The organism is Solidesulfovibrio fructosivorans JJ] (assembly GCF_000179555.1).
GTDB lineage: Bacteria > Desulfobacterota > Desulfovibrionia > Desulfovibrionales > Desulfovibrionaceae > Solidesulfovibrio > Solidesulfovibrio fructosivorans.
This window is the reverse complement of the sequence record NZ_AECZ01000013.1, coordinates 1-57,152: the sequence shown is the minus strand read 5'-3', so window position 1 is coordinate 57,152 and position 57,152 is coordinate 1. Positions and strand designations below refer to the sequence as shown.

Sequence of the window (57,152 nt, the reverse complement as noted above, 5' to 3'; positions counted from 1 at the left end):
GGTGACTCCCGAGGGCAAGCCCACCCCGGCCAAGGGGCTTACGGCCACGCTGTACCGCGACCGCTGGCAGACGGTGCTGCGCAAGGGTCCGGACGGCTCGTTCAAGTACGAATCCGTGCGCGATCCCCGGACCGTGGACGTCAAGACCGTGGACGCCCCGAACGGCAAGGGGGCGGTGGAATTCACGCCGCCGTCCTTCGGCAGCTACCGGCTGACCCTGGCCGATTCCGAGTCCGGGGCCGCGTCCCAGCTGGAATTCTACGCAGGCGGCTTCGGCTATTCGCCCTGGGCCGTGGAAAATCCGGCCCGGCTGGAGCTTGTCCCGGACAAAACCGAATATGCCTCGGGCGAGACCGCCCGGTTCCAGGTGCGCGCCCCCTTTGCCGGGAAGCTTCTGGTCACCGTGGAAGGTTCGGACGTGCACGACGTGCAGATTCTCGACCTCGCCGGCAACACCGGCCAAATCGAGGTGCCGGTCAAGGCCGCGTACATGCCGGGCGTGTACGTGACCGCGACGCTGGTGCGCAAGGCGGCAAGCGTCACCGCCGACACGCCGTCGCGTGCCTACGGCGCGGCCCCGATGTTCGTGGACCGGGCCTCGGGCCGGCTGCCGCTGACCATCGCCGCCCCGGAGGCCATGCGCCCGAACGGCAAACTCACGGCCGAGGTGTCGGCCCCACCCGGCAGCCTCGTCACCGTGGCCGCCGTGGACGAGGGCATCTTGCAGCTCATCGCCCAGAAAACGCCCGATCCCTTTGCCGCTTTTTACGCCAAGCGCCAGTTGCAGGTGGAAACCTACGACACCTTCTCGCTGCTTTTGCCCGAGGTGCCGCCGCTTATGGGCAAGGCGCTGGCCGGCGGCGGCGACGGCATGGACGACCTGTCCAATTTCGTGCGCACCCAAAGCCCGGCCCGGCGCACCGTGGCCTACTGGTCCGGCCCGGTGGCGGTCGGCCCCACGGGCAAGGCCCAGGTCAGCTTCGACATCCCCGAATTCCAGGGACAGGTGCGGCTCATGGCCGTCGGCGTCTCGGGACGGCGTTTCGCCGGGACGGAGGCCAAAACGCTGGTCAAAAGCCCGCTGGTGCTGCTGCCCTCCTTCCCGCGCTTTCTCTCCTTTGGCGACGCGGCCAAAATTCCGGTCACGGTGCGAAACGACACCGGCAAGGCCGGCTCCTTTGTCGTGCGCCTCAGCGCCAACGGCCCGGTCACCGTGGCCGATTCCAGCCGCAACGTGACGATCGCCTCCGGCGGCACGGCGACCGTGGAATTCCCCGTGACCGTGGGCAACGCCGAGGGCGTGGCCGCCTTTGACGTGGCCGTCTCCGGCGGGGGCGAATCCTCGGCGGACACGGCGCAAGTCGCGGTGCGCTCCCCCTTGCCGCCGCGCACCACCGTGCGCTCCGGGGCCCTGGAAACAGCCGAGCTGACCGTGCCGAACCTGGCCTCCGGGGAATTTCTCCCCGGCACGGCCCGCATCGACGTCACCGTGGGCCGCTTTCCGCTCATCCGCTTCACCGGCAACCTGAAATCCCTGCTCGGCTATCCGTACGGCTGCCTGGAGCAGACCGTGTCCCGGGCCTTTCCGCTCCTCTACTTCGCCGATCTGGCCCAGGCCATGGCGCCCGGCGCGTTCACATCGGCCACGCCCCAGGGGATGGTCCAATCGGCCATCCGCCGCGTCACCGGCATGCAGCTTTATAACGGCGGTTTTTCCATGTGGCCCGGCGGCGGCGAGCCGCAAGCCTGGATGAGCCTTTACGCCGCCGATTTCCTGGCCGAGGCGGGACGGGCCGGCTATCCGGTGGACCAGGGCGTGCTGTCCCAGGCCCTGGCCTTCGCCGGGGAGACCGGACGCGAGACGGACCTGTCCAAGCCGGCCGGGCTTACCCTGGCCGCCTATGCCCTGTACGTGCAGGCCAAGGCCGGCCGGGCCGACATCGGGGCCATGGACAACCTTCGCGACAGCCAGGCCAAGAAGCTGCCGGCCGAGGCCAGGGGACTGCTCGGCGCGGCCTACGCGGCCGTCGGCAACACCCGCACGGCGGACATGCTCCTCTCGGGCCCCGTCCCGACCGGCGAGCCGCACAAGGAAACCGGCGGCAACCTGGGCTCGACGCTGCGCGACAAGGCGCTTTTCCTTTCCGCCCTGCTCGACGCCGTGCCGGCGGACCCGAGGATCGTGAGCCTGGCCGAGGACGTGGGCCGGCTGCTCGAAGGCGAACCCTACCCCTCCACCCAGGAAAACGCTTTCGCCCTGCTGGCCCTCGGCAAGTTCTACGCCAGACAGAAGGCGAAGCCGCCCTTCTCCGGCGTGCTCTACGCCGGCTCGGGCGTGCTGTCGGATTTCTCCAGCGACAAGGTGTTAAGCCTGCATGGCCTGCCCCAGTCCGGCGACCTGCGCTTCGTGGTCAAGCAGGGATTCACCCCCGGGGCCTGCGCCTATTCCGTGCGCACCCGGGCCATCCCGACCAAGGCGGCCTACGCGCCCCAGGCCACGGGGCTTGCCATCGACCGGACCTACCTCACCCGGGACGGCCAGCCCGTAAACCTCGACGCCGTGCCCCAGGGCGCGCTCATCGTGGTCAAGTTCTCGGTGCGGGCCACAGCCGGGCCGATATCCAACGTAGTGCTCGAAAACCTGCTGCCGGCGGGATTGGAAGTGGAAAACCCGCGCCTGTCCACCACCGAACGCCTGCCCTGGATGGAAGCCGACGAGAAGACGGACGCCGGCTACCTGGACATGCGCGACGACCGCACGCTTCTTTTCACCGACCTGCCCGACGACAAGTGGCATACCTATTACGCCCTGTTGCGCGCCGTCACCCCCGGCAGCTTCATCGTGCCCCCGGCCCAGGCCGAGGCCATGTACGCCCCGGAACTGCGGGCCAGCGGCGACCTGTCCCGTCTCACCATCACCACGCCTACCAACTGATCAGGCACGACATGGAAAAATTCACCCGACTCGTCAGCACCTGCGTCAAAAACGGCATCACCGACCTGCACATCAGGGCCGACCGGCCCGTTGCGGTCAGGCGCAACGGCCATCTCCACTTCCAGCGGGACATCGTTTTCGACGCGGCCGAACTGGAAGCCCTGCTGCGCGCGCTGGCGACGGACCGCCAGCGAAGGACGCTGACCGAACGCTGGTCCCTCGACTTCTCCTCCTACCTCCATGACGCCCAGATGCGGCTCAACGCCTTCTACTCCGCCGACGGGTTGGGCCTGGCCGTGCGTTTTCTGCCCGCGGTCATCCCGGACTTCGAGGCCCTAAACCTCCATTCGTCCCTGCGCGACCTGTGCTCGCTCCCCCATGGCCTCATCCTCATCTGCGGCCCCACGGGCAACGGCAAATCCACCACCATCGCGGCCATGATCCGGGAAATCAACGAAACCCGCTCCTGCCACATCATCACCCTGGAAGACCCCATCGAATACCGCTTCGCCTCGGGCAAGGCCCTGGTGGACCAGCGGGAGCTCGGCGCCCATTTCCTTTCCTTCGAACAGGGATTGCAGGACGTGCTGCGCGAGGACGGCGACGTCATCATGGTGGGCGAGCTGCGCGACCCCGAAACCATGCGCCTGACCGTCAACGCCGCCGAGGCCGGGCACGTGGTCATCGCCACCCTGCACGCCGGCACGCCCGAGGAAGCGCTCCTGCGGCTGTGCAACGCGTATGGCGAAGGCTCCCAGGAATACGCCCGGGCCCAGATCGCCTCATGTCTGGCGGCGGTGGTGGTGCAGCGCATGGAGGTGCTGGCCAGGGTGGGGTTTCGCGCGCCGGTGCTGTCCGTCGTGCGCACAAGCAGTTCGGTCAAAAACGTGATCCGGGAAAACCGCTTCAACCAGCTCGAAGGCATCCAGCAGGCCGGCCGCAACGAAGGCATGTTCACCTTCGAGCGCTACCGGGAGGAATTCCTGGACCAAAAGGCCCGGCTCACCCCCCCGACCCTGGCCTTCCGGCCAAGCCCGGACACGCCGATCCCCTCACGGCCCATGGAAGCGCCCCAGCCCGCCCCGACGGCGCCCTGCCCCGAACCTGCCCAGGCCGCCGCCCATGCCGGTCCCGAGACTCCGGTCGCCCAGACGCGCCGCCCGCCCCGTCAAGCCGAATCCGGGCAAGGCGGCCCCTACCGCATCGACGACGACCTGCCCCTGGAGGAACTGGTGGCCCAGATGCGCAAGTCCATGTCCTAACAAACCGCCTCAGCCCCCGATGGTATCCTCGCGCAGGACATAGCGGTTCTTGCCCAGGGCCTTGGCTTCATACATGGCCTGGTCGGCCAGGCTGAGAGAGCGTTCCAGATCGGGGGGATGGTTCCGGCAAAGCGACACGCCGATGCTGCAACCGATCCCGTAGCCGAGGTTGCGGACCCGGGACACGATGCGTTCGGCGATGGCGCCGGCCGCCTGTCGCAATTGCCCCCCGTCGGCGATCAGGCCGACCACGAATTCGTCTCCCCCCAGCCGTCCGGCCACGTCCGTGTCGCGAATGCTCTCGCACAGGGCCGCTGCCGTGCGTTGCAGGATCCAGTCCCCCCGGGCATGGCCGTGGTGGTCGTTGACGTGCTTGAAGCCGTCGAGATCGATGAACATGACGGCCAGCCCCAGCTTCGGGTCTTCCTTGGCGCGCGCCTCCAGTTCGCGGGCCAGATCCCAGAAGCGGGCCCTGCCGGCGAGCCCGGTCAGGGGATCGTGCAGGGCCTGTTCCTCCCGCTCGTGGGCGGCCCAAAGGCAGGCCCGCACCTCGCCCATCTCCCGGATCAGCACGCCTCCGTCGAGGCCGGGCGAGCCGGCGGCCAGGGCGGCCGAGGCCGTTGCCAACCGGGTCACGTCGCGGCTGAGGCGCCGGGCCAGCCAGAACGAGGCCAGAATCGCGGACAAGAGGCAAAGCGCGGCGGCCAGGCTGATCTTCATCAACAAGCGGCGAAGCGGCGCGACAAAAGACTGTTGCGGCACGCTGACGGAAACCGTCCAGCCCCACAGCCCCACGCCGGCCAGTGAGGTCTCCACGAGCTCCCCGGCCCGGGTTTCGCAGACATGCTCGTCCGGGTCCCGCAGGAACGCTCCATTTCCCCGGCTGTTCGCCGCCGCCTCCCCGGCATCAGGGCGCGGGCCGTGACAGGCGATGATGCCGCCCGCCGGCCCGAGAACGGCGCTCGTCCAGGCATCGCCCAGATGCTGCTGGGCGAGGATCGCCTCGAGCTCGACCACGGGCAGCACGTTTTCCAGGCAATACCGCTTGCCGGCGTCCGTCACGAGCGGGACGCCGAGCACCGTGACCTTGCGGTGGGTTATCGTCCCCTCGAAGACGCCCGAGACATGCGCCTGTCCCGTGCGCAGGACCCGCCGCAGCAACTCCATGTCCTGGCTTTTGGGCAAGGGAACACCGAGCGGCTGTAGGGTGCTGAATGCGATTTCGCCGGTTTCAGCGGCCAGCGTAATGGAGGCGAACCGGGGGTATTGCCGCACGATCCTGGCGGCATGTTCGTAGACCAGGCGCAGGTCGCCGTTTTTCGCGGCCGCCGAGTTGGCGATGGTGGTCAGCATGCTGGCCCTGGCGGCCAAGTGGCGCTCCAGGCCTCCGGCCAGGGACGCCGCCGCCCGGCTCAACCGGTCACGTTCGACCTCTCCCTGGCTGCGCAGAAGCAGCCCCAGGGAGATGATGGAAAAAAGCAGCATGGGGACGCTGGCGAAAATCGTAAGGACCAGAAGCCAGACACGAAAGCCGATGCGGGCGGATTCATTCTTTTCCATTCGGGCATCCTCGTCGATCCGGGATCGTAAGGGTGCGGCAGATAAACAACATAGCCCAACATTCGTGCGAAGGACAACCCCAAGCCGTCGTGGATCAATATATTATTACCGGCACACGCCGGCCGCGCCGGCGAGAAAGGACGCCGCCCGGCGCGCCACGGCGGGCGCATAGAGCATGGCCACGTGGGATACCGGCGGGCAGGCCTCCTCGACCCAGCCCGCGCGCCCAACCACCAGTCCGGAAAGCGGCATCACCATGTTGTCCACCGGCGAGGCCAGGGACAACAGCGCCGCATCCGGAGGATCGGCCCAGGCCGCGATCGTCTGGAAAAGCGGACTTTCGGGAACGAGCCCGCGCCCCAGCCGGCCGAGGGCCAGCACGGCCAGGGCGCTTCCCCGGTGCGGCGCGCCCAACGTGACAGCGGCCCTGGTCCGCCGGGCGATGTCGGGCTCGGCCATGAGCCGCCGGGCCATAAGACCGCCCAGGCTGTGCCCCAAAAAGAGAAGCGGCCCCTCCCCGGGCGCTTCCCGGCGTACCCGGGCAAGCAGTTCCTTTGCCGTTGTCTCGAAATCGGTTCCCAAACTCCGGTAGGACAGGCACAGCGCGCGCCGAAGGCCATACCGGGCCAACACGGGTCGCAGGAGGAGAAAGGCGGCGGCGTTGTGGTAGAGCCCGTGCAGACAGACGACGGTCGGCGCGTCCGGGTCGCTGGCCGGTCTCGGCGCGCGGCCCACAAGCGGCCCCAGGGGATAGGTCAGGATCATGACGCACTGGCTGACCATGCCGGTGGCGAGGCCGTAAAGACGACAGGCGACGCGGCGATGCCGGCACGGGCGCGACAGGAATTCGGGCGCGCCGGGGCGGGCGGCCGCGCACAGGGAAAATACCGTGGTCAGCCCGGTTACGGCGGCGGATACGAGGAAGACAACGACGAAAAGCCAAACGACAAGCGTCACGGCAGCGCCTCCGGCAGCGGTTACATGATGTTTCCAGCCTACCGGAATCGCAACTAAAATGCACCTGGGTCGTTTTTTTTCGAAAAAACTTGTTGACGGCGGGGCGGGGTCTGCGTAGATACCGTGTCTCGCCGGGCGGGCGGGTAGCTCAGCTGGGAGAGCATCGGCCTTACAAGCCGAGGGTCACAGGTTCGAGTCCTGTTCCGCCTACCAGAGACCATGCGGGGTCGTAGTTAAGTTGGTTATAACGCCGGCCTGTCACGCCGGAGGGCGCGAGTTCGAGTCTCGTCGGCCCCGCCAGACACAAGAGTGGTCGCGACCACTTCAGAAGGCCTCAGGGAACGCATCCCTGAGGTCTTTTACTTTGGCGCGCTCACAAGTCCTCTGCGACGTTCAGCCGTCGCGACTGGAGCGACGCGCCTTTTGCCCGCATGCGCCCCTTAAGCCGCGCGTCTTTGGCCGCTCCGCGCATCCGCCGCGTTGACAGCGCCACGCAACAGGCATAGCGATCATTTCTTTCCCTATTCCGGGCCGAAGGCGCATTCCCGCGAGAAAGGCCCTCATGCGAGGTTTTTCCCGTGGAGTGGCTTCTTGTCGCGGTCGCCTTGTATATCGCAAGCGGTCTTCTTGCCCTGGCCTTGCGCCAAAGGGCTCATGCCGTCGGCGCGGCGGGCGCGGTTCTGGGTTGTCTGGCCGCCCTGGCCGCCGTGCTGTCCGGTCCCTTCAACAGTTTCCTCGCCATGCGCCTGTCCTGGGGCCTGCCCATGGGCGCGTTTTCACTGGGGCTCGATCCGGTCAGCCGGCTTTTCCTGCTGCCGGTATGCGCGCTCGGCGCGATCTGCGCCGTCTCCGGCGCGGCCGCCCTGTCCGGGGAGCATGGCGGCGCGTCCCGTTCCGGCGCCCACTGGTTTTTCTACAACCTGCTTCTGGCCGGCCTCGTCCTGGTCATGACCGCCCGGGACGCCGTCTGCTTTCTTCTGGCCTGGGAGATCATGTCCCTGGCCCCGTTTTTCCTTATCGCCCACCACGACGAAGAACCTGCGGTGCGCGAGGCTTCCTGGATCTACCTCGTGGCCGCCCACCTGGGCGCGGTCTGCGTCATCGCCTTTTTCACGCTGCTGTGGGCCGCCACGGGCGCGACGGGATTCGCGGCCATCCGCCTGTCCCTGTCCCACGGCGGACTTGCCGCGCCGGCCGTCCTTTTCGTGCTGGCCCTGGTCGGATTCGGGGCCAAGGCCGGTTTCGTTCCTTTCCATGTCTGGCTGCCCGAAGCCCATCCGGCCGCGCCGAGCCATGTTTCGGCCGTGCTGTCCGGGGCCATGATCAACGCCGGGCTTTACGGCCTGTGGCGCGCCCTGGAACTTATCGGCCCGGGCGCGTCCTGGCAGGGCTGGGTCCTCGTCGCCCTGGGGCTCGCCACCGCCCTTGCCGGCATCCTCCAGGCCCTGGCCCAGGGCAACCTCAAGCGGCTGCTCGCCTATTCCAGCGTGGAAAACATGGGCATCATCCTGCTCGGGCTCGGCATCGGCCGCGTGGGCGAGCAAGCCGGCGCGCCCGCCGTGGCCGTGCTGGGGCTGGCCGGGGCGCTGCTCCACATGCTCAACCACGCGGCATTCAAGGGAACGCTCTTTCTATGCGCCGGCGAGGTGCTCCACGGCGTCGGCAGCGTGCGCCTGAGCCACCTCGGCGGCCTCGGCAAACGCATGCCGTTCGTTGGCGCGGCTTTCGCCCTGGCCGCCGCCGGCATCGCGGGACTCCCGCCCCTGGCCGGTTTCGCCGGCGAGCTGACCCTGGCCATGGCCATGTTTCACGGCCTCGATCTGCCGGGATTGCTGCCCCGGGCCGGATTTTCCGCCGCCATGGCCGCTTTGGCCGCCGTGGGCGGATTCGCCCTGGCCGCCCTGGCCAAGGCCGACGGCCTGACCTTTCTCGGCGAGCCCCGCACCCCGGCGGCGGCGACGGCCCATGCCCCGGGAGCGCGCGCCCTGGTCCCGGTCATCGCCCTGGCCGCCTGCTGCGTGGGCGCGGCCGTGACCGCGCCCTGGCTTTTTCACCTTGCCGCCCAGGCCGCCCTCACCTTTCCCGGCCTCGAACCCGGTCCGGCCCGGAAGGCCGCGGCCGACGCCCTGGGCATGCAGTGGGGCGTCCTGGCCGTCCTGGGCGGATTCGCCGTCCTGGTCCTGGCCATCCTTCTCGTGCGAAACCGGCTGCTCGCCGCCGCCGGCACGCGTCGCGAACCGACCTGGGGCTGCGGCTACCTGGCTCCCACCGCCCGCATCCAGTACGGCGCGGCCTCGTTCGTCGAACCGGCGGCCAGAATCCTGTCCGGCCCCATGGGCCAAAAAAGCCGCCTGGACATGGCCCCCGGCTGGTTTCCGGCCCGGGCCCGGCTGACGGTCGCGGCCCCGGACCGGCTCAAGACCACAGTCTTCTCCCCGGCCTTCGAGTGGACCGCCCGGATATGCGACAGCCTCAAAGTGGTGCAGCACGGCCGGGTCCACCTTTACATCCTCTACATCCTGGCCACGGTGGTTCTGCTTCTGGCCTGGAAACTCTAGCCATGCAGTCCTTCATCCATCCCATCCTGGCCCTGTTCCTGGCCCCCCTGCTCCTTGGCGTCATCAACCGCGTCAAGGCCCGCTTCGCCGGACGGCAGGGACGGCCGCTGCTCCAGACCTATTTCGATCTAGGGCGGCTTTTGCGCAAAGGCGCGGTCATAAGCCGCACCGCTTCGTGGCTGTTCGTCGCCGGCCCCACCGTGTCCCTTGCCGCCGTGGCCTGCGCCCTGGCCCTGGTCCCGGCCGGGGGGGAGCCCGCGCCCGTGCGGTTTGCCGGGGACTTCATGCTCATGGCCTACCTGCTCGGGCTTTCCCGGCTGGCCCTGGTGCTGGCCGCCTTGGACACGGGCTCGAGCTTCGAGGGCATGGGCGCCAGCCGCGAAGCCGTCTTTTCCGCCCTGGCCGAGCCGGTGCTCTTCTTGTGTTTCCTGTGCCTGGCCAGCCAGACCGACGGCCTGTCGCTTTCGGCCATGCTCGTCGGGCCGGGCCGGGCCTTCGCGCCCGAGGAATTTTTCGTGCCGGCCGTGCTCTTCGTGCTGCTGCTGGCGGAAAACTCCCGCCTGCCGGTGGACGACCCCAACACCCACCTGGAGCTGACCATGATCCACGAGGTCATGGTCCTCGACCACAGCGGCCCGGACATGGCCGCCATCGTCTACGGGGCGGCGCTTAAGCTCTGGCTCTTTTGCGCCCTGGTCGTCGGCTGTCTGGTGCCATTGGCCGGCCTGCCGCCGCTGGCCGCCTGGGGAGGATGGCTCGTCGCCATGCTGGTCACGGCGGCCGTCGTCGGCGTGGTGGAGTCGATCATGGCCCGGCTGCGGCTTGTGCGCGTGCCGCGCCTTCTCGGCGGGGCCGGGGCCTTGGCCGCCCTGTCCCTGGTCCTGACGCTCTGGAGGTAGGCGCGTGGAGCTTTTCGAATCCGTCCTGGTGGCCCTGCTGTGCTGCAACCTGGCCTATCTGGCCATTTCGCGGCTGCGGGTGCTGATCCGCCTGACCGCCATCCAGGGGGCGCTTTTGGCGGCCGTGCCGCTCCTTTTCACCGGCCCGGCCGCCCATGGCCACGCCCTGGCCCTGTCCTTCGCCGTCTTCGCCATCAAGGGCGTGGGCTTTCCGGCGCTTTTGGCCCGCACGCTTTCCCGTCTGGAGGTCAACCCGGTGGTGGAGCCGACCATCGGCTTCCACCTGTCGCTGGTGGCCGGGGTGGCCGGGCTGCTCTTTTCCCTCTGGCTGGAAACGCGCCTGCCCTTCCCGCCGGGGCTTTTCCCGCCGCTTCTTTTCCCCACGGCCCTGACCACCATCTTCGCCGGCCTGACCCTGGTCGTGGCCCGCAAAAAGGCCCTGACCCAGGTCATCGGCTACCTGGGCATGGAAAACGGCATCTTCCTTTTGGGCACGCCCCTTTCCGGCCAGGGATCGGTCTGGCTGGAGCTGTCCGTGCTCCTCGACATCTTCGTGGCCGTCTTTGTCATGGGCATCGCCATCCACCACATCAACAAGACCTTCGAGTCCATCGACGTCGGACGGTTTTGCAGCCTGCGGGACTGATCCTCTATGCTCGACGCCCTGCTTCTCGTCCCGATCCTGGCCGCCGCCTTGTCCCTGGCCCTGCCCGCCGACCGGCCCCGCCGGGCCGTGCTGGTCATCGCGGCCATGCTCCACACCGCCCTCGTCGCGGCCACCTTCGCCCATCCGCCGGCTCCGGCCTTTGGCGGGCTGTTGGAACTCGACGCGCCCGGACAGCTGTTCCTGACCCTGGCCAGCCTGCTGTTTCTCGCCGCCGCCATCTACGCCACCGGCTACCTGCGCGCCGAAGGCGGCGGGACCAAGCGCGATTTCCAGGACGGGGCCGTGTTTCAAAACGCCCCGGAGCGCATCTTCACCGCCTGCCTGTGCCTGTTTCTGGCCTCCATGACGCTGGTCGCGACCACGCGCAACCTGTCCGTGCTCTGGGTCGGCATCGAAGCCACCACCCTTTCGAGCGCGCCGCTGATCTATTTCCACCGCCATCGCCGCTCCCTGGAAGCGACCTGGAAATACCTGCTCATCTGTTCGGTGGGCATCGCCCTGGCCCTACTCGGCAACATCCTTTTTTCCGTGGCCTTCTACAACCCGGCCAGTCCGCTCCCCTCCATGGACGTCGCCGCCATGCTGCCCCGGGCGGCCATGGCCGGCAAACCCTGGCTCAAGGCGGCCTTTATTTTCCTGCTCGTCGGCTACGGCACCAAGATGGGGCTGGCCCCCATGCACAACTGGCTGCCCGACGCCCACAGCCAGTCGCCGTCGCTCGTTTCGGCGCTTCTCTCCGGAGCCCTTTTAAACTGCGCCTTTCTCGGCATCCTGCGCGCCCACCAGGTTCTCGGCGCGGCCGGCATCGCCGATTTCAGCGGCGGGCTGCTGGTCCTTTTCGGTCTGCTTTCCATGGGCGTGGCCGCCGTCTTCATCGTCGGCCAGGGCGACTACAAACGCCTGCTCGCCTATTCCAGCGTCGAGCACATGGGTATCCTGGCCCTCGGCGTCGGCATCGGCGGCGGGGCGGTCTTCGGGGCCATGCTCCACGCCGCCTGCCATTCCCTGACCAAGGGCGCGCTCTTTCTCGTTTCGGGAAATATCCTGGCCCTGTACCACACGCGGTCCTGCCACGACGCCCGGGGCCTCGCCCGGGCCCTGCCCGTGACGGGCGCGATGTGGCTGGCCGGCTTCCTGGCCATCTGCGGCTCGCCGCCCTTCGGCCTCTTCGTCAGCGAACTGCTGATCCTGCGGGCCATGTTCGCCGCCGGGGCCATTGCCGCCGCCGTAGGCTACCTGGTTTTTCTGGCGGTCATTTTCGTCGGCATGTCCGTGACGGTCCTGCGCATGGTCCAGGGACCGGTGCCGCCGGCCGTCCGTCCGCCGGTTTCGGAACCGGTGGTATCCTGGGGGCCGCCTTTCGCCCTGCTGGCCCTGGTCCTTGTGCTGGGCCTTTTCCTGCCCGCGCCCTTGCAGGCCTTTCTTTCCCGGGTGGCCGGGGCCATCGGAGGCTGACGCCATGGAATTTTCCCATACCCAAAGCCTGCCCCTGGCCGACATTCCCCTGCTGTCGCTCGGCGATTTCCGCCAGCGGATTCTCGACCGCGTGGCCGACGGCTGGCGGGTGATGGCCCTTTTCGGCCTGCCCGGCAAAGGCGGCGTGGGACTTATCGCCCTGACCGGACGCGACCACGACGGCAAGCTCGCCGTCTTTCGCGCCGGCCCCGTTACCGCCTACCCGTCGCTCACCCCCGAGTGCCCGCAGTGCCACCTTTTCGAGCGCGAGCTTTTCGAGCAGTGGGAAATCCGGCCCGAGGGCCATCCCTGGCTCAAACCCGTGCGCTTCGCCCCGTCCTTTCCCCATCCCGACGGACCGCGTCCAAGGCCGGGCATCACCGACTTTTTCAAGGTCCAGGGCGAGGAGGCCCACGAGGTGGCCGTGGGCCCGGTCCACGCCGGCATCATCGAGCCCGGCCATTTCCGGTTCCAGTGCGCGGGCGAAAACGTCCTGCACTTGGAAATAAGCCTCGGCTACCAGCATAGGGGCGTCGAGCGCCTGCTGGTCGGCGGCCCTGACATCCGCACGCCCCATCTCGTGGAGACGGTAGCCGGCGACACCACTATCGGGCACGCCCTGGCCCATGCCGCCGTGGTGGAGAGCCTGACCGGCCGGGACGCCACGCCGCGCGGCCGCTGGATCGCCCGCCTGGCCCTGGAGCTCGAACGTCTGGCCAACCATACCGGCGACCTGGGCGCCCTTTCCGGCGACGTGGGCTTTTTGCCCACCATGTCCTACTGCGGCCGCATCCGGGGCGATTTTCTCAACATGACCGCGCTTTTTTGCGGCAACCGCTTCGGCCGGGGCATCGTGCGCCCGGGCGGGGCGGCCGTCGACCTCGACGAGGAGGCGCGCGTGGAACTGGCCAAGCGCCTGGAGGCCGGCCGCCGGGCCGCCTTCGGGGCCTGCGAACTGCTCTTCGCCTCGTCCACGGTCCTGGCCCGGTTCGAGGGCACGGGACGGCTGACGGCGACGACGGCCCAGGAGCTGGGGCTGGTCGGTCCCCCCGCCCGGGCCTGTGGCCTGTCCCGGGACGCAAGGCGCACCTTCCCCCTGCCCGGGACCGATCCCAAGGACATCCCGCTGTCGCTGCACGATTTCGGCGACGTCTACGCCCGGGCCCTGGTGCGCCGGCTGGAGCTGGAAACGTCCCTGGATTTTCTGGACAAGGCCCTGGCCGATCCGCCCACAGGCCCCGTGGGCCGGCCCATGCCGGACGGGCTGCCGCCGGACCGTCTGGCTGTCGGCATCGTCGAGGGCTGGCGCGGCGAGGTGCACCATGTGGCCGTGACCGGCCCGGACGGCCGTTTCGCCGCCTACAAGATCATCGACCCGTCCTATCACAACTGGTTCGGGCTGGCTGTGGCCCTGCGGGGACAGCAGATTTCGGATTTTCCCCTGTGCAACAAGAGCTTCAATCTGTCGTACTGCGGACACGACCTCTAGGAACGCGCCCATGTTTCGCATTCTGCTCGAACGCCTGCAACAGGGCCGGCGCACCGTCGCCTTCCCCAAAAGCCTGCCCCCGCTGCCGCCCCGCTACCGGGGACGGCCCGAGCTGGTCGACGGCCCCTGCGTTTCGGACTGCAAGGCCGTCTGCGCCGGGCTGTGCCCCACCGGAGCGCTCGGCTTCGACCACGACGGCCTGTACCTCGACCTCGGCCGCTGCATCCTGTGCGGGGCCTGCGCGGCCTGTCCGGGCGGCCGGGTGCGCTTCACCGGCGACCACCGCCTGGCTTCCACCAGCCGGGAAGGGCTGATTCTGCGCCCGGGGACCAAGCCCGAGGTCAGGCCCCTGGAGCCCGCCAGACGCAAGCTCTTCGCCCGGTCGCTCAAGCTGCGGCAGGTAAGCGCCGGCGGCTGCAACGCCTGCGAGGCGGACATCAACGTGCTCGGCACGGTGGTCTACGACCTCGGTCGCTTCGGCATCGATTTCGTGGCTTCGCCCCGCCACGCCGACGGCGTGGCCGTGACCGGCCCGGTGACGGAAAACATGTATCAAGCGACCCGCGACACCTTCGACGCCGTGCCGGACCCGAGGCTCGCCATAGCGGTCGGGGCCTGCGCCATCTCGGGCGGAATCTTCGCGGCCAGCGCCGAGACCCGCGGCGGCGCGCCGGGTGTTATGCCCGTGGACCTCTACGTCCCGGGCTGTCCGCCCCATCCGCTGACCATCCTGGACGGGCTGCTGCGCCTGCTCGGGGTCCCGACGCCGTAACGGCGCTACCGCCCCGCCGCCTCGCGCATCCAGGCCCCGATGCGCGAAACGGGCACGTCGCGCAGCATGGCCGCAAGGCAGGCGGCGTGGCTGTAATGGTGCACCAGCCCGGCCGAGGGCAGGGCCGCCTTTTTCCCCGTGCGGCGAAGGGCCATGTTGACCGCCACTTCGTCGGTCACCAGCGTGCCCTTTATGGCCTGGGTGGGGAACGGCCCGATGGCCTCCAGGGCCTTGCGGTCGTAGAGCACGCAGTGGATGATGAGGCTCGCGGAATAGAAGTAGGCGTCGTTGGCGAAGCGGGCGTACTTCCCCATCAGGTCCCGCGTCAGCACCGCCTCCCACACCATCCGGTGGTAGACCGGGTCGTCGTAGACCCGGCTCGCGGCACAGCGCTCCACGATATCGGGAAAATGCGCCCGGAAAAAAGCCCCGAGGCACCGTTTGCCCGTGGTGCTCACCGGCGTCGGGCAGGCGACGAGCAGCACCCCCGGATTTTCGGCGTGCATCCGCTGCGCCGCCAGCAGATGCTCCAGCCAGTGCTCCGTCACAAAGACGTCCTCGTCGATTTTCACCACGCCGTCATCCGCATGTCTGGCCAGGATGGCGTTTTGCGCATCCATGACCGCCGGCACCAGCCCCGCGGGCAGGCAGGGAATCACCCGGACATGGGCATGGCGCGCGGCAAAGGCGGCGATGCTCGCCTCGTGCTCGGGCGAAACGGCATTGGCCAAGACATAGACGGCCGTAAAACGCTCCAGCCGGGTGAAGCGCTCCAGGCACCAGACACACAGGTCGAAACAGTCCCTGCGGTGCGAGGTGAGGATCATGAGCGCCGGCTTGCGCGTGCGCTCCCTGGGGGTGGTCGGATCCAAGAAAGCTCCCGTTGCGAACGATTTGGCGGGCGGGTCGCGCCCGGGTCCGGCCGGCCGGCGAAACCTTCCGGGCGCGCGCCGCGCCCAACCGAGTATGGCTCCTCCCGCTCCCCGGAGCAACATCGTCGCGTCCATCGGCCGATCGCGAGCCGCGAGCCTCCGGTTTGAGGCGGTCTCGACCGTCGGAAACGGTAGACTGGTAACCGAAACCACGTCCGGAACGACTTCCTGGCAACAAGACGGATATTGCAAATCATTTGCGCAGCAAGGCACTGTCCTGGCAAAACGATGCTTCCATCCTCTCAAAAAAGAAACCCGCAACAGCGCGATATATGGGTGCGGCATGCCCCACGCGCCCGCCCTCGCCTGATGGAAAACAAGTCCGGACGCACCGTCACCCCCTCGTTTTACGGACACGCTTGGGGCGTGTCCTCCAGGAGATCCATGCCGCCCGCCGGCGTTTGCATCATCAGCCCGGACATCATTGACCTCGCCGTCATGGCCGGGGTCCTGTCGGGCAAGTACCCCGTGGTCGCGGCCCGCGACTACGAGGAGGCCCTGCGTCTCATGGGGAGCAGGCGAATCTGCCGCCTGGCCTACTACGAGGTGGGCGAGGACGCGGATGCCGCCGTGGCCGACATGTACGCCCTGAGCCGGCGCGGCATGGAAGTCGTCGCGCTTTTCCATCCGCCCTGCCCGACCGTGGTGCGACAGGCCACGGCCAAGGGCCGTATCCAGGGACTTTGCCCGCTGCCGATCCTGCCGGAGTCGCTCCTGGCCCAGACCCGCGAGACGCTTTGCCGCATTCCTCCCGCCCCCACGCCCCACAATCAGGAACCCTGCATCCTGACCCAGGAAGAAATCGATTTCCTGCGCGACCCGATCGTGCTGTCGCCAAGATTTGAGGAGTAGGGCAAGAATGCGAGAGGGGAACCCTTTTTGAAAAAAGGGTTCCCCTCTCGCGCTCTCCCCTCCCCAAAACTTCTACCGGTTACAGACGCGGTAACGATAACACTCTGTAACCGCTAAAAGTCTTTGGAAAGGGGGTCCGGGGGGAAACTTTTCTACAGAAAAGTTTCCCCCCGGCTCCTTTACGCAGGTGTATATCGCGTGGGGTCGGGGATGCCGGCCTCGGCGAAGCCTTTCTTGCGCAGCAGGCAGCTGTCGCAGCGTCCGCAGGCAAGCCCCGAAGGATCGGGGTCGTAGCAGGAGTGGGTGAGCCCGTAATCCACGCCGAGCCGCGTGCCCAGGCGCACGATGTCGGCCTTGGTCAGGTGCAGCAGCGGCGTGTGGATGCTGATGCGCAGGTGTCCCTCCACCGCCTCCTTGACCGCCAGGTTGGCCATGGCCTCGAAGGCGGCCACGAACTGCGGCCGGCAATCGGGATAGCCGGAATAATCCAGGGCGTTGACGCCGATGTAGATGTCCTGCGCGCCGAGCACCTCGGCCCAGCCAAGGGCCATGGAGAGAAAGATGGTATTGCGCGCCGGCACGTAGGTGACCGGGATTTCCGCCTCCATGGCGGCCACGTCGCGGTCCTTGGGCACGGCGATGTCGGCCGTGAGCGCCGAGCCGCCGATGGCTCCGAGCGGCAGGGGCAAGACGAGATGGGCGGCGACGTTCATGGCCGCGGCCACGCGTTTTGCCGCCTGAAGCTCCACCTCGTGGCGCTGGCCGTAGGCAAAGCTCAGGGCGCAGGGCGCAAAGCCCTCCTCGCGGGCCACGGCCAGGCAGGTCGTGGAATCGAGCCCGCCCGAAAAAAGCACCACCGCCTTTTTTTCCGGCGTCGTCATATCACGTTCCTCATACGCCCCGGGCGTCGGGGCTCCAGATGTATTTGTGCAATTGCAAGGCCAGCCTCGCCCGGGACGCGTCGGCCACCATCCAGGCGGCCAGTTCGGCGGGATCGAGCCGGCCGGCAACGGGTGAAAAATGAACGGCATTGCCGGCCGGCACGCGGCGGACCACATCCCTGGCGAAAAGGTAATCCTCCCGCCCGGCCAACACGAACTTGACCTCGTCGCGGGGCCGCAGCCGGTCCAGGTTGGCGTAGTCGTTTTTCCCTTCCATGCCGCTGCCCGGGCATTTGACGTCCATGACCGCGATCACCCGGGGATCGAGAACACCGATGTCCAGGCTGCCGTTGGTCTCGACCAGCACGGTCGCCCCGGCATCGGCCAAAGAGGCGGCAAGCGCGGGTGCGAGTGGCTCCAAAAGCGGCTCCCCACCGGTCAGCTCCACGAGCGGCAGCCCGAGGGCCAGAAGCTTTTGTCGCGCCTCGTCCAGGGACATGGCCGTAAACGATGCGGACGCGTAGCGCGTGTCGCACCAGGAACAGTCCAGATTGCAGCCGGACAGGCGCAAGAAGGCGCAGGGGTAGCCGGCATAACTCGACTCGCCCTGGATGCTGGCGAAAATCTCGTGAACCCTCAGCATCAGGCGTCTTCCGTATAGCTGGCGACAAGCCCTTTGCTTTCCTCCACCGTCACCCGCGAAAGACGCACCCGGCCGTCTTCCAGCCGGGGGCGCACCTCGCCGAATATCCAGGCCGCGATGACCTCGGCCGTGGGCGGCGAAAGCTCGGGAATGTCGTTTAAGCAGGCGTGATCGAGCCGGGCGAAGGCCGCGTCCAACGCGGCGCGCACGGTCAGGAAATCGGCCACCATGCCGTCCTTGAGGCTTGTCGCGACAAGGTGGAGCGTGACCGCGAAGTTGTGGCCGTGCATGGCGGCGCAGGGCCCGGGATGGCCGGGGAGCCTGTGGGCCGCGCTGAAGGAACCGGAAACGGTGATGGCGTAGATACCGGGCATGGACGTTCTCCCCCAAGGCGTTGAACATGAAGGGCAGGCACGGTAGGAAGGCCTTCTTTCCCTGTCAATCCCACGATGACAACCACGGCCCGACCCGGGCCGTCAAGGAGCCCTTCATGCCCACACCGAAAGACGACGTCAGCCAGCTTAAAACCTTGGGCCAGGGGGCCACGCGCTATCCCCGCACCGTCACCCCGTCCCTGCTGGAGACATTTCCCAACGCCTACCCCGACCGGCGCTACGAGGTGACCTTTTCCAGCGAGGAATTCACGAGTCTGTGCCCCAAGACCGGCCAGCCCGATTTCGGCCGCATCAGTATCCGCTACGTGCCGGGGGCGCGCTGCATCGAGTCGAAATCCCTCAAGCTCTACCTGTTCAGCTACCGCGACGAGGGCACCTTCATGGAGACGCTGACCAACCGCATTCTGGACGACCTGGTGGCGGCCTGCGATCCGGTCGAGATGGAGGTCACGGGCGAATTCGCCGCCAGGGGCGGCATCACGATCACGGTCGCGGCCCACCACGTCCGGAAATGACCTCCCGCCGGCCGGCTCTCAGGACTTGCCCCGGCCGGCCAGCCACGCCCGCCACAAAAGCGGCCGCGCCCCGGGATTGGCCCTGGCGTAGTCGTAGAAACGGCGCCAAAAGGCCACCGTCACCGGCCCCGGCAGGTTGGCGGCCAGGACGCCTAACTCGCCTGGGGAAAATTCGGCGCTACCGGAAATACGCAGCCCGTCCAATCCGACCTGGGACGGCGCGGCTCCCTCCTCCGGGCGCAATGGAAAGGCGCAGGTGCGGAAATGACGCGGCAGGATTTTCCCGGCCGGCGCGTCCAGGCTGAGCACCGCCCTGGGCGCGTCCTCGGCCGCCCGGACCGGGGCGGCGCAGGCGAGAACAAGGGCCAACAGGAAGGAAAAACGGCTTCTCATGGTGCCTCGATACCCCGTATCGGCACGGCTGCAAAGTGTGCGTCTCCCTCTGGCACAAAACCTGCTAGGCAAAAAGAACCATCAGGGAGGATGAGCATGTTCGCACCAAGCATCCAGTTGGAATACGTCAGCTTTTACATTCCTGACGAAGACGTGTGGCGCGAGGAGACCGTCAAGGTTCCGTCCAGCACCGAAAACGGCCAGGACTCCAAATGCATGGACGAAGATTTCGAGGACTTCTGCCGGCGTTCGATCCTATAAAGCCTTACGGCTGGCCCTCCGCCCTGCCTTGGCAGTGCCGGCGGCTGCGGTTACAAGACGAAAAAACGCATCCGGCCTAACCCGGACGCGTCCGCAACGTCGCCAAACGGAGGACCCATGAAACGCCTGCTTTGCCTGCTGGCCCTTTTGGCCTTTGTCGTGACGGCCATGGGCTGTCCGCCCCCGCGCCGCCACCACCACCCGCTGCCGCCACCACCGCCGGGCGCGGCCCTGCCCCATCCCGGCCCGGGGCACCCCGGCCCGCCGCATCCTTAAAGACTTTTTGAAGAGTGAACCGGGGGAAACTTTTCTGAAGAAAAGTTTCCCCCGGACCCCCTTTCAAAAGACTTTTAACGATAACAGCTTGTCACCGTAAGAAGTTTTTTGGAGGGGAGAGCGCGAGAGGGGGACCCTTTTTTCAAAAAGGGTCCCCCTCTCGCACCTCTTCTCCCTCAATAATTCCCATTCCCATAACGCGGCAGCGTCAGCTCGCGCTCGGTAAGGAGCCGCGCGGCCAGTTCGCCGCAGTAGCCGCATTCCCGGCACTGGTGGCGGCAGCCGTTGGTGCGGTCGAAGAAGTCCCCGGGCAAGGCGTCGTTTTGCAAAAGAAACCGGCCCGACAGAACCTCCTGGGTATCGAGCAGCCACAACAGGTTTCCGTCGAAGCGGCCTTCCAGATAGGCGCGCACGATAGCGGCCAGATCGACCGCCGGCCGGGTGCGGCCGCAAATCTTCAGGCAATCGACCGCGCCCTCCAGCCGCCGCGCGTCTTCCGGCCGTAAAAACGGCGAGGCGAGCAGGCGCTCCGGGTGATCGAAAAAAGCGCGCAGGCAGCCGATATCACGGTTAAGGTCCGGGCCTGCCGGGCAGGAAGCCAGGCGTGACAAGGCGATGTGGGCGTCGTGGGCGTTCTTGTACGGACAGGCGAACAGGCAGCCTTCGTTGGCCATAAGCCCGATGCGAAGACCAGGATAGCGCTGCTTCGCCTCTCCGGCCACATCGGCCAGGCGCGCCGCGTCGCGGTTGATATCCCGGTCGAGGATCACCGATTCGGCTGGGCGAAAATGGGTGTCCGCGGCGGCGTCGAGCACCGAGGCCAGCCGTTCGATCCGGTCCAGGCGGAAGTTGATGCTCGGAACGGCGGTGAGCATCCCGGCCACCTCCGGGGACATGTCGGACAAGGCCGCAAGCAGGTACTGGTCGGCGTAGACGATGCCCGTGATGGCTTCGGCCGCGAGATACCCTTCCAGCAGCATGACCAGATCGCGCAGCCCGTCGCCGACGAGCAGTTCCGGCGCGTGGAAGCTGGCGTTTAAAAGCCCTAGGCGCGGCACGTCCGGCAGCGCCCGCAGTCCTTCGGCCAGCTCCTGCGGCGTGACCTCGCCCGTTCCGGGCAAGCGGGCGTCCGGCGTGTCCGGACCGAGACGAAAATAAACGGCGGAAATGGCCGGCGCGTTGGCCGCGAGCAAGGCCGCGTACGCCGGATCGGGCACAAAGGGGACCTCGAAACGCATGGGCACTCCTTCCGTGCCGCATACCCCGCCCCGGGCGCGACACTCTCGCTATAATGCGAACATCCGTTAACAGCGATGGAAAGAGCATAAGCAGGAAAATGCTGGAGGGGAACCCCCTTTGAAAAAGACGGCAGATCCTCTGGGGGCACCCCTTTCCTGAACCTTTTTAATTCTCATATGTTAGATCAATGACAATCCGTTCTCCCTTGAGGATCTTTGGAAGGAGGGGCCGGGGGATAAGCTTTCCGCAAGAAAGGTTTCCCCCGGCCGCCTCATAAGCCTTGCCTTTGTTCCATTCGGGCTTATTTTGCCTGTTTGCCGCGACGGCTTTTGGAGGCATGATGACCGAGGCTCCCCGTATCCACATTGAAGGCGCCCGCCAGCACAATCTCAAAAATCTTACGCTCGATATCCCCCGCGACAAGCTGGTGGTGGTGTGCGGCCCATCGGGGTCCGGCAAATCCACCCTGGCCTTCGACATCGTCTACGCCGAAGGCCAGCGGCGCTACGTGGAATCGCTTTCCGCCTACGCCCGGCAGTTTCTGCCCCAGATGGACAAGCCGCAGGTGGACAAGATCGAGGGGCTGTCCCCGGCCATCTCGCTGGAGCAGCAGACCGCCACGCGAAATCCCCGTTCCACCGTGGGCACGGTGACGGAGATTTACGACTTCCTGCGCGTGTTTTACGCGCGCCTGGGCAAGTCCCACTGCCCCAAGTGCGGCAAGCCCATCACCGCCCGCACGGCGGACGAGATCATAAACGACGTGCTGGCCTTTCCCGAGGGCTCGAAGATCCTGCTCCTGGCCCCCCTGGTCGAGCACCAGAAAGGCACCCATGCCGACCGCCTGAAAAAACTCAAGAGCCAGGGATTCGCCCGGGTGCGCATCGGCGGCGCGGTGGTGCCCCTCGAACCCCTGCCCGAGCTGGAAAAAAACAAGCGGCACAACATCGACCTGGTGGTGGACCGGCTGGTGGTGAAAGACGGCATCCGCTCGCGCCTGTCGGATTCGGTGGAGCTGGCCCTGGCCCAGGGCGACGGCCGTCTCGTCGTGGTCGACCACGAGGGCAAGACGGCCGACCGGGTCTTTTCCACAGCCTCGTCCTGCCCGGACTGCAAGATCAGCGTGCCCAAGCCCTCGCCCCAGCTTTTCTCCTTCAACAGCCCCCAGGGCGCTTGCCCGGCCTGCTCGGGCATCGGCGCGGTGGACTATTTCGAGCCGGCCCTGCTCGCCCCCAACAAGGGCCTGTCCCTGGCCACGGGCGGCATTTTGCCCTGGAAAAGCGAGCGCGCCCTGGCCCGTTACGCCCGCCGCCTGGAAAACCTGGGCGCGCGCCACGGATTCACCCTGGAAACGAAACTGGCCGACTTCTCCCCCGAAGCCCGGCAGGCGCTTTTCTACGGCGACAAGGAGTTCGGCTGGGACGGCGTGATCCATCTGCTGGAGCACGGCCAGTCCTTTGGTTCGGTCTGGCGCGACGAGCTGGCCCGCTTTCGCCAGTCCATGCCCTGCCCCACCTGCCAGGGCGCGCGGCTGCGGCCCGAATCGCTGGCCGTGCGGGTGGAGGAAAAAAATATCCACGAATTTTGTTCCATGCCCATCGACCGGGCGCTTTCGTGGCTGACGGACCTGCATTTCGCCGGCGCGGAGGCCCTGATCGCCGAACCGCTGCTCAAGGAGCTCACCCACCGCTTGAAGTTTCTCTCCGGCGTCGGGCTCGAGTACCTGTCGCTCTCGCGCAACATGGCCACGCTCTCCGGCGGCGAGGCCCAGCGCATCCGGCTCGCCGGCCAGCTCGGCTCGGGCCTCGTCGGCGTCACGTATGTCCTCGACGAACCGAGCATCGGGCTCCATCCCCGCGACAACGACCGGCTCCTCGGCACGCTGCGCCAGCTCCAAGGCCGCGGCAACACCGTGCTCGTGGTGGAGCACGACGAGGCCACCATCCGGAGTGCCGACCACGTCATCGAGCTTGGCCCGGGATCGGGACGCCTTGGCGGCGAGATCGTCTACCAGGGTTCCGTGGCCGGCATGCTGGCCGACAAAAAATCGCTTACCGGCAAGTACCTGCGTGGCGAGGCTGTGGCCCCCCGGCCCGAAACCCGTCGCCAGGGCGCGGACAAGCTCGTGCTTCGCGGAGTGACCACCAACAACTTGAAGGGGATCGACGCGGAAATCCCCCTGGGTTGCCTGGTGTGCGTCACCGGCGTTTCCGGCTCGGGCAAAAGCTCGCTGGTCATGGACACGCTCTACAAGCACCTGGCCCTGGCCAAGGGCATCAAGGTGGACGCGCCCGGGACCATCGCCGGCATCGAAGGGGCCGGGCTCGTCGAGAAAATCGTCAGCATCGACCAGACGCCCATCGGCCGCACGCCGCGATCCAACCCGGCCACCTACACCAAGGTTTTCGACGAAATCCGCGGGATCTTTTCCACCACCCCGGACGCCAAGCGGCGCGGCTTCAAGCCCGGCCGGTTCAGCTTCAACGTCAAGGGCGGACGCTGCGAGGCCTGCGGCGGCGACGGGCAGATCCGGGTGGAAATGCATTTTCTGCCGGATATCTACGTCACTTGCGAGGTCTGCGGCGGCCTGCGCTACAACCGCGAAACCCTCGACGTGCGCTACAAGGGGCTCAACATCGCCGAGGTGCTGGACCTGACCGTGCGCCAGGCGCGGGAGTTCTTCGAAAACTATCCGGTGCTCGACCGGCGGCTGGCCGTGCTCGAAGAGGTGGGGCTGGAATACCTGCGCCTGGGCCAGCCGGCCACCACCCTTTCCGGCGGCGAGGCCCAGCGCATCAAGATTTCGCGCGAACTCGGCAAGCGCAGCCTGCCCGGGGCGCTCTACATCCTCGACGAGCCGACCACGGGCCTGCACATGCAGGAGGTGGGCAAGCTGATCCTGGTGCTGCACAAGCTGGTGGACAAGGGCGCGAGCGTAGTGGTCATCGAGCACAACACCGACGTCGTGGCGGCGGCGGACCACGTCATCGACCTGGGTCCCGGCGGCGGCGAGGCCGGCGGACGCATCGTGGCCCAGGGCACGCCAGAGGAACTCATGGCCAACCCGGACTCGGTGACCGGCAGATTCCTGCCGGGAGGAAAATAAAAGACCTGGGGGGAAACCTTTCTGAAGAAAGGTTATCCCCCCCAGGCCCCCTTTCCAAAGACTTTTACCGGTGACGGCGTATTATCGCGAAGAGCCTGTCACCATTAAAAGTTTTTGGGAGGGGAGAGCGCGAGAGGGGAACCCTTTTTTCAAAAAGGGTTCCCCTCTCGCATCCTCTTTCCCCTTCCTAAACAAAATACTCCGGCGCTTTCCTGTCCTTGCAGTTGGTGGCCAGCCGCGTGGCGATGGCCTGTATGGACGCATCGGTCATCACCCGGGCTCCGGTCGGGCAGCCCTTCACGCAGGCGCAGCAGCGGATGCAGGCCGCCTTGTCCGTGACCACGCCGCTGTCTTCCAGGTGCACGCAGCCCACGGGGCAGGCCGTGACGCACTGGCCGCAGCGCTCGCATTCGTCGGCCACGGTCTCCGGGGCAAGGCCGCCCGTTGTCGCGCCATCCCGGTACGGCATGTTTCCCGGCACGATCAGCGGGTCCATGGCCGCAGTCCCCGGCGCGGCGGCCAGCTTGGCGGCCACGGCCTGGCCGAATTCCCGGGCCAGGCGCAGATCGGCCGCGTCCGGGCGTCCCACGGCAACCGGCGTGGCCGGGGTCGAGAAGGAATGTTCGCCAATGAACGCGCCGGCCCCGATCGGAAAAAAACCAAGCTCCACGGCCAGGTTGGACAGCTCCAAAAGCGCGTCCTCATAGGCCCTGTTGCCGTAGACAACGAACAACACGGCCGGGCCGCCCTTGCCCCGCAACGGACGCAGACGCCGCACCGCCTCGGCCGGCAGCCGGCCGGCATAGACCGGCGCGCCGATGACGGTCAGCACGCCGCTGTCGCAGACGCCCTGGGCCTGGGCCTTCGGCCGCGTCAGATCGACTCTTTCGGCCTCGGGCCAGCCAAGGCCCTGGGCAATGCCCTCCAGGACCTTCTGGGTGGTCCCGGTCGGCGAGAAAGAAAAAAACTTCGCCGCATCGATACGCATCGTTCCCTCCGCGCCTCCGTGACGCACCCGCCAGGCTGCCCAGCCCTCCGATCGGACCGGGCGCACCGCCCCGCCGGGTTACAGATCATCCTTGTCGTCCTTGTTGTCCTTGTCGATCTTTCCGGTCAGCCAATAGTCGATGGGATTGCTCTTGCCCGGATGGCGGTCCCGGTAGTTCTTGGCCCGTCTGTTGAAATACATCAGAATGACGAAGCCGAGGGCGATAAAGACGAGCAGGAAAGCGCCGTTGCTCATGAGGGCCTCCTGGATGATGGGACAGGTCGCGCGTGAGGCATCTGTTTGTCATTTTCTAGCGCAGCCCGCCCCCCCTGTACAGCCCGACGCCGGTTATGCGCCATACGGACGTAGCCGTCCTTTCCCAGAAGCCGGACGATCGCGCGCTTCCCCGGGCCATAGCGCCGTTTCCATTCCGCGCCGCATGGCCGCCAATCCCAGCCCTCCCCATATAAAACTCCTCCCTGCCGGGGAGACAACCCTCCATTCCCGTTCCATTGTGCTTTGTTGAAAACCTTATGCCGCCATGGCGGCATAGTAGGGAAAAAGCCTCAGCGGCACTTTAGGCTTTGACCTTCGAATGACTTCCGGTAATTCTAAGCCAACTCTTTGCTTAAAGAACTCTCCACTACGACAACAACGCCTATAGAACACACTATATATCAATAACACACGCTGCGTGAGGCCCCACGACATGTCCCCATAGTTTTTTTTGCTTTGCAACCGATAGGCATTGATATTCCCCGCTGCATATCCAAGGAGGTAGACCATGCGCCGCATCGGCATCAACGCCGTGTTGACCATCGCTGTCGTTATCTCGCTTTTTGCCGGCATCGCCGCATTGATCGTGTACGTCTCCATATCGACGTTCTCCATCTCGACAACATTGGAAAAAAACGCCCTTCAGCAGTCGGCGAAAAGCTCGGCCGATGTCCTCGGAATGTTTATCGAAAACATGAAGGATGCCGCTGAGAATCTCGCCACCCTCCCGACCATGACCGAGGCTTTAAACGGTTCTCCGGAACGCGCCCGCAATTTGTTTAAAATTTATATCAACAATTCCGATAGCCTGCACTCCGCCATACTCCTCGGAGCCGACGGCAAGCCCGTGGCCGGCGCGATCAAGGGCGGCAGCGCCCTGGCCGCCTCGTATGCCGACAGAGACTACTTCAAGGCCGTCATGGCGGGCCAGAAGGCTTTCGTGAGCAACAAGCTCATCAAGGGCAAGAGCAGCGGGGCCATGGTGTTCGTTGTGGCCCAGGCCGTGACGGATGCTGGCGGCAAGACCGTGGGCGTCATCATCCTGTGCCCGGATTGGCTGAAGTTCACCAAGAAATACATCGATCCCGTCCGATTCGGAAAAACCGGTTATGGATTCATCTATGACACCGAGGGCTATACCATCGCCCATGCCCTGGACAAATCACGGATTCTTTCCACGACGATCGATCGGACCCGGGGACAGCAGGCGGCGCGGCTCAAAAACGGCATCATCGATTACAAGTTCAAGGGCGAAACAAAGTACATGGCCGTGGCCGAGGTTCCCCAGACGGGCTGGACGGTCTGCATGTCCGCCGCGGAATCCGAGATGTCGAACCTGGCCGCCGGACAGCGCGACATTCTGCTCCTGGTCGGCGTGATCGTGCTGCTTGTCGTTGCGGCCGTCATCATCGTCTTCAACAAGCTGGTGGTGCTCTCGCCGTTGACGGCCATCGGCCGGTTCACCGAAAAGGTCGCGGGCGGCGACCTGACCGCGCGCCTCTCCTGTAACTTCAGGTTCGAGCTGGCCGAACTGGCGACAAACCTCGAGAGCATGGTGGCGGAGCTCAAAAACAAGCTCAGCTTCTCCGAGGGCGTCATGAAGGGCATCCCCACCCCCTGCGGCATCGTGGCCCCGGACTGCACCATGCTCTGGATCAACGAACAGATGTGTGGGCTGCTGGAGAAACCCAACGCGCCGGAAAGCTACAAAGGACAGCGCTCGGGCCAATTCTTCCTGAACGATGCGACCAAGGAAACCCGTTCGGACCGGGCCATCAGCGAACGCCGCGTCATCACCGCCCAAAGCGAATACACCACTCCGTCGGGCAAGAACCTGCATGTGAGCGTCATCACGACGCCGTTTTACGACATGGACGGCAACGTGCTCGGATCGATCTCGTTTTGGACCGACCAGACGGAAATCTACGAGCAACAGGAGCGCATCGCCGCCCAGAACGCGCTGATGGCCGACGCCGCGTCCAAGGCCGCCGTCACCTCGGACCGCATGGCCTCGGCCTCCCAGGAGCTTTCGGCCCAGATCGAACAGGCCAACCAGGGGGCCCAGGAACAAAACAACCGCGTCCAGGACACGGTCACGGCCGTGGAGGAGATGAACGCCACCATCCTGGAAGTGGCCAAAAACGCCGGCGATACCGCCCAGGACGCCCAGACGGCCAAAGACAAGGCCCGCGAAGGGGCCGATCTCGTGGTCAAGGTGGTCGCTGCCGTGGGCACGGTCAGCGACGCCTCGGCCAGGCTCAAAGCCAACATGCGCGAGCTTGGCGAGCAGGCCCACGGCATCGGCGCGGTGCTCGGCGTCATTTCCGACATCGCCGACCAGACGAACCTGCTCGCCCTCAATGCCGCCATCGAGGCCGCCCGGGCCGGCGAGGCCGGACGCGGCTTCGCCGTGGTCGCCGACGAGGTCAGGAAGCTGGCCGAAAAGACCATGCACGCGACCAAGGAGGTCGGCGAGGCCATCACCGGCATCCAGCAGGGCACCACCGAGACGGAACGCATGATGGACGAGGCGGCCGAAGCGGTCGGGCAGGCCACCGCCCTGGCCGAGAGCTCGGGCGCGGCGCTCACCGAGATCGTCTCCGTGGTCGAGGCCGCCGGCGATCAGGTCCGGGCCATCGCCACCGCCGCCGAGCAGCAATCGGCCACATCTGAGGAGATCAACCGCTCCATCGAGGCCATAAGCCGCATCGCCGCCGAAACCGCCGACGCCATGGGGCAATCCGCCCAGGCCGTTGCCGAAATGGCCGCCCAGGCCGAAAGCCTGAGCGCCCTGGTGGCGGAAATAAGCGGCAGCGGTCAAACCGCCGCCCTGCCCGAATAACGCGAAAAGGCGTCTCCAACGACGCGGTAACGCCCGCGCGGTCCGGCTCTTCCGGATCGCGCGGGCGTTTTTTTCACGAGCCAGACTGTCCCACGCGCGTGCTTCTTTCCGTGTCGTTAATCCATATACCGTTGTCACTATTGCCACAGTTTACTGTTTTCGGATACGTTTCTTTCGGTTTAGCAACAAACAACGAACCCTCTTCAGGAACGTGGCACCGAAGCCACACGGCTTTCATACCGGGAGGCACCCATGCGCAGGGGCAGCGTCAACACGGTTCTCACCTTGCTCGTGGCCGGCTTCGTGCTGGCCGCCATCCTCATCCTGGTGATCTATGTTTCCCGTTCCTCCTACCGCATGGCCACCGACCTCGAGCAGGGTTCCCTGATCCAGATGGCCAAGTCCTCGACCCGGACCCTGGAACTCTATCTCCAGGACGCGGCCGATGTGGCCAGGGCGCTGGCCACCCAGGACGCGGTGGTGGCCGGGCTGTCCGGCGATCCGAATCGAGCCAGGGAACGCTTCCACAACTATATCGAAAGCTACGGCAACTATTGGGCCATCTTCGCCTTCGACGACAAGGGCATGATCGTGGCCGGCTTCAACGCCGCCGGCAAGGACATGGCCGGCGGCAGCCGGGCCGACCGCAGCTATGTGCGGGGCGTGCTCGCCGGCAAGGATATGGTCTTCACCAACAAGGTCCTGAGCGCCCGCAGCGGCGAAACCCTTATCTTCGTCGTGGCCAAGGCCGTGCGCTCCAAGGACGGGAAACTCCTCGGCGGCGTGGCCGTGTGCCCCAAATGGAACTTCTTCACCAAGGACTTCATCGATCCCCTGCGCTTCGGGCATCGCGGCTACGGATTCGTCATCGACGCCTCGGGCGTCATCATCGCCCATGCCACCGACAAAAGCGTCCTGCTGAAAAACCTGTCGGACCAGCCCTTCATCCGGCAGGCCCTGGAGCAAAAAAACGGCCTCGTCTCTTACGAATGGAAAGGCGAACGCAAATACATGGCCGTAAGCCAGGTGCCGGCGACGGACTGGCTGGTGTGCATGACCGCCTACGAATCCGAGATGACGGCCCTGGCCACCAGCCAACGCAACATGCTGCTCGTCATCGGCGGGCTGGTCCTGGTGGCGGTGGTTGTCGGCATCACCCTGGCCAACCGGACCCTGGTGCTGCGGCCGCTTATGAAAGTGGAGCATTTCACGGAGGCGGTCACGGGGGGCGATCTTGGCGCGCGCCTGTCCGGGAAATTCCGGTTCGAGCTGGCCGGGCTGGCCCGAAATCTCGAACGCATGGTGGCGGAGCTGAAAAACAAGCTCGGCTTCGCCGAAGGCGTCCTCAACAGTTTGCCCCTCCCCTCCACCATTCTTGATGCGGATTGCAAAATCCTCTGGGTCAACCAGCATTCCTGCGACCTGTTGGAAAAAAAGGACACGCCGGCGTCTTACGTGGGCATGTCCTCAGGGCAGTTTATTCTGGGCGACAGCCAAAAAAGCCCGATCGTCGATAAAGCCGTCACAGAAAAAATCAAGATCGCCACAACCACGGACTTGGTCGCCCCTTCCGGAAAGACATATCACATCGCGGTGGACGCCTCGCCTATCTACGACATGGATGGGAACTTTCTTGGCGGCATGGTCTTTTGGACCGATATGACCGCCGTCAAACTCCAACAACAACAGATCGAAGCGCAAAATGCCGCCATCTCCGACGCCGCTTCCAGAGCGGCCGTCGCCTCGGACCGCATGGCCTCGGCCTCCCAGGAACTTTCGGCCCAGATCGAGCAGGCCAACCAGGGGGCCCAGGAACAAAACAACCGCGTCCAGGACACGGTCACGGCCGTGGAGGAAATGAACGCCACCATCCTGGAAGTGGCCAAAAACGCCGGCGACACCGCCCAGGGCGCCGAGACGACACGGGACAAGGCCCGCGAGGGGGCCGACCTTGTGGTCAAAGTGGTCGCCGCCGTGGGCACGGTCAGCGAGGCGGCGGCCAAGCTCAAGGCCAACATGCGCGGGCTTGGCGAACAGGCCCACGGCATCGGCGCGGTGCTCGGCGTCATCTCCGACATCGCCGACCAGACGAACCTGCTCGCCCTCAATGCCGCCATCGAGGCCGCCCGGGCCGGCGAGGCCGGACGCGGCTTCGCCGTGGTCGCCGACGAGGTCAGGAAGCTGGCCGAAAAGACCATGCACGCGACCAAGGAGGTCGGCGAGGCCATCACCGGCATCCAGCAGGGCACCACCGAGACGGAACGCATGATGGACGAGGCGGCCGAAGCGGTCGGGCAGGCCACCGCCCTGGCCGAACGCTCGGGCGCGGCGCTCACCGAAATCGTCTCCGTGGTCGAGACCGCCGGCGACCAGATCCGGGCCATCGCCACCGCCGCCGAACAACAGTCGGCCACATCGGAGGAGATCAACCGCTCCATCGAGGCCATAAGCCGCATCGCCGCCGAAACCGCCGACGCCATGGGGCAATCCGCCCAGGCCGTCGCCGAAATGGCCGCCCAGGCCGAAAGCCTGAGCGCCCTGGTGGCGGAAATAAGCGGCAGCGGCCAAACCGCCGCCCTGCCGGCCGCATCGCCCGCGCTTGCATGACGGACGCCGCCGCCGGGGACGTTCGCGTCCCCGGCGGCGGTTTGCTTTTTGCGGACATTGCGGCTAATTTTCCGCCTCTGGCTGCGGACGCGGCGCAGGCGGCAAGACGCCATCGCTCCCCCGCGCAAGGCGGATACGAGGTTGCGTCATCCCCCTGGCGCGCGCTCCGAAAAGCGGCCGTACACGAGGGCATCGAGCCCCGGCAAGACGTATCCCGCGCGGATGCGCCACCCCTTCCCGGGGCCGTCGGGGCCATCTTCCTTTTTCGTGCATCAAGGAGGCGCTGCATGCGCATACTGGTGGTCGGCTCGGGCGGACGCGAGCACGCCCTGGCCCGCACGCTTGTCAAAAGTCCCGATGTTTCGGCCGTCCTGGCCGCCCCGGGCAATGGCGGCACAGCCGCTGTCGGCGAAAACGTTCCGGTCGCCGACACGGATGTGCCCGGACTTGTGGCCCTGGCCAAGGATCGGGGCGTGGATTTCGTGGTGACCGGACCGGAAGCGCCGCTGGTGGCGGGGGTGCGGGAAGCCATGGAATCGGCCGGGGTGGCCTGCTTCGGGCCGGACGCCTACGCGGCCGGGCTCGAGGGCAGCAAAGCCTTTGCCAAGGAGGTCATGGCCGCCGCAGGCGTGCCCACCGCCGCCTATGAAACCTTCACCGACGCCAAGGCGGCCAGGGCCTACATCGAGGGGCTGGGCAAGCCGGTGGTGGTCAAGGCCGACGGCCTGGCCGCCGGCAAGGGCGTCACCGTGGCCCATGACCCGGCCGAGGCCCTTGCCGCCGTGGACGAGGCGCTGGTAAAGGGCGTCTTCGGCCAGGCCGGGGCCAAGGTGGTGGTCGAGGAGCTGCTCGTCGGCGAGGAGGCCTCGTTTCTGGCCTTTTGCGACGGCAAAACGGCCGTGCCCATGACCGCCTGCCAGGACCACAAGGCCGTCTTCGACGGCGACCGTGGCCCCAATACCGGCGGCATGGGGGCCTATTGCCCGGCGCCGGTGCTGCCGGCGAAGGACTACGCCGCGACCTGCGAACTGGTCATCGACCCCATTTTGCGCGAGATGGAAAAGCGAGGCCATCCGTTCACCGGCATCCTCTACGCCGGACTCATGATGACCGAGGCCGGCCCCAAGGTGCTCGAATACAACGTGCGCTTCGGCGACCCGGAATGCCAGCCGCTCCTGACCCGCCTCGACAGCCCGCTGCCGCCGATCCTGGCCGCCTGCCGGGCCGGAACGCTGACGCCGGATCTCGTGCGCTGGTCGCCCAGAAGCGCCCTGTGCGTGGTCATGGCCGCGCCGGGCTATCCCGGCAGCTACCCCAAGGGCATGGCCATAACGGGCATCGAGGCGGCCGAGGCCGATCCGGCCGTCACCGTCTACCAGGCCGGAACCAGGCGCGAAGGGAGCGGCATCGTGACTTCCGGCGGACGGGTGCTCGGCGTGACGGCCCTTGGCGACTCCTTGGCCACGGCCAAGGACGCCGCCTATGCCGCCTGCGCCAAAATCGATTTCAGGGGAGCCTTTTACCGCCGCGACATCGGCGACAAGGGCCTCAAACGGGAGGAACGCTAAATGCGCGTCGCCATATTCATCGGTTCGATCTCCGACGAGGAGAAGATGCGTCCTTGTTCCAAGGTGCTCGACTCGCTCGGCATCGAACACCGCTTCACCGTCACCTCGGCCCACCGCACCGTGGAGCGCACCGAACGGCTGATCAGCGAATGCGAGGGGGCCGGGTGCCAGGTGTTCATCTGCGCCGCCGGACTGGCCGCCCACCTGGCCGGGGCCGTGGCGGCCCGCACGGTCAAGCCCGTCATCGGCGTGCCGCTTTCCGCCTCGGGCTCGGCCCTTGGCGGCCTGGACGCCATGCTGTCCACGGTGCAGATGCCCCCGGGGTTTCCGGTGGCCACGGTCGCCCTGGACGGCGCCGGCGCGAAAAACGCCGCCTGGCTGGCCGCCTCCATCCTGGCCCTGGGCGATCCGTCCCTGGTCGAGCGCATCAAGGCCGCCCGCGAAGGTTTCGCCAAGGATGTGGAAACCGCCGCGGCCAAACTGCGCTAACCGCCTCCCCCCCTTTTTTTCCCGGCCGGCCGCACCCTCCGGCCTGGCCGGCCGGGAAAACCCGATGCCGCGCCAGCGGAGGCGCATCGCCGCATTCCGCTTCGAATCCACGCGACACAAAAATGAGTTTCCTGATATTTCGCTCTCTTTCAAAGCATGACTGACGGCAACCTCTCGCGCAAAAAAAAGCCCGGATGTTCTCCGGGCTTTAGCGAATGCGACATGGGCAGGCGCTAGTTCTTCACGCGCTTTTCCCACAGCCTCATCTCTTTCATCTTCTTGCGGCGTTCGCGTTGCAGCTCCTTGCACACAAGCGGCATGCCCTTGGGGTATCCCCACTTCTCGCGGTAGGTGTCCGGCGTAAGCCCGAACTTGCTCAAATGCTTCTTGGTGAGGATCTTGAACGACTTGCCGGACTCCAGACAAATGATGCTGCGCTCGCGCACGGCTTTTTTCGGATCGACGGGCGGCGTGGGGGCCTCGGCTTCGCCGCCCGGTATGGCGGTCCCGGCGGAGACAATACCGCGGATGTCGTCAGAGAGCCGCCGCACCATGGAGGTGATTTCCTCTTCGGTCATGTTGCGAACACTGGCCTGCGCCTTGACGATCTCCAACGCTTCTTTCAGAAAGTCTTCCATAGCCTCTCCTTCATAACGATATATGTTAACAACATCTTCATGCTGTTGCTCTAAACATACAATACGGGGATATGCAAGGCAAGTTAAAAAAAATACAGACTTTGTCATGGCTTATCTTTTCGACACCACAGCCTCTGCAAGCGACAAGAAAGACCGGCGCTGCGATATGCCCAGCGTCGCTTGGATAATACAATACACAACGTGCCCGAAGACGCCTGCTACGGGATGGTTTGCCTCGGCAGGCAAGAGCTCACAAGATATCAGTAGGCCGCATGCGACATGTCGTGCCGCATCGCAGCCGATAAGACAAAAAACCGTAGCTGCCCGGCGCTTACGGCCGGAAAGGCTCCGGTATACGGTCTGTAATGTCTTTGCGCCAATAGCCCTGGATATAGCGAACGCCAAGGCGCTTGTATTCCTGCCGCTGTCCGCCGGAGCTGACGTCCTCGACCGCTACGTCCATAAGCAGGTTGTCGGCGAAAGCCAACACCGAGGCCAGAACCTCCTGGCGCTTGGCCCTGTCCCAATGCCAGGGCATGCGCCTGGGGGCCACGCGCAGAATATCGGCCGGCAGCATTTCCATGAAGCGCGCCGGCGGGTTCTCGAGGTCGAAGCCGTCGAGCAGAATGCGCGCTCCGGCCCGCTTGCAATCAAGCAGCAGATCCAGAGCCCGGCCAGGATCGCCGCAAAGCCCGGTCACGTCGAACATCAAAATCGCGCGGCCGGGGTCGAGGCCGAGGCTGGCGGCGATCCGCCCCGGATCGAGGGACAGGTCGCAACGCACCAGATGGGCGGCCGCGTCCCGGATGTCGGCCATATCCGCCTCCAGGGCGGACAGCCATTCGATGGGGCCGTCCACGCGACGCTCCGGCAGCCCGATTCCGGCATGTTGCGCCTGCACGGATTCTATGCCGGCGACATCGCCGGTCCCTAGATCCACAAGTGTCCGGAAAAATATGCCGACGCCCCAGGACAGGGGAAGGGCGATGTCCCGCCCGGAAAAAACGGTCGGGGAATACAACGTGGGGATGTCGAAAGTGCGTGCCATGGTTCTTGTCATTCCTTAGCCCGAACTCCTTTTCAAAAACCAGTCCAACTAAATCATTATATATTTCAGTAGAATAAAGTAAAGCGATAATCCTTTTTTCAAGAAAAAGCCCAATTGGATGCGTCTCTATCCTCTTTCCAGGACAAAATTCCAGTACAACCCTTTTATCCCGGAAGACCCGTTAAATGGGTCAACACCCCCAAGGACGCCGTAAGAAGCCTCTGGCGCAACTCCTCCGGCAACCGCCACACCGTCAAGGCCATATACGCGCTGAAACCGGCCAACACGACGATATCATAGGCTATCATTACCCGCTTATGCATGAGGTCCTCCCGAGGGAATGTTTTTCCCCTTCGCTTTGCATGAGCAAGAGGCGTTCCCGGACGCCATGGACTGTGCCGGCGGGCTTTGGTATGCGCGCGGGCATGCCGCAGTTTCCTTTCGACGACTCCAAACGTTTTTCGCTCACGACCCTTGGCTGCAAGGTGAACCAGTACGAAAGCCGCGCCCTGGCCGAAGCCTGGGAAAAGGCGGGGCTCTCACGCGTGGACGACCCGGCGGCGGCCGATGTGGCCGTGCTGGTCACCTGCGCCGTCACCGCCCGGGCCGAGGCCGAAAGCCGCCGGCTGGCCCGCCAGCTCGCCCGCCAGATCAACCCACAGGCGCGCCCGGGGGCCCGGGCCGTGGTCACCGGCTGCGCCGCCGTGGTCGCCCCGGACGCCTTTGCGGCGCTTGGCGTCATCGTCGTCCCGGACAAGGCCGGCCTGGCCCGACGCCCCTTTGGCCCGGACGACGCCGCGCCCCGGGCCGACGCGGTTTTTCCCGACCTTGCCGTCACCGGCTACGACCGGGCGCGCGGGCTGGTCAAAATCCAGGACGGCTGCTCCCACGGCTGTTCCTACTGCATCGTGCCTTCCGGCCGGGGAGCCTCGGTTTCCCGCCCCTTCCCCGACATCCTGGCCGAGGCTATACGGCTCATTACGGCCGGGCACCGGGAGATCGGCCTCACCGGCATCAACCTCGGCCACTACGGCCGCGACCTGGAGGCGCCGGCGTCCTTCTGGGACCTGCTCGCCGCCCTGGACGACGCCCTGGCGCCGCGCTACGGCGACACGGTCCGGCTGCGCCTGGGGTCCCTCGACCCGGCCATGCTGACCGAGGAAGGACTTTCCGTTCTGGCCGCAGCCCGGCTGGTCTGCCCGCATCTGCATATTTCCCTGCAAAGCGCCGACCCAGAAGTACTCGTCGCCATGGGCCGCCGGGCGGACGACGCGAACCGGGTGTCCTCTTTTGTGGATGCAATACGTATAAAATGGCCGACCTTCGGCCTGGGCTGCGATGTACTGACCGGTTTTCCGGGAGAATCCGACGCCGCCTTCGGTCGCACCAGGGACTTTCTCTCCGGTTTGCCGCTGACCTACGCCCATGTCTTTCCCTATTCCCGCCGGCCCGGCACCCGGGCGGCGGCCATGGCCGGGCAACTGTCCAAGGCGGTCAAGACCGAGCGGGCCAGGGAACTGCGGGAACTGGCCGCAGCCAAAAAAGCCGCCTTTCGCGAACGCCTGTCCCGCGAGGCGCGCGTCGTCGTGGCTCTGGAACGCCACGATCCGGCTGTCGGCACCTGTGGCCAGTACGTCGATTGCCGCTTCGACGCGCCCGTCGCCGCCCCGCTCGGCGCGCTCGTGCGCGCCCGTCCGGTCGGCCGTGACGGCGACCTCCTGCTCGTGGCCCCGCTCGAGGCCGGGGCCGGGGCATGAGCACGCCCCACGAGCCCCTGCCGGGCAAGCTCGTCTGCTCGGTGCTGGCCGCCGACCACGACGCCTTGTGGCCGGGGTACGGACCGGCCTTGCAAGCGCGCTTCGGTCCGGTGGAGCTGGCCACCCAGGCCACGCCCTTCACCTTCACCGACTATTATGACGCCGAGCTGCGGGGACCGCTTAGCCGGCGCATGCTGGTCTTCGCCAACCTCCTTCCCCAGGGGGGACTGCGCGCGGCCAAGCTTTTCACCAACGACCTGGAGCGGACGCTCGCTCGCCCCGACGGGAGCCGCCGGGTCAACTTCGACCCCGGGCTTGTGACCAACGAACGGCTGGTTTTGGCCACGGGCAAGAACTTCACCCACCGCCTCTATCTCGGGGACGGCATTTTCGGCGATCTGACGCTTGTCTTTCAGGCAGGCTCCTGGCAAACCCTGCCCTGGACATTTCCCGACTACGCTTCCCTGGAAATGCTGGCGATCCTGACCGACATCCGCCGCCGCTACCGCCGGGACCTCCGGGAGGGCCGCGCGGCCGGCCTCGCGAACAAGGCTTTACCCGAATGATTTTCCTCATGAAAATCCCGACGTATTTTTCATGAGCACAGTATGAAAGGAGCCTCCATGCCCAATAGCATGACCGGATACGGCAAAAGCCGTCTGGAATCCGACGCCTTCACCCAGGTTTGGGAAGTGCGCGCCGTCAACAGCCGTTTTCTGGACCTCAAGTGGCGGCTGCCGCTTTTCCTGCGCCCGAGCGAACCGGCGCTGGAAAAAGTGGTGCGCGAGGCCGTGGCCCGGGGCCGGCTGGAAATCCATCTGGAATTCACGCCCAAGCGCGCGGACATGTGGAAGGCCCGGCTCGATACGGGGCTGGCCGGGGCCATGCTCGACGAGCTGGCCGCCTTCGCCAAGGAGCGCGAGGTGCCTTTCGCCCCGGACATAAACCGCCTGCTCTCCCTGTCCCATCTCTGGCAGGAGGAGGCCGTGGAACCGGACCCGAACCTGTTCGTCACCCTGGCCGACGGCCTGCGCCAGGCTCTGGCCGACTTCAACGAGGCCCGGGCCCGGGAAGGCGCGGCCCTGGCCGAAGATCTGCTCGCCCGGTTCGCCACGCTCAAATCCTGGCGCGATGCCATCGACGCGCTGACCCCGACGGTCAAGGCCGAAAAGCTGGACCAGCTCGTGGAACGGATCACGACCGTGCTGGAAAAGGCCGGCGTGGAGCCGACCCAGGACCGTCTGCTCCAGGAAACGGCTATTTTGGCCGACAAGCTCGACGTCTCCGAGGAGATGACGCGCCTGGCCGGCCATCTGGAGCGGCTGGAGGGGCTCGTGCGGGATGGCGGCGAAATCGGCAAGAAGCTCGATTTCCTGATCCAGGAAGCCTTCCGCGAGATCAACACCTGCGGCAACAAGGCCCAGAACCTGGACATCAGCCGGCTGGTGGTGGACTTCAAGGCGGAGCTGGAAAAGGTGCGCGAGCAGGTGCAGAACCTGGAATAGGAACGGGCTTTTGCTTTGCCCGCTTTTTCCGATATATCCGCTTTAACCGGCGACGTCGTCGCCCACGTTTCGTGTCCGAGGTGAGGCCATGCGCCAAACGCTGCTCAATATCGGTTTCGGCAACTACGTCGCTGCGTCCCGCGTCACGGCCATCGTCAATCCCGCGTCCTCGCCCATGCGACGCCTTCGCGAGGACGCCCGGGCCGAAAAGCGCCTCATCGACGCGACCCAGGGCCGCAAAACCCGCGCCATCATCATCACCGATTCCAACCACGTGATTCTTTCCGGCATCCAGGCCGAGACCCTGGGAGCCCGTTTCGCCGTGGAGGAGGACGCCAATGCCGTCTAAACGATTGGGACTTTTCATGGTGGTCTGCGCTCCGTCCGGGGCGGGCAAGTCCACGCTGATCAAAAGGCTGTGCGCCGAATTTCCCGTGCTGTCCTTTTCCGTTTCCGCCACCACCCGTCCGCCGCGCCCCGGCGAGGTGGACGGGGTGCACTACCATTTCCTCACCCGCGAGACCTTCATCGCCTGGCGCGAGGCCGGCAAACTGGCCGAATGGGCCGAGGTCCACGGCAATTTCTACGGCACGCCCCTGGAACCGGTGCGCCAGGCCCTGGAAGCCGGGCGCGACGTGCTCTTCGACGTGGACGTCCAGGGAGCGGCCCAGCTGCGCCAAAGCCTCGGCCAGGGAGCCTACGTCTTCATCCTCCCGCCGTCCCGGGCCGAACTGTCCCGCCGCCTGTCCGGCCGAGGCACGGATTCGCCGGAAGTGGTGGCCGGCAGGCTCGCCGCCGCGTCCAGGGAAATCGCCCAGGCGCCCCTTTTCGACTACTGGGTGGAAAACGCCGAGCTGGAAACGGCTTACGCCGACTTGCGCGCCGTTTACATGGCCGAGCGCCGCCGGCCCCGCTGCCACCCCCACCTGATCCCCGAACTGCTGGCCCAGTGGGATGCGGCCATCTGATCCGGGCGATTCCTTCTTGCGCGTTGACCCGGCTGTCGCTTTCCGGTTAAATTGAAAAAAAATTCCAGCCGGATCGCCCAAACGCCATGACCGAACAACACGAAAACGACCACGCCAACGGAGCCTCGTCTGCAACGGACGCCGCCGGCAAGCCCCGCGAGCGCATCAAGGGCATTTTTTCCACCCAGGCCATCCAGAAGGTGGGCACGGGCACCACCACCCGCCGCACCATCCAGAAGATGTACTGGTTCGTGGAGGAGGACACGGGCGGATCTTTGGAAATCCAGCCGCTCAACAAAAATTACGTCCCCTCCGGCCCCAAACGCCGCATCACCCTGGAAGAGTTGCTGGAAAAATTCTCCCCGGAGCCGGAATTCTACGTCTCCACGGTCTACCCGAGGCTGCGCGAACTCAACATGGTCATCCAGAAGGGCGAGCGGCACCGGGAGAAAGGCGAGATATTCAGCGCCGAGCTGGAATTCGGCCAGGCCCTGGCCGTGGACGAGGAGAACATCCGGGCCAATTTCGGCCTGGGACTGACCTACCTCGACCGGGGCGAGGCCAACAAGGCCGACGACATCTTCAAGCGTTTGGTGCGCCTCGACGCCGCCTTCGAAAAGGACCACAAGCACCTGTTCAACGAGTTCGGCATCAACCTGCGCAAGAACAAAATGGTCGACCAGGCGCTCACCTATTACCAGCGGGCCGAGGAACTGGCCATCCGCGACGACAACCTGATGTTCAACATCGCCAGGGCCTTCTTTGACAAGAAGGAGTACGCCAAGACCATGGAGTACCTGCAAAAGGCCCTGGCCCTGAACCCCGAAAACGCCGAATCCCGACGGTTTGCCGCCTTTCTCGAGGAAAAGGGCCTGGCCAAGGCGGGCGCCGTGCCGTCGCAATCCCCCGCCTCGCCCCCCGCCTCGCCCCCCGCCTCGCCCCCCGCCGAGGCCAATGCCGATGCCGACTCCGGGGATCCGGCGGACGAGGCGTCATGAATCAGGAACGGGCGCAACGGTTTCTGCTTGAGCTGCCCGCCGTCCGCGACGACCTGCCTTTCTCCCCGGCCCTGCTCACCCGACTGTTCCGCCTGACCGATGAAAACGGCGCCTCGCCCCTCGAGGCCATCGCCGACGCCATCGCCGAGGACCAGGGCCTTTCGGCCCGGATGCTGGGACTCGCCAATTCCGCTTTTTACGGCTTGCAGGCCGAGGTCGGCACGGTGGCCCGGGCCGTGGCCGTGCTCGGGCTTCGGGAAGTGCGCGGCCTGATCCTGGCGCTCGGCATGCGCGGACTGGCCTCGGCCCGCCCCCTGCCTCCGGGCTTCGCCCTTTCCCCCTATCTCGAGCACCAGCTCTCGGTTGCCGTGGCGGCCATGGAACTGGCCCGGGAAACCGGCGTCATGGACCCGGACGACGCCTTCACCGCCGGCGTGCTCCACGACCTTGGCAAGCTCATCACGGCCCTGTACCGGCCGGACGACTGGCTGGCCGAGGCGCGCCTCGTCGCGGCGGGCCCACTGGCCTGGCACGAGGCCGAGGAGCTCCACTGGGGCCTGGACCACGGCCTGATCGGGGCCATGGTGCTCGCCTCCTGGAACCTGCCGCCGAGGCTCACCGAACCCGTCAACTGGCACCACGCCCCGGACGCCGCCCCGGAGCATTCCGAGCCCTGCCGGCTGCTGGGCTTGGCCGACGCTTGCGTGCACGAGCGCACCGGACACCCCCTTCCCGACGGGGACCGGATCGCCCCCTTGGCCCCCGGCGTCGGCATCAAGCCGGACACGGCCCGGGAGGCGACCGACTCGGCCCTGGCCGCGCGCCAGCCCGGGCTTTTGGCCGCCGCGCTCGCCTGAGTCCCCCTTGCCTTGCCCGGCCGGCCCGGGCATCATCGTTTTTTCCTTCGGAGTGATCGTGCCCAAACGCTGGATTTTCCCCACCGCCGATGTCGCGCCTCAAACGGCCGACGTCCTGGCCGACGCCCTCGGCGTCTCCCCGACCCTGGCCGCCCTGCTTTACCGGCGCGGCCTGACCACCGCCGAAGCCATGGACGCCTACCTGTCCCCGGGCCTGCGCCGCCTCATGGCCCCCGGCGCGATCCCGGGCATGGACGCGGCGGCCGCGCTTTTGGCCCAAAGCCTCGCCCAGGGCAAGAAGGTGGCCGTCTGGGGCGATTACGACGTGGACGGCATCACGGCCACGGCGCTGCTCGTGGACTTCCTGCGCGAGCGCGGCTACGCCCCGCTCTGGCGGCTGCCCGAGCGGGCGGCCGAGGGCTACGGCCTCAACATCCCCGGCATCGAAGCGCTCGCGGGCGAGGGCGCGCAGGTCCTGGTCACCGTGGACTGCGGCATCGGCGGCGTGGAGGCCGTGGCCCGGGCCAAGGAACTGGGCCTTGCCGTCATCGTCACCGACCACCACCTGCCCGGGCCCGAACTGCCGCCGGCCGACGCCGTGGTCGATCCCAAGCTCGCCGACGGCCCGGGAACCGATCTGGCGGGAGTTGGCGTGGCCTTTTTCCTGGTCGCCGCCATCAACCGGCTCTTGCCCGGGGAGCCAAGCGACGTGCGCCGCCTGCTCGACCTTGTGGCGCTCGGCACCCTGGCCGACGTGGTGCCCCTTCGCGGCCCCAACCGCATCCTGGCCAAAAACGGCCTGCTCCTTCTGGCCGAGGCGCGCCGTCCCGGCGTCCATGCCCTGAAGGAAGTCAGCGGGCACAACCCCAAGGCGACCCTCGGCGCGTCCCAGGTGACCTTCGGCCTGGCCCCCCGCATCAACGCCGCCGGCCGCATGGGCCGCCCCGACGCGGCCCTCGACCTGCTCCTCGCCCCGGACCTCGACGTGGCCCGGCCCCTCGCCGCCGACCTCGACGCGGAAAACGCCCGCCGCCGGGCCGAGGAGGACGCCATCCTGACCGAGGCGCTGGCCCAGGCCGATGCCAGTCCGAACGGCCACGGCCTGACCCTGTTCGCGCCGCACTGGCACCAGGGCGTCATCGGCATCGTGGCCTCGCGGGTGGCCGAGCGCCGCTACCGCCCGACGCTGATCCTCACCGCCGACGAGGCCAAGGGCGTGCTCAAGGGCTCGGGCCGCTCCATCCCGGAATGCGACCTGCACGGGCTTTTGACCGAAATACAGGATGTGTTGCGCACCTTCGGCGGGCATCGGCAGGCGGCGGGCCTGTCCATCGAACCGGACAATCTGGCGCTTTTGACCCGCCGTTTCGACGAGGCGGCGGCCAGGGCCCTTGGCCCCACCCTGCCGACGCCTTCGCTGACCGTGGACGCCGAGCTTGCCTTCGACGGAGTCACGGCGACGTTTATCCGGGAAATCGGGTTGATGGAGCCCTTCGGCTGCGGCAACCCCGAGCCGGTCTTCGCCTCGCCGCCGGTGTCGGTGGTGGCCACGAGGCCCTTCGGACAAAATCACGTCGCCCTGACTCTGCGCGATCCCGGAGCCGGCATCACCCTGCGCGGCAAGGGCTGGGGCATGGCCGGCGAAGTGGGGACCCGGCCGAAGGGGGCAACGGTGCGCGTCGCCTTCTCGCCGAAGATCACCTATTTCTCCGGTGTGCCCGAGATCGAGTTACGATTGCGCGACGTCGGCGGCGCGTCTTGAGAAATATGTTACCGATCTGTAATGCTGCATCCAATAATTTCAATTGATTAGCTACATAACCCTTCTTGCCCAAGCTTGTAACAAAGGCGTAGCCTGACGACCGCCGTGCCTGGACTTGGCTTCGCCAGCCGGGTCCAGCGTGGCGGCCGTTCGGTGTGGACCGCATTTCCGCAAAGGAGGAAGGATTTATGAAACGTTTAGGCCTGTTGGCCATCGCGCTCGCCCTTGTGGCGGGCAGCGTCGTGGCCGCGTCCGCCGCCACAGAAGTGAAGATGACGGGCGACGCGTTCGTGTATGGCACGTTTAACGCCAACCAGAACTTCACCGGCTGGAGCACCGGCTCCTGGAACAACAACTCCGGTTCCTACACCCCTGCCGGCACCCAGACCGAAGACCGGTTCCAGATCTGGGAACGCTTTCGCCTGCGTTCCGACTTCGTCGCCAACGAAGCCGTGAAATTCAGACTGGGCATCAAGATCCAGGACACCTGGGGCCATGGCACCTTCACCGCCGCCAACCCGGAAGTGGCCATCCAGGTCTACCAGGCCTACCTGCAGTTCAAGCTGCCGGGCTGCGCCGCCGAAGTGACCGCCGGTCTCCAGGACCTGTCCCTGCCTGAAAACGCCTTCTTCACGGATTCAGTGGTGTTCGGCGGCGACCGCGCCGCGGCCCTGGTGATCAACGCGCCGTTGATCGACAACACCCTGGCCGTCACCGCCGGCTTCGCCCGCATGCTGGATAGAAACCGTACCTACGACACCACCACCACCCAGGTGGCCGATGAGCTGGACGCCTATTTCCTGGCCCTGCCCATCACCCTGGACGGTTTCAAGGCCACCCCGTGGGGCGCCGTCGCCGTGGCCGGTCGTGACGCCAACTACTTCACCGCCGGTTCCTACGGCCCCAACTCGAGCTTCGCCGACAGCCTGCTGTCCGCCGGCACGTTCATGGCCCCGTCCGGTTTCCGCAACGCCCAGAACGCCTACTGGTGGGCCGGCGGCACCTTCGAGGTCACCGCACTTGACCCGGTCAAGCTCTACGCCGACGTGATCTACGGCGCCGGCAACAAGAACGACCGCAAGAAGAACAGCCGCGAAGGCTGGTTCATCGACGCCGGCGCGGAATACACCGGCTTCGACGTCGTGACCCCGCAGGTCTTCGCCTGGTGGTCCACCGGTGAGGACAAGTCCACCCGCAACGGCTCCGAGCGCATGCCTTCGATCCTGTCCAACTGGGGTCCGGGCAACAGCTTCCTGTTCGACTGCTCCCAGGACCTGGTCAAGCAGGGCAACATGGGCGTCAACCCCATCGGCTCCATGGGCCTCGGCGCTTCGCTCAACAACATCAGCTTCATCGAGAAGCTCAGCAACCGCCTGACCTTCGTGTACTTGCGCGGCAACAACTCGGCCAAGGCCATCCGCTACCTGAACACCTACATGGGCAGCAACCCCTACTTCACCATGGGGCGTGACCTGACCGACAACGAGTACATCGTCAGCGCCAACTTCGACACGACCTATCAGATCTACGAGAACTTGGCCGCCGTCATGGAGACCGGCTGGGCCCACGGCGAGTTCCAGAGCAGTGTCTGGGGCCACCGTCTGGCCGAGAAGTCCCGTGAGGGCGACGCCTGGAAGGTCGCTTTCGGCCTGACCTACAAGTTCTAGCGAAAGGCATCCCACCAACGGCCACAAGGCCGGGGTCTCGTGACCCCGGCCTTTTTTTTATTTAATGACTACGGATTATAACGGCGACTTTGGCACGGCGCGTAAAAAAATTTAAACTTTTACGAAAAAAACGCTCTTTTGGGGTTGCAATTATGTAATTCTTCTCATAGTCGTGAGATGGAACGGGACGCCACCCGTTTCACGGCGTCGGGAACGCGCAGCGTTTTACGCGCAACTTTGAGGAGGAAGGAATCTATGAAACGTTTTGCCATCCTGGCCACCCTGGCCGCCCTGATCCTGGGCATCGCCAGCGTCGCCTCGGCCGCCACCGAGGTCAAGATGACCGGTGACGCCCGCGTCTACGGCGTGTTTTTCGCCAACCACAACTACACGGGCTGGAATGCCAGCGCCACCCAGACCGAAGACCGTTTCCAGATCTGGGAGCGTTTTCGCCTGCGCTCCGACTTCGTGGCCAACGAGGCCGTGAAGTTCCGTCTGGGCATCAAGGTTGAGGACGTCTGGGGTCATGGCACCCTGACCGCCGCCAACCCGGCCGTCGCCATCTCCGTCTACCAGGCTTACCTGCAGTTCAAGCTGCCGGATTGCGACGTCCAGGTGACCGCCGGCCTGCAGGACCTGTCCTTCCCGACGAGCTCGTTTTTTAACGACTCCGTCGTGTTCGGCGGCGACCGCGCCGCGGCTCTGGTCGTGAGCGCCCCGCTGATCAAGGACACCCTGGCCGTGACCGCCGGCTTCGCCCGCATGATCGACACCAACCGCACCTACGACACCACCACCACCCAGGTCGACGACGAGTTCGACGTCTACCTGCTGGCTCTGCCCATCACCTTGAATGGTTTCAAGGCGACCCCGTGGGGCGTCGTCGGCGTTGCCGGTAGGGACGCCGATTACGGCGATGCCGGCTTCCTCGAGTACCTGGTTTCCGCCGGTTCCTACCTGAACGGCTGGAAGAACAACCAGAACGCCTACTGGTGGGCTGGCGGCACCTTCGAGGTGACCGCTCTCGATCCGGTCAACTTCTATGCCGACGTGATCTACGGCGCCGGCGCCCAGAGCGACCGCAAGGCCGCCAAGCGTCAGGGCTGGTTCCTCGACCTCGGCATCGAGTACACCGGTTGGGACGTCCTGACCCCGCAGGTCTTCGGCTGGTGGTCCACCGGTGAAGACAGCTCCACCCGCAACGGTTCCGAGCGTATGCCCATCGTGGTGCCCAACTGGGGCCCGGGCAACAGCTTCCTGTTCGACGATTCGCAGGAGCTCGGCAAGGAATCCAACATGGGCGTCAACCCGGTGGGTGCCTGGGGCCTGGGCGCTTCTCTGAACAACATCTCGTTCATCGAGAAGCTGACCCACATCCTCACCTTCACCTACCTGCACGGCAACAACAGCGCCAAGGCCATCCGCAACCTCAACTACGCCCTTGGCACCAACTCCTACTATCAGATGGGTCGTGACCTGGCCATGGACGAGTACCTCGTCGCGGTCAACTTCGACACCAAGTACATGATCTACGAAAACCTGGCCGCCGTCCTCGAGACCGGTTGGTCCCACGGCGAATTCAAGACCAGCATCTGGGGTCATCGCCTGACCCAGCAGGCCCGCGAGGGCGATGCTTGGAAGGTCGCCTTCGGCCTGACCTACAAGTTCTAGTTCGAGCGGCGCCAACCTCCCGACGCCTCGGCCGGGACCTTCGGGTCCCGGCCTTTTTTGTGGCCGCGTCCCCGTGCACGCATCACCCATCACGATTTCATTATTTTTCTGTGACGTATGTGACAATACTCTGAAATAATAATCGATTCCAACATTTCAACTAAAAAATGAATTACACGGGCGACATGTTCCGCACCGTTGGGACTCTCGCCGGATGTATTGCCAACATATGAACGAAGAGGAAGGATTCATGAAGCGTCTTGTCTTGCTGGTGTGCTTCGCCACGCTGTTGCTCGGGGCCGCGGCCGCGGCCAATGCGTCGACGGAAGTCAAAATGACGGGTGACTCCCGCATTTATGGCGTCTATTTCGCCAACCATAACTTCACGGGCTGGAATACGGCCTCCTGGTCCGGATCCAATCCCGGCAGCTGGGGCCACTCCGGAACCAAGACCGAGGACCGGTTCCAGCTTTGGGAACGGTTCCGCCTGCGCTCCGACTTCGTGGCCAACGAAGCCGTGAAGTTCAGACTCGGCATCAAGGTGGAGGACACCTGGGGTCACGGCACCCTGACCGCCGCCAACTCGACCGTGGCCATCTCCGTCTACCAGGCCTACCTGCAGTTCAAGCTGCCGAACTGCGCCGTCGAAGTGACGGCGGGCCTCCAGGACCTCGACCTGCCCCACTCCTCCCTGTTCAACACCTCGCCGGTTTTCGGCGGCGACCGCATGGCCGCGCTGACCATCAAGGCCCCGTTGATCGACAACACCCTGGGTCTGCTCGCCGGTTTCGGCCGCGCCATCGACACCAACCGCACTTATGACACCACCACCACCCAGGTCGCCGACGAGTTCGACGTCTACTTCCTGGCCCTGCCCGTCACGGTGGACGGCTTCAAGGTCACCCCGTGGGGCATGGTGGGCGTGGCCGGTTCCGACGCCAACTACTGGAGCACCGGTTTCGGCCAGAACATCGTCTCCGCCGGCGATTTCATGACCCCGACCGGCTGGAAGAACAACCAGAACGCCTACTGGTGGGTCGGCGGCTCCTTCGAAGTGACCGCCCTCGACCCGGTCAGGCTCTACGCCGACGTGATCTACGGCGCCGGCGCCCAGTCCGACCGCAAAAAGAACAAGCGCGAAGGCTGGTTCCTCGACGCCGGCCTCGAGTACACCGGCTGGGACGTCCTGACGCCCAAGGCCTTCGGCTGGTGGTCCACCGGCGAGGACGGCTCCACCCGCAACGGCTCCGAGCGCATGGCCTACATCCACTCCAGCTGGGGCGCGGGCAACAGCTTCCTGTTCGACGACACCCAGATCCTGGGCAAGGAATCCAACATGGGCGTGTCGCCCGTGGGCAACTGGGGCATTGGCGCTTCCCTCGACAACATTTCCTTCGTGGAGAAGCTGACCAGCCGCGTGACCTACACCTACGTGCGCGGCACCAACTCTGCCAAGGCCCTCCGCTACCTCAACACCTCTCTCGGCAATAACCCCTACTTCCGGATGGGGCGCGACCTGACGGCCGAGGAATACGTCATGGGCGTCAACCTCGACTCCAAGTACATGATCTACGAAAACCTGGCCGCCGTTCTGGAAACCGGCTGGGCCCACGGCCAGTTCCAGACCAGCGTCTGGGGCCATCGCCTGGCCGAGCGCGCCCGTAGCGCCGACTCCTGGAAGGTTGCCTTCGGCTTGAACTACAAGTTCTAGCTGTCCTTGTTCGTGGTGTCCGGCGGGCAAGCCGGGGCCTTCGGGTCCCGGCTTTTTTTATGCCCTGTGAAATAATAACATTACGCTTTAGTAATGAGTAAAAATTTTTTAACTTTTGTCTAATATATATACACACCCCCCATTGCTGAGTCCATAAACACCCTGTAATACAAACTCGTGATCGCCGGAGGACTCGCCCTTCTCCGGTCCACATGCGCCTCGGTTTCCCGATAAAAACCGCTTTTCCGGAGGAAGGAATCATGAAACGCATTTGGAGCATCGCACTTGCGGCGGTGTTCGTTCTGGGAGCCTTCACCAGCGCCCGGGCGGCCACCGAGGTGAAGATGACCGGCGACGCCCGCGTCTACGGCGTCTTCTTTGCCGAGCACAATTACACCGGTTGGAACAACGCCTCCTGGACGTCCAACACCCCGACCTATGCCCACGCCGGCACCAAGACCGAAGACCGCTTCGAGATCTGGGAACGTTTTCGCCTGCGCACCGACTTCGTGGCCAACGAGGCCGTGAAGTTCAGACTGGGCATCAAGGTGGAAGACACCTGGGGCCACGGCACCCTGACCGCCGCCAACCCGGCCGTGGCCATCGCCGTGTACCAGGCCTACCTGCAGTTCAAGTTCCCGGGCTGCTCGGCCGAGATCACCGCCGGCCTGCAGGACATCGACCTGCCGATCAGCAACATGTTCTACGGTTCGCCGGTCTTCGGCGGCGACCGCATCGCCGCCCTGACCGTCAAGGCCCCGCTGATCGACAACACCCTGGCCGTGCTCGCCGGTTTCGGCCGCCTGATCGACACCAACCGCACCTACGACACCACCACCACCCAGGTGGCCGATGAGCTGGACGCCTACTTCCTGGCCCTGCCCATCACCCTCGAAGGCTTCAAGGCCACGCCGTGGGGCATGATCGCCGTGGCCGGCAAGAACGCCGGCTACTTCACCGCCGGCAGCTCGACCTTCAGCTCGCAGAGCTTCGCCGAGAACCTGGTTTCCGCCGGCACCTTCATGACCCCGGCCCTGTGGAAAAACGACCAGAACGCCTACTGGTGGGCCGGCGGCGCGTTCGAGGTGACCGCCCTTGACCCGGTCAAGTTCTACGCCGACGTGATCTACGGCGCCGGCGCCCAGTCCGACCGCAAGAAGAGCAAGCGCGAGGGCTGGTTCCTCGATGCCGGTGCCGAGTACACCGGCTGGGACGTCCTGACGCCCAAGGTCTTCGGCTGGTGGTCCACCGGCGAGGATCACTCCAACTACAACGGCTCCGAGCGCATGCCCCAGATCCGCAGCAACTGGGGTCCGGGCAACAGCTTCCTGTTCGACGACAGCCAAGTGCTGGCCAAGAACTCGAACATGGGCATGAACCCGGTCGGCGCCTGGGGCCTCGGCGCTTCTCTGGACAACATCTCGTTCGTCGAGAAGCTGACCCATCGCCTGACCTACACCTACATCCACGGCAACAACAATCCGGCGGCCATTCGCGCGGTCAACGCGGCCCTGGGCAGCAACCCCTACTTTGAAATGGGGCGCGACCTGACCTCCAACGAGTTCGCCATGGGCGTCAACTTCGACACCAAGTACATGATCTATGAGAACCTGGCCGCCGTCCTCGAGACCGGCTGGGCCCACGGCCAGTTCCAGACGAGCGTCTGGGGGCACCGCCTGGCCGCCAAGTCCCGCGAGGGCGACGCCTGGAAAGTCGCCTGCGGCCTGACCTACAAGTTCTAAACGCGGTCGATCGGAAACCGGGCGCGGGCCGGGGCCTTCGGGCCCCGGCCTTTTTTATGGCGCGTGGGTGGATGTGGCCGTCTGACAAAAAAGCGGCACCACCTTGCCGGACACCGTCCGGGCGATCCCGGCCGCATCCAGGCGCCGCGCCGACGGGGCCGAGACAATGGGCACCTGGCCCCGGGCCAGAAAGGCCTTGACCACGGACAGCGGCACCACGAATCCCATGTCGGCCGGCGCGTCCCCGGCGATCCGCCTGGTCGTCTCGGTATCGCGCCGGGCGGCCACCACGCCGGCCACATGGCCGGCGTGGTCAAGCAGCGGTCCGCCGCTGTTGCCGGGCAGCACTTCGGCCGTCACGGCCTGTTCGCCGCGCGGCCCCGCGCCCTTGGCCAGCTCCCGGGTCTTGCCGGCGGTGACGCGCATGCGCCCGGAAAGGGCCGCCCGTCCCGGATACCCGGCGGCAAAAACGGGCACGCCGGGAGGCAGCGCGTCACCCTCGCGAAAAGCCAAAGCCTCGGGCGGGGCCACGGCCAGCCGCAACAGGGCCAGGTCATGGTCCTGATCGGCCCGCAAAAGGCTCGCCGCCATGCGCCTGCCGTCCACCACGGCCATGAGGCGACGACAATGCGCCGCCACATGGGCGTTGGTCAGCACGTGGCCGAGCCGGCTGACCACAAAGCCCGTGCCGGTAATGACCTGGCCCTTCGGCGCGGCCCCACGCCCTTTGCCGCCTCCCCGCGCCGCCCCTCGCTCTTCCGGGGCCTTGCCCTCGATGCGCAGGGCCACGGTCGGGTCGAGGGCCTTTTTGGCGTTCGCGGCCAGGGCGTTAAGGCGCTGCCGCGTGGCCGCCTCGATCCGGTCCCCGGCCAGGGCATGAAGAGCCATGGCGTAGGCCGCGGCGGGATTTGCGACCACGCCCCGGCCGGCCAGCAACAACTCGCCGAGCACGGCCGCCGCCTCGGGAGAACCGGCCCGCACCGCCCGGCGCAGATAGCCCACCGCATCCGCCGTCGGTCCGCCGCGCCCGGAAAGGCGCATAAGTCCGAGCAGGTAGAGCGCCCTGGCCGATCCCTTGTCGGCCGCTTTACGGAAATACGCCGAGGCGCGGGCATCACTTTGGCCCACGCCCTCGCCCCGATAATAGAGCAGCCCCAGGGCGACCATGGCCGAGACGTTGCCGCCATCGGCCGCCCGCCGGTAGAGCCTGGCCGCCCCGGCCGGGTCCTTGGCTGTGCCGCGCCCGGTCTCGCGCATCACGCCTAAAAGAAAAAGCGCCGAGGGACTGCCGGAGCGCACCAGCGGGGCCAGTTCGCGCCGGGCCACGGCATCCCGCCCGCCCTCGAAGGCGCGCAAGGCGTCGTCGTAATCGGCCCGCCCCGGCGACGGCAAAGCGAGCAGGCAGACAGCCAGCAGCAGCGCCGCGCTTCGGCTTCTCACTTATGTTCCCCGTGCCCCTTGGCGGCCGGCGGCGGGGTCGGCGCGGGCGGCGGCGCATCAGCGGCCACCCGGCACAGTCCATAGCGCTGGGTCATCTGCGGCATGGTCGCCGCGCCGTGGTGCGAGGCCACCATGAGGAAATTGTCCGACGCCCCCGAGTACAGGGGATAGACGGTGACCAGGGTCACGCCGCCGTCGGGATAGCGGGCCATGGCGGTCAGGCCCTCGGGGCCCGTCATGTAGACGCCCGGCGTTTCCAAGTCGTCCTCCTCCAGCATCACCCGTTTGGCCTTGCGGTCCACGATGGAGATGGTCAGCCCCGGTATGTTGGGATTGAGCGGCGGCTTGATGCTGACCGACCCCCTGGGCGAAAAACCCGCCACAACCCCGTGGGTGAAGGCGCAGGCCAGCCGCTTGGCGGCAAAAAGGACCTCCCCGGCGGCCTCGGATTTCTTGTCGGCGGCCCGGCCCGGCCCGGTCGCGAGGACAATCACCAAAATACTAAATAAGATGACGACAAGGCTGTGTTTCATGGTACTCTCCCGTCACGGTTGCTCCCTGATCGGCAGGCTAGTGGGGGGCGCGCGTCGAGGTCAAGCCGGCCGGCGGCCCCCGGGCTGGCCGGGAAAGGCTTGCCGCCAGGGACACATTGGCGTATCATAATATCTGTCGCAAGCTCGGAGGAAGCCTGGAACAGCAGGTATTTACAGCCCATATTCCGAGCTATTTCCGGAGACTCCCGCATCATGAAGAAATTCCGCGTCTACTTCGCTACCAAAGTTCATGTAACGTATAGCTGGTTTCGACGTAAAAAAGACGTATCCGAAACGGATTACGTTGTCGTATTGGCCCATAATGAAGCCCATGCTCACAAGGAAGCCAAGAAGTATGTCGATATGGAGACATTGGGCATGCCTTTTCAAGTAACGCATATCACCCCTGCCGCCGACGACGAAATCGAGGGCCGGCACGGCTCCCTGGGCCTTGTTCCTCCCCCGGCCCAGGAAAGCCCGCAGGAAGCGGGCGAGCTTGAAAGCAATACGCCGGACTGATCGGTTTCCTTGCGCTCGCACAGTATAACCGGTCGCGGCGCGGCCCCGGCCGGCACGCGCCCGGGCTGTGACCGGACCGTGGGCGACGCCGCCAAAGGGGAGAACGCCTCCATGCTCACCACCTTTCCCAAGGGGCTTTACGCCCACGTGCGCGGCTTCCGGTTCGCCCTGGCCCACAAAGGTTATCTGGCCCTCACGGCCATTCCCTTTGTCCTGACCCTGGCTCTGTTCGCGGCCGGGGTGTGGCTTTTCGCCGCCAACGATGACCGGCTGCTGGCCCTAATCTGGTCGCCCCGGACGGCCGGAGCCGGCGAGGCCCTTGGCGCGCTTTACTGGCTGTACGTCCATGTAGCCAAGGCGCTGCTCTACGGGCTGGTCTTCGTGCTGTCCTATTTCCTCTTTATGGTTGTGGCCAACGTCCTGGCCTCGCCCATCTACGACGCCATTGCCGGCGGCATGATCCGCAAGCTGCGCGGCAACGACGCCGGCCACGAAAATGCCCTGCCCTGGTGGCGGGTGATGCTCGAGCAGGCCAAGCAGGCCGCGTTCGTGGCTCTCGTTCCCCTGGTCCTCGTCTTCGTGCCCGTCGTCGGGCAGATCCTCGCCCCCCTGGTCGCGGCGGCGCTGCTCGCGTTCGAATTCATCGATTTCGCCTATGCCCGGGACGAACCCCGCTTCGCCGTGCGCCTTAGGGCCATGGCCGCCCGTCCCCTGACCCTGCTCGGTTTCGGCCTGCCTCTGCTCGTGCCGGTGCTCAACATCGTCCTGTTCCCCTGCGCCATCTGCGGCGCGACGCTGCTCTACCTGGACGGCCCCGGCCGTGGCGACGGTCCTCCCCGCGCCAAATGACATTTTCGCAACATCCGCGCCCCGCAGTACACGAATCGCCCGTTTTGAGGCATGATGACCCGCCCGCGCGCCGGTCCGGCCTTGCCGCCACGGCGGCTTGAAGGTACTTTCGGCGCACGATCGCCAATCCGCGCCGCCGGACGACCGGCCGCGGCAACAAGGATTTCCAGCTCCATGCCACACGCGTTTTTCCCGCCGTCCGGCCGGCAACGACGAGGACCGGCCGCATGAGCCAGCACGGGCCGCAATCCGGCAAACGTTCCCTGTCCCATACCGCCGCCCTGGCCTTCGGGGCTCTCGGGGTGGTGTACGGCGACATCGGCACAAGCCCGCTGTACGCCATGAAAGAGTGCTTTTACGGCATGCACGCCATCGCCGTGACCCGGGACAACATCTTCGGCGTGCTGTCCCTTTTTTTCTGGTCCCTGACCATGGTCATCACCATCAAGTACGTGCTGTTCATCCTGGCCGCCGACAACAAGGGCGAGGGCGGCATTTTCGCCCTGGGCGAGCTTCTGCCCAAGGAGCGGGGACATCGTCAGGTGCGGGCCTTGCTGACCTTTCTGGCCCTTTGCGGCGCGGGGCTGCTCTACGGCGACGGGGTCATCACCCCGGCCATCTCCGTGCTGTCGGCCGTGGAAGGCTTAAACGTGGCCACGACCGCCGCCCAGCCCCTGGTCGTGCCCATCACCTGCGTGATCCTGTTCGGCCTGTTCATGGCCCAGCGCCACGGCACGGCCGGCATCGCCAAGATCTTCGGCCCGGTCATGCTGGTGTGGTTCGTGGTCCTGGCCGTCCTCGGCATCAAGGAAATCCTGAACGCGCCGGAAGTGCTGGCCGCCGTCAATCCCTGGCACGCGGTCAAATTCTTCGAGCGCAACCATCTGCACGGCGTGCTGGTCCTCGGCGCGGTGGTCCTGTGCATCACCGGCGGCGAGGCGCTCTACGCCGACCTCGGCCATTTCGGCCGCCGGCCCATCCAGCTCTCCTGGCTCACCATCGTCTTCCCCTGCCTGCTCATCAACTATTTCGGCCAGGGAGCCGGCCTGCTCCTCGATCCGGCCAACGCCGCCAACCCGTTTTACACCCTCGTGCCAGACGCCTTGCTCTACCCCATGGCCGCCTTGTCCACCGTGGCCACGGTCATCGCCTCCCAGGCGCTCATATCCGGCGTTTTTTCCCTGACCCGGCAGGCCATCCAGCTCGGCTGGTGCCCCAGGCTCCGCATCGTGCACACCTCGAGCGCCATGGAAGGCCAGATCTACATCCCCGAGGTCAATTTCGCCCTCATGTGGGCCTGCATCGGCCTGACCCTGGCCTTCGAGGAATCCAGCCGCCTGGCCGCCGCCTACGGCATCGCGGTCACGGCCACCATGGGCATCACCTCGGTCCTGTACTTCTTCGTGGCCCGCTGGACCTGGAACCAGCCCCTTTGGCGGGTCCTGCCGCCGGTCCTCGTCTTTCTGGTCTTCGACCTGGCCTTTTTCGGAGCCAACCTGCTCAAGATCGCCGACGGCGGCTGGCTGCCGCTGGTCATCGCCGCCTTGGTGGTCATGTGCATGGCCACCTGGCGCGACGGCAGGCTGGCGCTACGCCAGATATCCCTGGCCGCGACAGTGCCGCTGCGGACCTTTCTCGGCGAGGTGACGGCCAAGGAACCCCTGCGGGTTCCGGGCACGGCCGTGTTCATGTCCCTCTCTCCCCAGGGCACGCCCGTGACGCTGCTGCACCACTACAAGCACAACAAGGTCTTCCACCAAAGCGTGGTCATCCTCACCATCACCGCCTCCGACACGCCCTACGTGCCCGAGGACAACCGGCTGGAAATCCAGGAACTGGGCATGGGCTTTTTCCGCATCCTGGCCCGCTACGGCTTCATGGAAACCCCGGACGTCCCCAAAATCATGACCCGGGCCCGGGCCACGGGCATCCCCATCGACCCGCCTTCGGACACCACGTTCTTCCTGGGCCGCGAAAGCCTGCTCACCACGGGCAAGGCCCGCATGGCCGGGTTCCGCAAATCGCTTTTCGCGCTCATGTCCCGCAACGCCCGCCCGGCCACGGCCTACTTCGGCCTGCCGCCGGGACGCGTGGTGGAACTTGGCGTCCAGGTGGAGTTGTAGAAAAGGGAGGGAGAAGAGGATGCGAGAGGGGAAACCCTTTCAAAAGGGTTGTCCCCTCTCGCGCTCTCCCCTTCCTCAAGTTTTCAATGGCTACGATTTTCACCGTAACAACTGAATTCTATTAAAAGTCTTTGGAAAGGGGGTCTGGGGGGAGAACCTTTCTGCAAGAAAGGTTTCCCCCCAGCGCCTTTTGGACAAACACGCGCAACAGCCGGCGCCCCTTGACCCGAATCGTTTCCTGCCGTAACCGCAAGGCGCGGCGCGGACCGCCCGGGAATCCGCTTCCCGCCGCAAAAAGAGGAGCGCATGACCGACACGCCTGAAAAAGACGCCATCGACAATACCCCCGCCACGACCGGAGACGCCGCCTCGACCGCCGAAACCTCGCCGGCCGCGCCCGAGACCGATGCCTCGGGCGGCAACACGCCGCCGCCTCCGGCCGATCCTCCCGCCCCTGTCGGCGATGCCGCCGCCCCCCCGGCGACCACGCCGCCGCCTTCACCCGGGAAGCACGGGGATATGAAGGAAGCGCCGCTCCTCGAGCACCTCGTCGAACTGCGCACGCGCCTGGTGCGCTGCCTCATCGCCGTGGGCGTGGGTTTCGCCGCCTGCTACGCCTTCGCCGAGAAGCTGCTCGAAATCCTCCTGCATCCGCTCATGCAGGTCATGCCCGGCGGCAGCAAGCTGATCGCCACCAGCCTGCCGGAAACCTTCTTCACCGTCATGAAGCTGGCGCTGGTGGCCGGCGCGTTCGTGGCCAGCCCGTACATCTTCTATCAGCTCTGGAAATTCGTCGCACCGGGACTCTACAAGGAAGAACGCAAGATCATCATCCCCGTGGCTGTGGCCACGGCCGTATTTTTCGTCGGCGGCGCGCTGTTCGGCTATTTCGTCGTGTTCCCGTTCGGGTTCAAGTTCTTTGTGGACTACGCCTCGGACTACATCACGGTCATGCCGACCATCAGCGCCTATTTTTCCCTGGCCGTAACCCTGCTTTTCGCCTTCGGCATCATCTTCGAGCTGCCGGTTTTCATCTTCTTCCTGACCAGCCTCGGGCTCGTCACCACCAAGACGCTGCGCAAGTTCCGCCGCTGGGCCATCCTTTTGAGCTTTGTCGTGGCCGCCATCCTCACCCCGACCCCGGACGCCGTGAACCAGCTGCTCATGGCCGGCCCCATGGTCGTCCTCTACGAGCTTGGCATCTGGGTGTCGTGGTTCGTGGACAAGTCCCGCAAGGAGGAAAAGGCGCGCAAGCAGGCCGAGGCCGAGGCGGCCAAGAACCCCGACGCCGCGAAAACCGACCAGGCCGATGCGGCCGAAGCCAACCCCCAGGCGGCCGAAGGAAAAGAACCGACCGGGGAAAAAACCTCGACCGAAGGGGATGCGGACCGGACTGCCGCCGCGACCGAAAAACCGGCCGGCCCGGACGACGATCCCCAGGCCGGGTAACCTGCCGCATTGACTGCCAGTCAAGGGGACGCGCCGGCTCGTTCCAGCGTTCCCCTTGACAGAGGCTCCAAGGCAAGGCATATGTAGGCTACAAGCAACGGTTGTCGCCTTCTGGCAGATGCAGACCGGAACCGCCGCCGCTGCCTGAAAACCATCCGCATCAGGCAGCCCCCAAAGCGACCGCGTCCCCTCCGCGACCAACCAAGCCTTGTCGCAACGACCGCATCATTATGCAGCACGTCGTTGTCCCGCTCCGCGCCGGCTGTCGGCTCCGGGGCAAATCCTCTCGCTACGCGAGCCACTCCACCACGCGGACACCGAGACGACCTGGCAGCGGTCAGGTCCCATAGGCCCTTCCCCCTCCAAGGCGTCTTTTTTACCGGACGCCGACGCATGCGGCCTCCTCGGCGTCATGAAGCCATGGAGCGACGATGCGAACTATTTATTTTACCATACTCCCCCTGGCCCTGGCCGCGACACTCGTCGTCCAATCCGGCTGCGCCAGGACCCCCGACGCCAAACAAACCACTCCGCAGCAGCTCCAGTCCCAAACCGCCCCCGCCAGACTCACCTACGCCGCCCTGGGCGAAATCGTCGATCCCGACTCCGTTTTCATCGAAACCAGCCATTCCTCCATCAGAACCCTGCGCGTCAAAGCCATGGCCTACACCGCCTGCTCGGTGGGGAAAAAGCGCTCCAAACGCAAGGCCCGCGCCGCGCGCGGCGCCTGGGGCGATACGCTCACCCCCGGCATCAAGGCCGTGGCCGTGTCGCCGGACCTGCTCCAAATGGGCCTCGACCATGGCGACGTCATCACCATCGAAGGCCTGCCCGGAAAATACAAGGTCCTCGACGTGATGCACCGCCGCCACAACAAAAGCATCGACATCTACTACGGCGACGACCAATGCGGCGCCATCCAATGGGGCCGACGCAGCCTGACCATCAGTTGGAAGGATGATTAGGGAGAGGGAAAACGTGCGAGAGGGGAACCCTTTTTGGAAAAAGGGTTCCCCTCTCGCGCTCTCCCCTCCCCAAAACTTGCAACGGTGACGGTGAGGGATGCGACGACGCTATCCCGCAGTAACCGTTAAAGTC

General features: G+C 65.8%; 47 protein-coding genes, 2 tRNA genes and 1 pseudogene (1 of these 50 running past the window's edge). 36 read left to right on the top strand and 14 right to left on the bottom strand.

Annotation, left to right across the window (positions count from 1 at the left end):
* Together DESFRDRAFT_RS10830 and DESFRDRAFT_RS10825 are read left to right on the top strand one after the other, a co-directional pair.
* On the top strand, positions 1-2,935 hold the 3' portion of the coding sequence (locus DESFRDRAFT_RS10830) for an alpha-2-macroglobulin family protein (protein ID WP_005993824.1). It extends 2,534 nt beyond the left edge of the window; 2,935 of the gene's 5,469 nt are visible here — the last part of the coding sequence; its start codon lies off the left edge, out of view; its stop codon occupies positions 2,933-2,935.
* Between the two features lie 11 nt (positions 2,936-2,946).
* On the top strand, positions 2,947-4,197 hold the full coding sequence (locus DESFRDRAFT_RS10825) for an ATPase, T2SS/T4P/T4SS family (protein WP_005993823.1): 1,251 nt from the start codon (positions 2,947-2,949) through the stop codon (positions 4,195-4,197).
* Positions 4,198-4,206: 9 nt separating this feature from the next.
* Here DESFRDRAFT_RS10825 and DESFRDRAFT_RS10820 read toward each other — a convergent pair whose 3' ends face one another.
* Both DESFRDRAFT_RS10820 and DESFRDRAFT_RS10815 read right to left on the bottom strand, forming a co-directional pair.
* Positions 4,207-5,757 carry a diguanylate cyclase gene (locus DESFRDRAFT_RS10820; RefSeq protein WP_005993819.1) on the bottom strand — a complete coding sequence of 517 codons (1,551 nt, stop codon included), beginning with the start codon at positions 5,755-5,757 and terminating at the stop codon, positions 4,207-4,209.
* Between the two features lie 105 nt (positions 5,758-5,862).
* The gene (locus DESFRDRAFT_RS10815; RefSeq protein ID WP_005993816.1) at positions 5,863-6,714 is read right to left on the bottom strand and encodes an esterase/lipase family protein; all 852 of its coding nucleotides are present in this window, start codon (positions 6,712-6,714) and stop codon (positions 5,863-5,865) included.
* Positions 6,715-6,851: 137 nt separating this feature from the next.
* Here DESFRDRAFT_RS10815 and DESFRDRAFT_RS10810 point away from each other — a divergent pair.
* From DESFRDRAFT_RS10810 to DESFRDRAFT_RS10775, 8 genes are all read left to right on the top strand, one after another.
* Positions 6,852-6,927 (top strand) — tRNA-Val (locus tag DESFRDRAFT_RS10810).
* 10 nt (positions 6,928-6,937) lie between these two features.
* Positions 6,938-7,014: transfer RNA gene (locus DESFRDRAFT_RS10805), tRNA-Asp, on the top strand.
* Between the two features lie 278 nt (positions 7,015-7,292).
* The gene (locus tag DESFRDRAFT_RS10800) at positions 7,293-9,272 is read left to right on the top strand and encodes a proton-conducting transporter transmembrane domain-containing protein (protein ID WP_005993813.1); all 1,980 of its coding nucleotides are present in this window, start codon (positions 7,293-7,295) and stop codon (positions 9,270-9,272) included.
* A 2-nt stretch (positions 9,273-9,274) separates the two neighbouring features.
* The gene (locus DESFRDRAFT_RS10795; RefSeq protein WP_005993811.1) at positions 9,275-10,171 is read left to right on the top strand and encodes a respiratory chain complex I subunit 1 family protein; all 897 of its coding nucleotides are present in this window, start codon (positions 9,275-9,277) and stop codon (positions 10,169-10,171) included.
* Between the two features lie 4 nt (positions 10,172-10,175).
* Entirely contained in the window at positions 10,176-10,817 is a 642-nt protein-coding gene (locus DESFRDRAFT_RS10790) for a hypothetical protein (RefSeq protein WP_005993810.1), read from the top strand.
* A gap of 6 nt (positions 10,818-10,823) precedes the next feature.
* Entirely contained in the window at positions 10,824-12,293 is a 1,470-nt protein-coding gene (locus DESFRDRAFT_RS10785) for a proton-conducting transporter transmembrane domain-containing protein (protein ID WP_005993809.1), read from the top strand.
* 4 nt (positions 12,294-12,297) lie between these two features.
* Positions 12,298-13,782: a hydrogenase large subunit gene (locus tag DESFRDRAFT_RS10780; RefSeq protein ID WP_005993808.1), complete on the top strand. Its 1,485-nt coding sequence runs from the start codon at positions 12,298-12,300 to the stop codon at positions 13,780-13,782.
* A 10-nt stretch (positions 13,783-13,792) separates the two neighbouring features.
* Entirely contained in the window at positions 13,793-14,554 is a 762-nt protein-coding gene (locus tag DESFRDRAFT_RS10775; protein ID WP_005993807.1) for an NADH-quinone oxidoreductase subunit B family protein, read from the top strand.
* A gap of 5 nt (positions 14,555-14,559) precedes the next feature.
* Here DESFRDRAFT_RS10775 and DESFRDRAFT_RS10770 read toward each other — a convergent pair whose 3' ends face one another.
* Entirely contained in the window at positions 14,560-15,426 is an 867-nt protein-coding gene (locus DESFRDRAFT_RS10770) for a hypothetical protein (RefSeq protein ID WP_005993806.1), read from the bottom strand.
* A gap of 444 nt (positions 15,427-15,870) precedes the next feature.
* Here DESFRDRAFT_RS10770 and DESFRDRAFT_RS10765 point away from each other — a divergent pair, with 444 nt between their 5' ends.
* The gene (locus DESFRDRAFT_RS10765; RefSeq protein WP_005993805.1) at positions 15,871-16,338 is read left to right on the top strand and encodes a hypothetical protein; all 468 of its coding nucleotides are present in this window, start codon (positions 15,871-15,873) and stop codon (positions 16,336-16,338) included.
* Positions 16,339-16,517: 179 nt separating this feature from the next.
* Here the strand turns inward: DESFRDRAFT_RS10765 and queC are convergent, their stop codons facing one another.
* Genes queC through DESFRDRAFT_RS10750 form a run of 3 tightly spaced genes read right to left on the bottom strand, consistent with a single transcriptional unit; the run spans position 16,518 to position 18,236 of the window.
* Positions 16,518-17,219, bottom strand: a complete 702-nt coding sequence (gene queC, locus DESFRDRAFT_RS10760; RefSeq protein ID WP_005993804.1) for a 7-cyano-7-deazaguanine synthase QueC — start codon at positions 17,217-17,219, stop codon at positions 16,518-16,520.
* 10 nt (positions 17,220-17,229) lie between these two features.
* Positions 17,230-17,862: a 7-carboxy-7-deazaguanine synthase QueE gene (locus DESFRDRAFT_RS10755; RefSeq protein WP_005993803.1), complete on the bottom strand. Its 633-nt coding sequence runs from the start codon at positions 17,860-17,862 to the stop codon at positions 17,230-17,232.
* On the bottom strand, positions 17,862-18,236 hold the full coding sequence (locus tag DESFRDRAFT_RS10750; protein WP_005993802.1) for a 6-pyruvoyl trahydropterin synthase family protein: 375 nt from the start codon (positions 18,234-18,236) through the stop codon (positions 17,862-17,864). Before DESFRDRAFT_RS10750 ends, DESFRDRAFT_RS10755 begins: the two co-directional genes overlap by 1 nt.
* Positions 18,237-18,352: 116 nt before the next feature.
* On the opposite strand from DESFRDRAFT_RS10750, the gene queF reads away from it, so the two are divergent.
* The gene (gene queF, locus DESFRDRAFT_RS10745; protein WP_005993800.1) at positions 18,353-18,772 is read left to right on the top strand and encodes a preQ(1) synthase; all 420 of its coding nucleotides are present in this window, start codon (positions 18,353-18,355) and stop codon (positions 18,770-18,772) included.
* Positions 18,773-18,790: 18 nt separating this feature from the next.
* Here the strand turns inward: queF and DESFRDRAFT_RS10740 are convergent, their stop codons facing one another.
* Positions 18,791-19,165 (bottom strand): protein-tyrosine phosphatase family protein, encoded by a 375-nt coding sequence (locus tag DESFRDRAFT_RS10740; RefSeq protein WP_005993799.1) that lies wholly within the window; start codon positions 19,163-19,165, stop codon positions 18,791-18,793.
* A gap of 96 nt (positions 19,166-19,261) precedes the next feature.
* On the opposite strand from DESFRDRAFT_RS10740, the gene DESFRDRAFT_RS22720 reads away from it, so the two are divergent.
* Both DESFRDRAFT_RS22720 and DESFRDRAFT_RS22715 read left to right on the top strand, forming a co-directional pair.
* The gene (locus DESFRDRAFT_RS22720; protein WP_005993797.1) at positions 19,262-19,426 is read left to right on the top strand and encodes a hypothetical protein; all 165 of its coding nucleotides are present in this window, start codon (positions 19,262-19,264) and stop codon (positions 19,424-19,426) included.
* 117 nt (positions 19,427-19,543) lie between these two features.
* Positions 19,544-19,702 carry a hypothetical protein gene (locus tag DESFRDRAFT_RS22715; RefSeq protein ID WP_005993796.1) on the top strand — a complete coding sequence of 53 codons (159 nt, stop codon included), beginning with the start codon at positions 19,544-19,546 and terminating at the stop codon, positions 19,700-19,702.
* A 176-nt stretch (positions 19,703-19,878) separates the two neighbouring features.
* Here the strand turns inward: DESFRDRAFT_RS22715 and DESFRDRAFT_RS10735 are convergent, their stop codons facing one another.
* Positions 19,879-20,940, bottom strand: coding sequence for a hypothetical protein (locus DESFRDRAFT_RS10735; RefSeq protein ID WP_005993795.1), 1,062 nt, complete (start codon positions 20,938-20,940; stop codon positions 19,879-19,881).
* A gap of 341 nt (positions 20,941-21,281) precedes the next feature.
* Between DESFRDRAFT_RS10735 and uvrA the strand changes: the two genes are divergently transcribed.
* Positions 21,282-24,047: an excinuclease ABC subunit UvrA gene (uvrA, locus tag DESFRDRAFT_RS10730; protein WP_005993794.1), complete on the top strand. Its 2,766-nt coding sequence runs from the start codon at positions 21,282-21,284 to the stop codon at positions 24,045-24,047.
* Between the two features lie 187 nt (positions 24,048-24,234).
* Here the strand turns inward: uvrA and DESFRDRAFT_RS10725 are convergent, their stop codons facing one another.
* Positions 24,235-25,035: a 4Fe-4S binding protein gene (locus DESFRDRAFT_RS10725; RefSeq protein WP_005993793.1), complete on the bottom strand. Its 801-nt coding sequence runs from the start codon at positions 25,033-25,035 to the stop codon at positions 24,235-24,237.
* Between the two features lie 78 nt (positions 25,036-25,113).
* Positions 25,114-25,290: a hypothetical protein gene (locus DESFRDRAFT_RS10720; protein WP_005993792.1), complete on the bottom strand. Its 177-nt coding sequence runs from the start codon at positions 25,288-25,290 to the stop codon at positions 25,114-25,116.
* Positions 25,291-25,819: 529 nt separating this feature from the next.
* Between DESFRDRAFT_RS10720 and DESFRDRAFT_RS10710 the strand changes: the two genes are divergently transcribed.
* The 4 genes from DESFRDRAFT_RS10710 to purE all read left to right on the top strand — a co-directional run bounded on the left by DESFRDRAFT_RS10710 (position 25,820) and on the right by purE (position 32,817).
* Entirely contained in the window at positions 25,820-28,153 is a 2,334-nt protein-coding gene (locus DESFRDRAFT_RS10710) for a methyl-accepting chemotaxis protein (RefSeq protein ID WP_005993791.1), read from the top strand.
* 252 nt (positions 28,154-28,405) lie between these two features.
* Positions 28,406-30,760: a methyl-accepting chemotaxis protein gene (locus tag DESFRDRAFT_RS10705; RefSeq protein WP_005993790.1), complete on the top strand. Its 2,355-nt coding sequence runs from the start codon at positions 28,406-28,408 to the stop codon at positions 30,758-30,760.
* Positions 30,761-31,047: 287 nt separating this feature from the next.
* Positions 31,048-32,328: a phosphoribosylamine--glycine ligase gene (gene purD, locus DESFRDRAFT_RS10700; RefSeq protein ID WP_005993788.1), complete on the top strand. Its 1,281-nt coding sequence runs from the start codon at positions 31,048-31,050 to the stop codon at positions 32,326-32,328.
* A complete protein-coding gene (gene purE, locus DESFRDRAFT_RS10695; RefSeq protein ID WP_005993786.1) occupies positions 32,329-32,817 on the top strand; it encodes a 5-(carboxyamino)imidazole ribonucleotide mutase in 489 nt (162 codons plus the stop codon).
* Between the two features lie 233 nt (positions 32,818-33,050).
* Here purE and DESFRDRAFT_RS10690 read toward each other — a convergent pair whose 3' ends face one another.
* A complete protein-coding gene (locus DESFRDRAFT_RS10690; protein ID WP_005993782.1) occupies positions 33,051-33,455 on the bottom strand; it encodes a MucR family transcriptional regulator in 405 nt (134 codons plus the stop codon).
* A gap of 331 nt (positions 33,456-33,786) precedes the next feature.
* On the bottom strand, positions 33,787-34,503 hold the full coding sequence (locus tag DESFRDRAFT_RS10685) for an EAL domain-containing protein (protein WP_005993780.1): 717 nt from the start codon (positions 34,501-34,503) through the stop codon (positions 33,787-33,789).
* A gap of 425 nt (positions 34,504-34,928) precedes the next feature.
* Here DESFRDRAFT_RS10685 and DESFRDRAFT_RS10680 point away from each other — a divergent pair, with 425 nt between their 5' ends.
* The 12 genes from DESFRDRAFT_RS10680 to DESFRDRAFT_RS10625 all read left to right on the top strand — a co-directional run bounded on the left by DESFRDRAFT_RS10680 (position 34,929) and on the right by DESFRDRAFT_RS10625 (position 49,141).
* The gene (locus DESFRDRAFT_RS10680; RefSeq protein WP_043794580.1) at positions 34,929-36,260 is read left to right on the top strand and encodes a MiaB/RimO family radical SAM methylthiotransferase; all 1,332 of its coding nucleotides are present in this window, start codon (positions 34,929-34,931) and stop codon (positions 36,258-36,260) included.
* Complete coding sequence (locus tag DESFRDRAFT_RS10675) at positions 36,257-36,826, top strand: DUF4416 family protein (protein WP_005993774.1); 570 nt, start codon at positions 36,257-36,259, stop codon at positions 36,824-36,826. Before DESFRDRAFT_RS10680 ends, DESFRDRAFT_RS10675 begins: the two co-directional genes overlap by 4 nt.
* A gap of 57 nt (positions 36,827-36,883) precedes the next feature.
* Positions 36,884-37,765 (top strand): YicC/YloC family endoribonuclease, encoded by an 882-nt coding sequence (locus DESFRDRAFT_RS10670; protein WP_005993773.1) that lies wholly within the window; start codon positions 36,884-36,886, stop codon positions 37,763-37,765.
* An 88-nt stretch (positions 37,766-37,853) separates the two neighbouring features.
* Positions 37,854-38,114, top strand: coding sequence for a DUF370 domain-containing protein (locus DESFRDRAFT_RS10665; RefSeq protein WP_005993772.1), 261 nt, complete (start codon positions 37,854-37,856; stop codon positions 38,112-38,114).
* Positions 38,104-38,733, top strand: coding sequence for a guanylate kinase (gene gmk, locus DESFRDRAFT_RS10660; RefSeq protein ID WP_005993771.1), 630 nt, complete (start codon positions 38,104-38,106; stop codon positions 38,731-38,733). The genes DESFRDRAFT_RS10665 and gmk overlap by 11 nt, the downstream gene beginning before the upstream one ends.
* Before the next feature lie 86 nt (positions 38,734-38,819).
* Positions 38,820-39,731 carry a tetratricopeptide repeat protein gene (locus tag DESFRDRAFT_RS10655; protein ID WP_005993770.1) on the top strand — a complete coding sequence of 304 codons (912 nt, stop codon included), beginning with the start codon at positions 38,820-38,822 and terminating at the stop codon, positions 39,729-39,731.
* On the top strand, positions 39,728-40,588 hold the full coding sequence (locus tag DESFRDRAFT_RS10650) for an HDOD domain-containing protein (RefSeq protein WP_005993769.1): 861 nt from the start codon (positions 39,728-39,730) through the stop codon (positions 40,586-40,588). The genes DESFRDRAFT_RS10655 and DESFRDRAFT_RS10650 overlap by 4 nt, the downstream gene beginning before the upstream one ends.
* A 58-nt stretch (positions 40,589-40,646) precedes the next feature.
* Positions 40,647-42,350, top strand: coding sequence for a single-stranded-DNA-specific exonuclease RecJ (gene recJ / locus DESFRDRAFT_RS10645; protein WP_005993768.1), 1,704 nt, complete (start codon positions 40,647-40,649; stop codon positions 42,348-42,350).
* Between the two features lie 188 nt (positions 42,351-42,538).
* Complete coding sequence (locus DESFRDRAFT_RS10640) at positions 42,539-44,017, top strand: outer membrane homotrimeric porin (RefSeq protein WP_005993767.1); 1,479 nt, start codon at positions 42,539-42,541, stop codon at positions 44,015-44,017.
* Positions 44,018-44,272: 255 nt separating this feature from the next.
* On the top strand, positions 44,273-45,688 hold the full coding sequence (locus DESFRDRAFT_RS10635) for an outer membrane homotrimeric porin (protein WP_005993766.1): 1,416 nt from the start codon (positions 44,273-44,275) through the stop codon (positions 45,686-45,688).
* A 250-nt stretch (positions 45,689-45,938) separates the two neighbouring features.
* Positions 45,939-47,399, top strand: coding sequence for an outer membrane homotrimeric porin (locus tag DESFRDRAFT_RS10630; protein ID WP_005993765.1), 1,461 nt, complete (start codon positions 45,939-45,941; stop codon positions 47,397-47,399).
* Positions 47,400-47,659: 260 nt separating this feature from the next.
* Positions 47,660-49,141 carry an outer membrane homotrimeric porin gene (locus tag DESFRDRAFT_RS10625; RefSeq protein ID WP_005993764.1) on the top strand — a complete coding sequence of 494 codons (1,482 nt, stop codon included), beginning with the start codon at positions 47,660-47,662 and terminating at the stop codon, positions 49,139-49,141.
* Positions 49,142-49,195: 54 nt separating this feature from the next.
* On the opposite strand, the gene DESFRDRAFT_RS10620 is transcribed toward DESFRDRAFT_RS10625, so the two are convergent.
* Together DESFRDRAFT_RS10620 and DESFRDRAFT_RS10615 are read right to left on the bottom strand one after the other, a co-directional pair.
* Complete coding sequence (locus DESFRDRAFT_RS10620; RefSeq protein WP_005993762.1) at positions 49,196-50,581, bottom strand: tetratricopeptide repeat-containing serine protease family protein; 1,386 nt, start codon at positions 50,579-50,581, stop codon at positions 49,196-49,198.
* Positions 50,578-51,114: a hypothetical protein gene (locus tag DESFRDRAFT_RS10615; RefSeq protein ID WP_005993761.1), complete on the bottom strand. Its 537-nt coding sequence runs from the start codon at positions 51,112-51,114 to the stop codon at positions 50,578-50,580. Before DESFRDRAFT_RS10615 ends, DESFRDRAFT_RS10620 begins: the two co-directional genes overlap by 4 nt.
* Before the next feature lie 213 nt (positions 51,115-51,327).
* Between DESFRDRAFT_RS10615 and DESFRDRAFT_RS10610 the strand changes: the two genes are divergently transcribed.
* From DESFRDRAFT_RS10610 to DESFRDRAFT_RS22710, 5 genes and pseudogenes are all read left to right on the top strand, one after another.
* Positions 51,328-51,633 (top strand): hypothetical protein, encoded by a 306-nt coding sequence (locus DESFRDRAFT_RS10610; protein WP_005993759.1) that lies wholly within the window; start codon positions 51,328-51,330, stop codon positions 51,631-51,633.
* Between the two features lie 9 nt (positions 51,634-51,642).
* Positions 51,643-52,482 carry an EI24 domain-containing protein gene (locus tag DESFRDRAFT_RS10605; protein ID WP_233489599.1) on the top strand — a complete coding sequence of 280 codons (840 nt, stop codon included), beginning with the start codon at positions 51,643-51,645 and terminating at the stop codon, positions 52,480-52,482.
* 227 nt (positions 52,483-52,709) lie between these two features.
* Positions 52,710-54,605: a potassium transporter Kup gene (locus DESFRDRAFT_RS10600; RefSeq protein WP_005993755.1), complete on the top strand. Its 1,896-nt coding sequence runs from the start codon at positions 52,710-52,712 to the stop codon at positions 54,603-54,605.
* Positions 54,606-55,124: 519 nt separating this feature from the next.
* Positions 55,125-55,886 (top strand): annotated as a pseudogene (gene tatC, locus DESFRDRAFT_RS10595) (twin-arginine translocase subunit TatC); the annotation flags it as partial.
* Positions 55,887-56,485: 599 nt separating this feature from the next.
* Complete coding sequence (locus DESFRDRAFT_RS22710; RefSeq protein ID WP_005993751.1) at positions 56,486-57,019, top strand: RlpA-like double-psi beta-barrel domain-containing protein; 534 nt, start codon at positions 56,486-56,488, stop codon at positions 57,017-57,019.
* The last annotated feature ends 133 nt before the right edge of the window (positions 57,020-57,152 follow it).

Coding starts and splice junctions, on each gene's coding strand:
- DESFRDRAFT_RS10600 (WP_005993755.1), top strand. CDS start 52,710: ATGAGCCAGCACGGGCCGCAATCCGGCAAACGTTCCCTGTCCCATACC.
- DESFRDRAFT_RS10670 (WP_005993773.1), top strand. CDS start 36,884: ATGCCCAATAGCATGACCGGATACGGCAAAAGCCGTCTGGAATCCGAC.
- DESFRDRAFT_RS10725 (WP_005993793.1), bottom strand. CDS start 25,035: ATGCGTATCGATGCGGCGAAGTTTTTTTCTTTCTCGCCGACCGGGACC.
- DESFRDRAFT_RS22715 (WP_005993796.1), top strand. CDS start 19,544: ATGAAACGCCTGCTTTGCCTGCTGGCCCTTTTGGCCTTTGTCGTGACG.
- DESFRDRAFT_RS10785 (WP_005993809.1), top strand. CDS start 10,824: ATGCTCGACGCCCTGCTTCTCGTCCCGATCCTGGCCGCCGCCTTGTCC.
- DESFRDRAFT_RS10630 (WP_005993765.1), top strand. CDS start 45,939: ATGAAGCGTCTTGTCTTGCTGGTGTGCTTCGCCACGCTGTTGCTCGGG.
- DESFRDRAFT_RS10655 (WP_005993770.1), top strand. CDS start 38,820: ATGACCGAACAACACGAAAACGACCACGCCAACGGAGCCTCGTCTGCA.
- DESFRDRAFT_RS10740 (WP_005993799.1), bottom strand. CDS start 19,165: ATGAGAAGCCGTTTTTCCTTCCTGTTGGCCCTTGTTCTCGCCTGCGCC.
- uvrA (WP_005993794.1), top strand. CDS start 21,282: ATGACCGAGGCTCCCCGTATCCACATTGAAGGCGCCCGCCAGCACAAT.
- queF (WP_005993800.1), top strand. CDS start 18,353: ATGCCCACACCGAAAGACGACGTCAGCCAGCTTAAAACCTTGGGCCAG.
- DESFRDRAFT_RS10705 (WP_005993790.1), top strand. CDS start 28,406: ATGCGCAGGGGCAGCGTCAACACGGTTCTCACCTTGCTCGTGGCCGGC.
- DESFRDRAFT_RS10680 (WP_043794580.1), top strand. CDS start 34,929: ATGCCGCAGTTTCCTTTCGACGACTCCAAACGTTTTTCGCTCACGACC.
- DESFRDRAFT_RS10685 (WP_005993780.1), bottom strand. CDS start 34,503: ATGGCACGCACTTTCGACATCCCCACGTTGTATTCCCCGACCGTTTTT.
- purE (WP_005993786.1), top strand. CDS start 32,329: ATGCGCGTCGCCATATTCATCGGTTCGATCTCCGACGAGGAGAAGATG.
- DESFRDRAFT_RS10690 (WP_005993782.1), bottom strand. CDS start 33,455: ATGGAAGACTTTCTGAAAGAAGCGTTGGAGATCGTCAAGGCGCAGGCC.
- DESFRDRAFT_RS10780 (WP_005993808.1), top strand. CDS start 12,298: ATGGAATTTTCCCATACCCAAAGCCTGCCCCTGGCCGACATTCCCCTG.
- DESFRDRAFT_RS10675 (WP_005993774.1), top strand. CDS start 36,257: ATGAGCACGCCCCACGAGCCCCTGCCGGGCAAGCTCGTCTGCTCGGTG.
- DESFRDRAFT_RS10795 (WP_005993811.1), top strand. CDS start 9,275: ATGCAGTCCTTCATCCATCCCATCCTGGCCCTGTTCCTGGCCCCCCTG.
- DESFRDRAFT_RS10615 (WP_005993761.1), bottom strand. CDS start 51,114: ATGAAACACAGCCTTGTCGTCATCTTATTTAGTATTTTGGTGATTGTC.
- purD (WP_005993788.1), top strand. CDS start 31,048: ATGCGCATACTGGTGGTCGGCTCGGGCGGACGCGAGCACGCCCTGGCC.
- DESFRDRAFT_RS10825 (WP_005993823.1), top strand. CDS start 2,947: ATGGAAAAATTCACCCGACTCGTCAGCACCTGCGTCAAAAACGGCATC.
- DESFRDRAFT_RS10665 (WP_005993772.1), top strand. CDS start 37,854: ATGCGCCAAACGCTGCTCAATATCGGTTTCGGCAACTACGTCGCTGCG.
- DESFRDRAFT_RS10720 (WP_005993792.1), bottom strand. CDS start 25,290: ATGAGCAACGGCGCTTTCCTGCTCGTCTTTATCGCCCTCGGCTTCGTC.
- DESFRDRAFT_RS10755 (WP_005993803.1), bottom strand. CDS start 17,862: ATGCTGAGGGTTCACGAGATTTTCGCCAGCATCCAGGGCGAGTCGAGT.
- DESFRDRAFT_RS22720 (WP_005993797.1), top strand. CDS start 19,262: ATGTTCGCACCAAGCATCCAGTTGGAATACGTCAGCTTTTACATTCCT.
- DESFRDRAFT_RS10750 (WP_005993802.1), bottom strand. CDS start 18,236: ATGCCCGGTATCTACGCCATCACCGTTTCCGGTTCCTTCAGCGCGGCC.
- DESFRDRAFT_RS10765 (WP_005993805.1), top strand. CDS start 15,871: ATGCCGCCCGCCGGCGTTTGCATCATCAGCCCGGACATCATTGACCTC.
- DESFRDRAFT_RS10635 (WP_005993766.1), top strand. CDS start 44,273: ATGAAACGTTTTGCCATCCTGGCCACCCTGGCCGCCCTGATCCTGGGC.
- DESFRDRAFT_RS10640 (WP_005993767.1), top strand. CDS start 42,539: ATGAAACGTTTAGGCCTGTTGGCCATCGCGCTCGCCCTTGTGGCGGGC.
- gmk (WP_005993771.1), top strand. CDS start 38,104: ATGCCGTCTAAACGATTGGGACTTTTCATGGTGGTCTGCGCTCCGTCC.
- queC (WP_005993804.1), bottom strand. CDS start 17,219: ATGACGACGCCGGAAAAAAAGGCGGTGGTGCTTTTTTCGGGCGGGCTC.
- DESFRDRAFT_RS10625 (WP_005993764.1), top strand. CDS start 47,660: ATGAAACGCATTTGGAGCATCGCACTTGCGGCGGTGTTCGTTCTGGGA.
- DESFRDRAFT_RS10775 (WP_005993807.1), top strand. CDS start 13,793: ATGTTTCGCATTCTGCTCGAACGCCTGCAACAGGGCCGGCGCACCGTC.
- DESFRDRAFT_RS22710 (WP_005993751.1), top strand. CDS start 56,486: ATGCGAACTATTTATTTTACCATACTCCCCCTGGCCCTGGCCGCGACA.
- DESFRDRAFT_RS10650 (WP_005993769.1), top strand. CDS start 39,728: ATGAATCAGGAACGGGCGCAACGGTTTCTGCTTGAGCTGCCCGCCGTC.
- DESFRDRAFT_RS10735 (WP_005993795.1), bottom strand. CDS start 20,940: ATGCGTTTCGAGGTCCCCTTTGTGCCCGATCCGGCGTACGCGGCCTTG.
- DESFRDRAFT_RS10820 (WP_005993819.1), bottom strand. CDS start 5,757: ATGGAAAAGAATGAATCCGCCCGCATCGGCTTTCGTGTCTGGCTTCTG.
- DESFRDRAFT_RS10610 (WP_005993759.1), top strand. CDS start 51,328: ATGAAGAAATTCCGCGTCTACTTCGCTACCAAAGTTCATGTAACGTAT.
- DESFRDRAFT_RS10710 (WP_005993791.1), top strand. CDS start 25,820: ATGCGCCGCATCGGCATCAACGCCGTGTTGACCATCGCTGTCGTTATC.